Annotated in this window: 63 protein-coding genes, 3 tRNA genes and 1 riboswitch (1 of these 67 cut by a window edge); of the genes, 39 read left to right on the forward strand and 27 right to left on the reverse strand. The window is 35.7% G+C overall.

The window, feature by feature from the left end; translation table 11 throughout:
* From dnaA to O6P34_RS00030, 6 genes are all read left to right on the forward strand, one after another.
* Entirely contained in the window at window positions 1-1,428 is a 1,428-nt protein-coding gene (gene dnaA, locus O6P34_RS00005) for a chromosomal replication initiator protein DnaA (protein ID WP_269685317.1), read from the forward strand.
* A gap of 7 nt (window positions 1,429-1,435) precedes the next feature.
* Window positions 1,436-1,903 (forward strand): low molecular weight protein-tyrosine-phosphatase, encoded by a 468-nt coding sequence (locus tag O6P34_RS00010; RefSeq protein WP_269685318.1) that lies wholly within the window; start codon window positions 1,436-1,438, stop codon window positions 1,901-1,903.
* Window positions 1,904-1,974: 71 nt separating this feature from the next.
* Window positions 1,975-2,697: an SAM-dependent methyltransferase gene (locus O6P34_RS00015; RefSeq protein ID WP_269685319.1), complete on the forward strand. Its 723-nt coding sequence runs from the start codon at window positions 1,975-1,977 to the stop codon at window positions 2,695-2,697.
* Between the two features lie 391 nt (window positions 2,698-3,088).
* The gene (locus tag O6P34_RS00020) at window positions 3,089-3,622 is read left to right on the forward strand and encodes a hypothetical protein (protein ID WP_269685320.1); all 534 of its coding nucleotides are present in this window, start codon (window positions 3,089-3,091) and stop codon (window positions 3,620-3,622) included.
* 147 nt (window positions 3,623-3,769) lie between these two features.
* Complete coding sequence (locus tag O6P34_RS00025) at window positions 3,770-4,897, forward strand: methionine aminotransferase (RefSeq protein WP_269685321.1); 1,128 nt, start codon at window positions 3,770-3,772, stop codon at window positions 4,895-4,897.
* Between the two features lie 81 nt (window positions 4,898-4,978).
* A complete protein-coding gene (locus tag O6P34_RS00030; RefSeq protein WP_269685322.1) occupies window positions 4,979-5,860 on the forward strand; it encodes an SDR family oxidoreductase in 882 nt (293 codons plus the stop codon).
* A gap of 46 nt (window positions 5,861-5,906) precedes the next feature.
* Here the strand turns inward: O6P34_RS00030 and O6P34_RS00035 are convergent, their stop codons facing one another.
* From O6P34_RS00035 to O6P34_RS00050, 4 genes are all read right to left on the reverse strand, one after another.
* Window positions 5,907-6,215 (reverse strand): hypothetical protein, encoded by a 309-nt coding sequence (locus O6P34_RS00035; protein ID WP_269685323.1) that lies wholly within the window; start codon window positions 6,213-6,215, stop codon window positions 5,907-5,909.
* Window positions 6,216-6,289: 74 nt separating this feature from the next.
* Window positions 6,290-6,820 (reverse strand): YceI family protein, encoded by a 531-nt coding sequence (locus O6P34_RS00040; RefSeq protein WP_269685324.1) that lies wholly within the window; start codon window positions 6,818-6,820, stop codon window positions 6,290-6,292.
* Between the two features lie 46 nt (window positions 6,821-6,866).
* Window positions 6,867-7,619 (reverse strand): pirin family protein, encoded by a 753-nt coding sequence (locus O6P34_RS00045; RefSeq protein WP_269685325.1) that lies wholly within the window; start codon window positions 7,617-7,619, stop codon window positions 6,867-6,869.
* A gap of 92 nt (window positions 7,620-7,711) precedes the next feature.
* Window positions 7,712-8,368: a Crp/Fnr family transcriptional regulator gene (locus O6P34_RS00050; protein ID WP_269685326.1), complete on the reverse strand. Its 657-nt coding sequence runs from the start codon at window positions 8,366-8,368 to the stop codon at window positions 7,712-7,714.
* 71 nt (window positions 8,369-8,439) lie between these two features.
* Between O6P34_RS00050 and udk the strand changes: the two genes are divergently transcribed.
* From udk to O6P34_RS00075, 5 genes are all read left to right on the forward strand, one after another.
* Window positions 8,440-9,048 (forward strand): uridine kinase, encoded by a 609-nt coding sequence (gene udk / locus O6P34_RS00055; protein ID WP_269685327.1) that lies wholly within the window; start codon window positions 8,440-8,442, stop codon window positions 9,046-9,048.
* Window positions 9,049-9,106: 58 nt separating this feature from the next.
* Window positions 9,107-9,433 carry an FtsB family cell division protein gene (locus tag O6P34_RS00060; protein ID WP_269685328.1) on the forward strand — a complete coding sequence of 109 codons (327 nt, stop codon included), beginning with the start codon at window positions 9,107-9,109 and terminating at the stop codon, window positions 9,431-9,433.
* Window positions 9,434-9,469: 36 nt separating this feature from the next.
* The gene (locus O6P34_RS00065) at window positions 9,470-10,831 is read left to right on the forward strand and encodes a methylmalonyl-CoA mutase subunit beta (protein ID WP_269685329.1); all 1,362 of its coding nucleotides are present in this window, start codon (window positions 9,470-9,472) and stop codon (window positions 10,829-10,831) included.
* Window positions 10,832-10,889: 58 nt separating this feature from the next.
* Window positions 10,890-13,016, forward strand: coding sequence for a methylmalonyl-CoA mutase (gene scpA / locus O6P34_RS00070; protein WP_269685330.1), 2,127 nt, complete (start codon window positions 10,890-10,892; stop codon window positions 13,014-13,016).
* Between the two features lie 388 nt (window positions 13,017-13,404).
* Window positions 13,405-13,929, forward strand: coding sequence for a hypothetical protein (locus O6P34_RS00075; RefSeq protein WP_269685331.1), 525 nt, complete (start codon window positions 13,405-13,407; stop codon window positions 13,927-13,929).
* Window positions 13,930-14,002: 73 nt separating this feature from the next.
* Here the strand turns inward: O6P34_RS00075 and O6P34_RS00080 are convergent, their stop codons facing one another.
* The 5 genes from O6P34_RS00080 to dapF form a co-directional block, all read right to left on the reverse strand.
* Window positions 14,003-14,644, reverse strand: a complete 642-nt coding sequence (locus tag O6P34_RS00080; protein ID WP_269685332.1) for a peptidoglycan-binding protein LysM — start codon at window positions 14,642-14,644, stop codon at window positions 14,003-14,005.
* Window positions 14,645-14,741: 97 nt separating this feature from the next.
* The gene (locus O6P34_RS00085) at window positions 14,742-15,659 is read right to left on the reverse strand and encodes a DUF2279 domain-containing protein (RefSeq protein ID WP_269685333.1); all 918 of its coding nucleotides are present in this window, start codon (window positions 15,657-15,659) and stop codon (window positions 14,742-14,744) included.
* 2 nt (window positions 15,660-15,661) lie between these two features.
* A complete protein-coding gene (gene mltG, locus O6P34_RS00090; protein ID WP_269685334.1) occupies window positions 15,662-16,702 on the reverse strand; it encodes an endolytic transglycosylase MltG in 1,041 nt (346 codons plus the stop codon).
* Between the two features lie 11 nt (window positions 16,703-16,713).
* Window positions 16,714-17,247, reverse strand: coding sequence for a GNAT family N-acetyltransferase (locus tag O6P34_RS00095; protein ID WP_269685335.1), 534 nt, complete (start codon window positions 17,245-17,247; stop codon window positions 16,714-16,716).
* Between the two features lie 10 nt (window positions 17,248-17,257).
* Entirely contained in the window at window positions 17,258-18,040 is a 783-nt protein-coding gene (dapF, locus tag O6P34_RS00100) for a diaminopimelate epimerase (RefSeq protein ID WP_269686765.1), read from the reverse strand.
* 137 nt (window positions 18,041-18,177) lie between these two features.
* On the opposite strand from dapF, the gene O6P34_RS00105 reads away from it, so the two are divergent.
* The gene (locus O6P34_RS00105; protein WP_269685336.1) at window positions 18,178-19,578 is read left to right on the forward strand and encodes a S1C family serine protease; all 1,401 of its coding nucleotides are present in this window, start codon (window positions 18,178-18,180) and stop codon (window positions 19,576-19,578) included.
* A gap of 157 nt (window positions 19,579-19,735) precedes the next feature.
* Complete coding sequence (locus tag O6P34_RS00110) at window positions 19,736-21,184, forward strand: glyceraldehyde-3-phosphate dehydrogenase (RefSeq protein WP_269685337.1); 1,449 nt, start codon at window positions 19,736-19,738, stop codon at window positions 21,182-21,184.
* Between the two features lie 176 nt (window positions 21,185-21,360).
* Here the strand turns inward: O6P34_RS00110 and O6P34_RS00115 are convergent, their stop codons facing one another.
* Window positions 21,361-21,819, reverse strand: a complete 459-nt coding sequence (locus tag O6P34_RS00115; RefSeq protein WP_269685338.1) for an Lrp/AsnC family transcriptional regulator — start codon at window positions 21,817-21,819, stop codon at window positions 21,361-21,363.
* A 198-nt stretch (window positions 21,820-22,017) separates the two neighbouring features.
* Here O6P34_RS00115 and ald point away from each other — a divergent pair, with 198 nt between their 5' ends.
* Window positions 22,018-23,151, forward strand: coding sequence for an alanine dehydrogenase (gene ald, locus O6P34_RS00120; RefSeq protein WP_269685339.1), 1,134 nt, complete (start codon window positions 22,018-22,020; stop codon window positions 23,149-23,151).
* Between the two features lie 123 nt (window positions 23,152-23,274).
* On the opposite strand, the gene O6P34_RS00125 is transcribed toward ald, so the two are convergent.
* The 6 genes from O6P34_RS00125 to O6P34_RS00150 form a co-directional block, all read right to left on the reverse strand.
* Entirely contained in the window at window positions 23,275-24,684 is a 1,410-nt protein-coding gene (locus O6P34_RS00125; RefSeq protein WP_269685340.1) for an APC family permease, read from the reverse strand.
* Between the two features lie 317 nt (window positions 24,685-25,001).
* Window positions 25,002-25,208 (reverse strand): hypothetical protein, encoded by a 207-nt coding sequence (locus tag O6P34_RS00130; protein ID WP_269685341.1) that lies wholly within the window; start codon window positions 25,206-25,208, stop codon window positions 25,002-25,004.
* A 3-nt stretch (window positions 25,209-25,211) separates the two neighbouring features.
* Window positions 25,212-27,047, reverse strand: coding sequence for a T9SS type A sorting domain-containing protein (locus O6P34_RS00135; protein WP_269685342.1), 1,836 nt, complete (start codon window positions 27,045-27,047; stop codon window positions 25,212-25,214).
* Between the two features lie 12 nt (window positions 27,048-27,059).
* A complete protein-coding gene (locus O6P34_RS00140; RefSeq protein WP_269685343.1) occupies window positions 27,060-27,719 on the reverse strand; it encodes a phage tail-like protein in 660 nt (219 codons plus the stop codon).
* 40 nt (window positions 27,720-27,759) lie between these two features.
* A complete protein-coding gene (locus O6P34_RS00145; protein WP_269685344.1) occupies window positions 27,760-28,605 on the reverse strand; it encodes a phage tail-like protein in 846 nt (281 codons plus the stop codon).
* Window positions 28,606-28,896: 291 nt separating this feature from the next.
* Window positions 28,897-29,166 carry a hypothetical protein gene (locus O6P34_RS00150; RefSeq protein WP_269685345.1) on the reverse strand — a complete coding sequence of 90 codons (270 nt, stop codon included), beginning with the start codon at window positions 29,164-29,166 and terminating at the stop codon, window positions 28,897-28,899.
* Window positions 29,167-29,435: 269 nt separating this feature from the next.
* Here O6P34_RS00150 and O6P34_RS00155 point away from each other — a divergent pair, with 269 nt between their 5' ends.
* The 10 genes from O6P34_RS00155 (at window position 29,436) to O6P34_RS00200 (ending at window position 38,087) form a co-directional block, all read left to right on the forward strand.
* Window positions 29,436-30,182 carry an outer membrane lipoprotein-sorting protein gene (locus tag O6P34_RS00155; protein WP_269685346.1) on the forward strand — a complete coding sequence of 249 codons (747 nt, stop codon included), beginning with the start codon at window positions 29,436-29,438 and terminating at the stop codon, window positions 30,180-30,182.
* On the forward strand, window positions 30,179-31,393 hold the full coding sequence (locus O6P34_RS00160; RefSeq protein WP_269685347.1) for an ABC transporter permease: 1,215 nt from the start codon (window positions 30,179-30,181) through the stop codon (window positions 31,391-31,393). The genes O6P34_RS00155 and O6P34_RS00160 overlap by 4 nt, the downstream gene beginning before the upstream one ends.
* 38 nt (window positions 31,394-31,431) lie before the next feature.
* Window positions 31,432-32,643, forward strand: a complete 1,212-nt coding sequence (locus O6P34_RS00165) for an ABC transporter permease (protein ID WP_269685348.1) — start codon at window positions 31,432-31,434, stop codon at window positions 32,641-32,643.
* A gap of 5 nt (window positions 32,644-32,648) precedes the next feature.
* Window positions 32,649-33,380 (forward strand): ABC transporter ATP-binding protein, encoded by a 732-nt coding sequence (locus O6P34_RS00170; RefSeq protein WP_269685349.1) that lies wholly within the window; start codon window positions 32,649-32,651, stop codon window positions 33,378-33,380.
* Between the two features lie 83 nt (window positions 33,381-33,463).
* Window positions 33,464-34,546 (forward strand): hypothetical protein, encoded by a 1,083-nt coding sequence (locus tag O6P34_RS00175; protein ID WP_269685350.1) that lies wholly within the window; start codon window positions 33,464-33,466, stop codon window positions 34,544-34,546.
* A gap of 99 nt (window positions 34,547-34,645) precedes the next feature.
* Window positions 34,646-34,924 carry a rhodanese-like domain-containing protein gene (locus O6P34_RS00180; protein WP_269685351.1) on the forward strand — a complete coding sequence of 93 codons (279 nt, stop codon included), beginning with the start codon at window positions 34,646-34,648 and terminating at the stop codon, window positions 34,922-34,924.
* Between the two features lie 13 nt (window positions 34,925-34,937).
* Window positions 34,938-35,255, forward strand: coding sequence for a rhodanese-like domain-containing protein (locus O6P34_RS00185; RefSeq protein ID WP_269685352.1), 318 nt, complete (start codon window positions 34,938-34,940; stop codon window positions 35,253-35,255).
* A gap of 213 nt (window positions 35,256-35,468) precedes the next feature.
* Entirely contained in the window at window positions 35,469-36,032 is a 564-nt protein-coding gene (locus tag O6P34_RS00190; protein WP_269685353.1) for a YciE/YciF ferroxidase family protein, read from the forward strand.
* A gap of 191 nt (window positions 36,033-36,223) precedes the next feature.
* Window positions 36,224-37,078, forward strand: coding sequence for a transketolase (locus O6P34_RS00195; protein ID WP_269685354.1), 855 nt, complete (start codon window positions 36,224-36,226; stop codon window positions 37,076-37,078).
* Between the two features lie 55 nt (window positions 37,079-37,133).
* Window positions 37,134-38,087, forward strand: a complete 954-nt coding sequence (locus O6P34_RS00200; protein WP_269685355.1) for a transketolase family protein — start codon at window positions 37,134-37,136, stop codon at window positions 38,085-38,087.
* A gap of 113 nt (window positions 38,088-38,200) precedes the next feature.
* Here O6P34_RS00200 and bamM read toward each other — a convergent pair whose 3' ends face one another.
* Window positions 38,201-39,172 carry a BamM family beta-barrel-assembly machinery protein gene (gene bamM / locus O6P34_RS00205; RefSeq protein WP_269685356.1) on the reverse strand — a complete coding sequence of 324 codons (972 nt, stop codon included), beginning with the start codon at window positions 39,170-39,172 and terminating at the stop codon, window positions 38,201-38,203.
* Window positions 39,173-39,250: 78 nt separating this feature from the next.
* On the opposite strand from bamM, the gene O6P34_RS00210 reads away from it, so the two are divergent.
* Window positions 39,251-39,643, forward strand: coding sequence for an RNA-binding S4 domain-containing protein (locus tag O6P34_RS00210; protein WP_269685357.1), 393 nt, complete (start codon window positions 39,251-39,253; stop codon window positions 39,641-39,643).
* Window positions 39,644-39,699: 56 nt separating this feature from the next.
* A complete protein-coding gene (locus tag O6P34_RS00215; protein ID WP_269685358.1) occupies window positions 39,700-40,200 on the forward strand; it encodes a phosphoribosyltransferase family protein in 501 nt (166 codons plus the stop codon).
* Here the strand turns inward: O6P34_RS00215 and O6P34_RS00220 are convergent.
* Window positions 40,192-40,710 (reverse strand): shikimate kinase, encoded by a 519-nt coding sequence (locus O6P34_RS00220; protein ID WP_269685359.1) that lies wholly within the window; start codon window positions 40,708-40,710, stop codon window positions 40,192-40,194. The genes O6P34_RS00215 and O6P34_RS00220 overlap by 9 nt on opposite strands.
* A gap of 127 nt (window positions 40,711-40,837) precedes the next feature.
* On the opposite strand from O6P34_RS00220, the gene O6P34_RS00225 reads away from it, so the two are divergent.
* From O6P34_RS00225 to O6P34_RS00240, 4 genes are all read left to right on the forward strand, one after another.
* Window positions 40,838-40,910: transfer RNA gene (locus O6P34_RS00225), tRNA-Lys, on the forward strand.
* 39 nt (window positions 40,911-40,949) lie between these two features.
* Window positions 40,950-41,022 (forward strand) — tRNA-Lys (locus tag O6P34_RS00230).
* A gap of 42 nt (window positions 41,023-41,064) precedes the next feature.
* A tRNA-Leu gene (locus tag O6P34_RS00235) sits at window positions 41,065-41,147 on the forward strand.
* Window positions 41,148-41,283: 136 nt separating this feature from the next.
* The gene (locus O6P34_RS00240; protein WP_269685360.1) at window positions 41,284-41,790 is read left to right on the forward strand and encodes a tetratricopeptide repeat protein; all 507 of its coding nucleotides are present in this window, start codon (window positions 41,284-41,286) and stop codon (window positions 41,788-41,790) included.
* Between the two features lie 78 nt (window positions 41,791-41,868).
* On the opposite strand, the gene O6P34_RS00245 is transcribed toward O6P34_RS00240, so the two are convergent.
* Genes O6P34_RS00245 through O6P34_RS00260 form a run of 4 tightly spaced genes read right to left on the reverse strand, consistent with a single transcriptional unit; the run spans window position 41,869 to window position 43,903 of the window.
* A complete protein-coding gene (locus O6P34_RS00245) occupies window positions 41,869-42,399 on the reverse strand; it encodes a GFO_1091 family lipoprotein (RefSeq protein WP_269685361.1) in 531 nt (176 codons plus the stop codon).
* A gap of 1 nt (window position 42,400) precedes the next feature.
* Complete coding sequence (locus O6P34_RS00250; protein ID WP_269685362.1) at window positions 42,401-42,928, reverse strand: DUF4252 domain-containing protein; 528 nt, start codon at window positions 42,926-42,928, stop codon at window positions 42,401-42,403.
* Between the two features lie 17 nt (window positions 42,929-42,945).
* Window positions 42,946-43,407 carry a PG0215 family putative anti-sigma factor gene (locus O6P34_RS00255; RefSeq protein WP_269685363.1) on the reverse strand — a complete coding sequence of 154 codons (462 nt, stop codon included), beginning with the start codon at window positions 43,405-43,407 and terminating at the stop codon, window positions 42,946-42,948.
* Complete coding sequence (locus O6P34_RS00260) at window positions 43,394-43,903, reverse strand: RNA polymerase sigma factor (RefSeq protein WP_269685364.1); 510 nt, start codon at window positions 43,901-43,903, stop codon at window positions 43,394-43,396. Before O6P34_RS00260 ends, O6P34_RS00255 begins: the two co-directional genes overlap by 14 nt.
* Window positions 43,904-44,027: 124 nt before the next feature.
* Between O6P34_RS00260 and O6P34_RS00265 the strand changes: the two genes are divergently transcribed.
* Window positions 44,028-45,479: a GFO_1087 family putative carboxy terminal peptidase gene (locus O6P34_RS00265; protein WP_269685365.1), complete on the forward strand. Its 1,452-nt coding sequence runs from the start codon at window positions 44,028-44,030 to the stop codon at window positions 45,477-45,479.
* Window positions 45,480-45,546: 67 nt separating this feature from the next.
* Here the strand turns inward: O6P34_RS00265 and O6P34_RS00270 are convergent, their stop codons facing one another.
* Both O6P34_RS00270 and O6P34_RS00275 read right to left on the reverse strand, forming a co-directional pair.
* The gene (locus tag O6P34_RS00270; protein WP_269685366.1) at window positions 45,547-47,490 is read right to left on the reverse strand and encodes a TonB-dependent receptor plug domain-containing protein; all 1,944 of its coding nucleotides are present in this window, start codon (window positions 47,488-47,490) and stop codon (window positions 45,547-45,549) included.
* A gap of 102 nt (window positions 47,491-47,592) precedes the next feature.
* A riboswitch (cobalamin riboswitch) is annotated at window positions 47,593-47,789 on the reverse strand.
* 112 nt (window positions 47,790-47,901) lie between these two features.
* The gene (locus O6P34_RS00275; protein ID WP_269685367.1) at window positions 47,902-48,024 is read right to left on the reverse strand and encodes a hypothetical protein; all 123 of its coding nucleotides are present in this window, start codon (window positions 48,022-48,024) and stop codon (window positions 47,902-47,904) included.
* Window positions 48,025-48,135: 111 nt separating this feature from the next.
* Here O6P34_RS00275 and O6P34_RS00280 point away from each other — a divergent pair, with 111 nt between their 5' ends.
* The 3 genes from O6P34_RS00280 to O6P34_RS00290 are packed head-to-tail and all read left to right on the forward strand — an operon-like array spanning window position 48,136 to window position 51,090.
* Window positions 48,136-49,275, forward strand: a complete 1,140-nt coding sequence (locus tag O6P34_RS00280; RefSeq protein ID WP_269685368.1) for an ABC transporter substrate-binding protein — start codon at window positions 48,136-48,138, stop codon at window positions 49,273-49,275.
* A gap of 1 nt (window position 49,276) precedes the next feature.
* Entirely contained in the window at window positions 49,277-50,308 is a 1,032-nt protein-coding gene (locus O6P34_RS00285) for an iron chelate uptake ABC transporter family permease subunit (RefSeq protein ID WP_432419579.1), read from the forward strand.
* The gene (locus O6P34_RS00290; RefSeq protein WP_269685369.1) at window positions 50,308-51,090 is read left to right on the forward strand and encodes an ABC transporter ATP-binding protein; all 783 of its coding nucleotides are present in this window, start codon (window positions 50,308-50,310) and stop codon (window positions 51,088-51,090) included. The genes O6P34_RS00285 and O6P34_RS00290 overlap by 1 nt, the downstream gene beginning before the upstream one ends.
* Before the next feature lie 31 nt (window positions 51,091-51,121).
* Here O6P34_RS00290 and O6P34_RS00295 read toward each other — a convergent pair whose 3' ends face one another.
* Both O6P34_RS00295 and O6P34_RS00300 read right to left on the reverse strand, forming a co-directional pair.
* Entirely contained in the window at window positions 51,122-51,592 is a 471-nt protein-coding gene (locus O6P34_RS00295; protein ID WP_269685370.1) for a tRNA (cytidine(34)-2'-O)-methyltransferase, read from the reverse strand.
* Window positions 51,593-51,657: 65 nt separating this feature from the next.
* On the reverse strand, window positions 51,658-52,224 hold the full coding sequence (locus tag O6P34_RS00300; protein ID WP_269685371.1) for a pseudouridine synthase: 567 nt from the start codon (window positions 52,222-52,224) through the stop codon (window positions 51,658-51,660).
* Between the two features lie 167 nt (window positions 52,225-52,391).
* Between O6P34_RS00300 and O6P34_RS00305 the strand changes: the two genes are divergently transcribed.
* The 5 genes from O6P34_RS00305 (at window position 52,392) to O6P34_RS00325 (ending at window position 56,032) form a co-directional block, all read left to right on the forward strand.
* The gene (locus O6P34_RS00305; protein WP_269685372.1) at window positions 52,392-52,757 is read left to right on the forward strand and encodes a hypothetical protein; all 366 of its coding nucleotides are present in this window, start codon (window positions 52,392-52,394) and stop codon (window positions 52,755-52,757) included.
* A 291-nt stretch (window positions 52,758-53,048) separates the two neighbouring features.
* Complete coding sequence (locus tag O6P34_RS00310) at window positions 53,049-54,419, forward strand: DNA recombination protein RmuC (protein ID WP_269685373.1); 1,371 nt, start codon at window positions 53,049-53,051, stop codon at window positions 54,417-54,419.
* 6 nt (window positions 54,420-54,425) lie between these two features.
* On the forward strand, window positions 54,426-54,791 hold the full coding sequence (locus tag O6P34_RS00315) for a 6-phosphogluconate dehydrogenase (RefSeq protein ID WP_269685374.1): 366 nt from the start codon (window positions 54,426-54,428) through the stop codon (window positions 54,789-54,791).
* A 2-nt stretch (window positions 54,792-54,793) separates the two neighbouring features.
* The gene (locus O6P34_RS00320; RefSeq protein ID WP_269685375.1) at window positions 54,794-55,342 is read left to right on the forward strand and encodes an acyl-CoA thioesterase; all 549 of its coding nucleotides are present in this window, start codon (window positions 54,794-54,796) and stop codon (window positions 55,340-55,342) included.
* Between the two features lie 150 nt (window positions 55,343-55,492).
* Window positions 55,493-56,032, forward strand: a complete 540-nt coding sequence (locus tag O6P34_RS00325) for a YceI family protein (RefSeq protein WP_269685376.1) — start codon at window positions 55,493-55,495, stop codon at window positions 56,030-56,032.
* Here O6P34_RS00325 and O6P34_RS00330 read toward each other — a convergent pair.
* On the reverse strand, window positions 56,013-56,779 hold the 3' portion of the coding sequence (locus tag O6P34_RS00330) for a TIGR01777 family oxidoreductase (protein WP_269685377.1). It continues 166 nt past the right edge of the window; 767 of the gene's 933 nt are visible here — the last part of the coding sequence; its start codon lies off the right edge, out of view; the stop codon is at window positions 56,013-56,015. The two genes, O6P34_RS00325 and O6P34_RS00330, sit on opposite strands and share 20 nt — an antisense overlap.

A 56,779-nucleotide genomic window follows, 5' to 3' on the forward strand; every position in this document is an offset into this window, starting at 1 on the left:
ATGAACAAAACTGCTCAATCAGTATGGGAAAACTGCCTGTCTTTTATAAAAGACAACATTCAAGATCAAGCTTACAAAACTTGGTTTGAACCAATCAAATCAGTTGAACTTACCGATAATGCATTATATATTCAAGTGCCAAGTAAATTTTTCTACGAATGGTTGGAAGAGCACTATGTAAAATTATTAAAAGTGGCATTAACTAAAGAACTTGGTAAAAACGCAAAGTTACTCTATAAAATCAAAATGGAAAACACTTATGGCAATAAACAACCGTTTACGGAACAATTGCCAAGTGCCAACAGAGTTCCAATGAAACCGCAAGATGTTGATGCACCATTTAAAAACCTAAACCCTGAATTAAAAAATCCTTTTGTAATTCCTGGTATTCGAAATTTAAAAATCGAATCTCAGTTGAATGCCAATTACAGTTTTGATAATTTCTTGGAAGGAGATTCTAATAGATTGGCGCGCTCTGCAGGTATGGCTGTTGCCAATAAACCTGGAGGAACTTCGTTTAATCCTTTACTTATTTTTGGTGGTGTAGGACTTGGAAAAACCCACTTAGCACATGCTATCGGTGTTGAAATAAAAGATAAATATCCTGAAAAAACAGTTTTATATATTTCCGCTGAAATTTTCACCCAACAATATATTGACTCGGTTAAGAAAAATAACAGAAACGACTTTATTCATTTTTATCAATTAATTGATGTTTTGATTATTGATGATGTTCAGTTCCTTTCTGGTAAATCTGGAACTCAAGATGTATTTTTCCATATATTTAATTACTTACATCAAAACGGAAAACAGGTGATTTTGACTTCGGACAAAGCTCCTGTTGACATGCAAGATATTGAGCAACGCTTACTTTCCCGTTTCAAATGGGGATTGTCTGCTGAATTGCACCAACCGGATTATGAAACCAGAATTTCTATCCTGAAAAACATTCTATACCGAGATGGTGTTGAAATTCCGGACGAAATAATAGAATATGTTGCCCGCAATATAAAATCGAATGTCCGGGAACTTGAAGGTGCCATTATATCTTTGATCGCACAATCTTCATTCAATAAAAAAGAAGTTACTATAGAACTTGCGAAAAGTGTCGTTGAAAAATTTGTAAAAAATGTAAAACGAGAAATTTCTATAGATTATATTCAAAAAATAGTTTCGGATTATTTTCAATTGGATTTAGAAACCCTTCAATCCAAAACTAGAAAAAGACATGTTGTTCAAGCCAGACAATTGGCCATGTTTTTTGCTAAGAAATTCACAAAAGCATCCTTAGCTAATATTGGTTCACAAATTGGTGATCGCGATCATGCAACTGTATTGCATGCTTGTAAAACAGTAGATAATTTAGTGGCTACTGATAAACAGTTCAAAAAATTTGTGGAGGATATCAATAAGAAACTAACGCTGTAAACGCATCATGCCAGTACAAATTTTAATGGTTTGCTTAGGAAATATTTGCCGATCTCCATTAGCCGAAGGAATTTTAGCATCAAAATTACCCAAAGATAAATTCAGAGTAGATTCTGCCGGAACCGGATCTTGGCATATTGGCCATACGCCGGATGAGCGTTCTATTGCTACTGCAAAAAAGAATGGTTTAGACATTTCAAATCAACGCGGAAGACAATTCAGTTCTTCTGATTTCGATACTTTTGATTATATTTTTGTGATGGACAGTTCCAATTACGAAACAGTTATTTCACTTGCCAAAAGCCAGGAGCATAAGGATAAAGTACGAATGATTTTGGATGAATTGTTTCCTAATGAAAATGTAGATGTACCGGATCCGTACTTCGGATTACCGAATGGATTCAATATGGTGTACCAAATGCTGAATGAAGTTTGTGATGTTATTTCAGAAAAACTGATTGCAAAACACCAATAAACTATTTTACTTTTAATTTAAAGTAAATTCAGTCTCACCGTCAATGCCCGTTTAAATTTTAAATTAAATCCATGAAATCAACCCCACTTTTAGGAAAACTTTATTTAATCCCTACAACAATGGGTGATTGCGACCCTATGGATGTATTGCCGCAAACGATAAAAAGAAGCATCGATTTTATTGATTATTATATTGTAGAGAACGAAAAAACGGCGCGAAAGTCTATTAAAGAAGTTAGTCCTGAAAAAAAACAATCGGAACTTATTCTTTTTACTTTAAACAAACATACTGAAACCAAAGAACATCTGGACTTTATAAAACCTTTATTAGAAGGAAAAAACGTGGGATTAATGAGTGAAGCCGGCTGTCCTGGTGTAGCAGATCCCGGTGCTGTAATTGTAAAATTAGCACATGAAAAAGGAATTCAGGTTATCCCGCTTGTTGGTCCTTCTTCTATATTATTAGCGATGATGGCTTCGGGAATGAATGGTCAAAGTTTTACATTTCATGGCTATTTGCCTATTGAAAAAGACGAAAAAAAAGCAAGTTTCAAAAGCTTAGAAAGAATATCTTTCGAGAAAAATCAATCTCAAATTTTCATCGAAACTCCATATCGCAATAATAAATTACTGGAAGATTTATTACAAACTTTACATCCAGAAACCCATTTATGTGTAGCTACGGATATCACTTTACCAACAGAATACATCAAAACTAAGAAAATTGCGGCATGGAAAAAAGAGACTATCGATTTACATAAACGCCCCACTATTTTTATCATACACAAAATGTAATCCTGACAAATTATTTTTCAATTAATAAGAAAAATCCTTTTCGGATTTTGACTTAAACCTTTGAAAATCCTTATTCATATAGAAGAACAGCGACTAATTCGCTGTTTTTTTTTTGATTAAAATCACTTAAGTTTTCCTGCCAAAAGCACCTCTGAAAGCACCTCTAAATTAACAGTCTTTATAGAGACCATTAACCCATCTGCTTGCAAAATATAATTAATTTTACTAATGTCAAACACTTAATTCATTTTAATATTTTCAACTAAATTATTGATAAATAATGATTTAAATAAATAAAAACGATAAGGAAAAAGAAAAGAACAAAAAACCTTATATTCTTATTGAATCATTAAAATGACCTGATTTAATTATAATTTAAAATTTAGAAACTATGAAATCTATAATAATTGCATTGTTATTTTTAAGTTTGACTACAGCGGCTTTTCCTCAAGATAAAGAAACTAATTTAGAAGAAAAAGCAATTAAAATGGAAGATTTACCTGCTGTTGTCATTAAAAGTGTAGGAAAAGATTTTTCTGTGTATTTACCGGATAAAAACCCTGACAGAAATGTTAGAGCGCTAGAAGAAAAATTCATTTCTTACGATTTAGGGAAAGATTATGAAGGATACGAATCCTATTTGGTAATTATGGAAACTAAGAATGGTACTTTATCGGCAACTTACAATGAAAACGGTAAATTAACCCATGTCGTTGAAAACTATCAAAATGTAAAACTTCCCAGTAGCGTGATTTTCTCGATTTATAAAACATTTCCCGGATGGCAAATTGTAAATGATAAATTTCTTTACACCCAAAAAGAAGGAGATGTCCTTAAGAAAGAGTACAACATCAAAATTAAAAAAGACAAGGAAGTCCGCAGATTAGTTGTGAATCCAAATGGATATATTGTAAAAGGAAAATAAATAAAAATTAAATTTAAAAGAAAAAGCTATCGAGAGGTAGCTTTTTTATTGTGTTCTTTAGTGCGACACGTATTTCAATTGTATAAAAAGAATAAAATTAATATAAAAACAAGTACTTTTATAATTACAATTTTAGGTTTTTATACTATGAATAAACTTCCGCATATTGGCACGAGTATCTTTACGGTGATGTCAAAATTGGCAACTGAGCACAATGCTATCAATCTTTCGCAGGGCTTTCCTGATTTTGAAGTTGATGAACGATTAATTGATATAATTTCCAATCGTGCCAAAGATAATGTTCACCAATATTTACCCATGTCAGGTTATCCGCCACTTTTATCAAAAATAGCGAAACTAGTCAAGAAATCATATGAAAGAACTCTTCAGCCTGAAACAGAAATTCTTATAACAGCTGGTGCCACTCAAGGAATTTTCACAACTATACTCGCTTTGGCCGAAATAGATGATGAAATTCTGATACTAGATCCAAGTTATGATTCCTATGAAGCTCCGGTATTATTATGTCACGCACATCCTGTCCGAGTAGCATTAAATGATGATTATACACCAAATTGGGAGCGAATTGAAAAAGCCTGTTCTTCCAAAACTAAAATGATTATCATCAATAATCCACATAATCCGACCGGGAAAATTTTAACCGCGTCCGATTTTGAAATACTCGAATCCCTATTGCAAAAATTCCCGGAAATCATTGTACTTTCAGATGAAGTGTATGAATACATCACTTTTGAACAAAAACACATATCAGCTCATACTAGGGAAAAACTCCTAAATCGCTGTGTAATGGTTTCCTCTTTTGGAAAATCGTTTCATGTTACCGGTTGGAAAGTTGGGTATCTTGTAGCTCCTGAACATTTGATTTCAGCAATCAAAAAAGTACACCAATTTTTAGTTTTTAGCGTCACCAGTATTTGTCAAGTGGCGATAAGCGATTATTTAGACTTCGTTTCTGTTGAAGAAATAGGGCCTTTTTATCAGGAAAAACGAGATTACTTTCGAAGTTTACTCCAAGAAAGTCGCTTCCAATTAATGCCTTGTGAAGGAACTTATTTTCAAGTCGTTTCGTATGCTTCGATTTCCGATGAAAATGATGTTGACTTCTGTAAACGTTTAATTACCGAATATGGAGTTGCAGCAATCCCAATTTCAACTTTTTATGCCAATAAAAAAGACTTAAAACTCATTCGTTTTTGCTTTGCTAAAAATAATGCCACGCTTGAAGCTGCAGCTAAACGATTGTGTAATATTTAATACATTCGCTTTATATTTTTTTATTATGCATGCATACAATTAATTTTTTGCTACATTTACAATCCAAAAAAACAAAATACTATGAGTTATACAGATAAAATGTTGCGTGACGATGCCTTAAAAGGCAAAGTAATTGTGGTAACCGGAGGCGGAAGTGGCTTAGGAAAAGCAATGACAAAATATTTCTTGGAATTAGGTGCTCAAGTAGCCATCACATCAAGAGATTTAGAAAAACTAAAAAGCACAGCAACTGAACTGGAAACAGAAACTGGAGGAACTTGTTTACCACTACAGTGCGATGTGCGCCATTATGAACAAGTCGAGAATATGATGCAAGAAGTTCTTAAAGCATTCGGAAAAGTAGATGTGTTATTGAATAATGCGGCAGGGAATTTCATTTCACCAACCGAAAGATTATCCGCAAATGCCTTTGATACTGTCATTGATATTGTTCTGAAAGGTTCTAAAAACTGTACACTCGCTTTTGGAAAACATTGGATTGACACCAAACAAAAATCAGCTACAATCTTAAATATAGTAACTACTTATGCCTGGACTGGTTCTGCTTATGTGGTGCCAAGTGCCACTGCAAAAGCTGGAGTTCTTGCCATGACCCGAAGTTTAGCTGTAGAATGGGCCAAATACGGAATTCGTTCTAATGCTATTGCTCCTGGACCTTTCCCTACCAAAGGCGCTTGGGACCGATTGTTACCAGGCGATTTAGCCGAAAAATTTGATATGTCAAAAAAAGTACCGCTAAAACGCGTAGGAGATCATCAGGAATTAGCCAACTTAGCGGCATATTTGGTATCCGATTTCTCAGCTTATGTAAACGGTGAAGTGATTGTTATTGATGGTGGAGAATGGCTGAAAGGTGCTGGACAATTTAATATTCTGGAAGCTATTCCGGAAGAACTTTGGGATCAATTAGAAATGATGATCAAAGCCAAGAAGAATAAATAAACGATATAATATCCTAAAAAAAGAGAGTTTAAAATGACTCTCTTTTTTATTTTATATCTTCCAAGGCAAGTAGTATTTCACTTTTCAGTAAACCGCTTCCTCCGCCATAATGCTGAACAATTATGCAGTTCGGATTTTGTTTTTTGAAAAAAGAACACAAATTGGTTTCGCTTTCATACTGAATCCCCGAACCCAATAATACAATTGAAAACTCTTTTTTACAAAAAATTGCTTTAGCTTCCTCATCATTTACAGTTCCGATTCCAACCCAATTTTCATTGGTATTCAAAAGCCTGACAACTGTTTCCGTGATTTCAGGATGTCTTCCTATGTAAAGAATAGCGATGGTTTTCATGATTGGTTTTTATAAAATAAAACCTCAAAGCTATTTATTTCTTTGAGGCTAATCATTCTATTTTTAAATATAAATTATAGTTTTACAAATTGCAATTCGATATTCAATCGAACTTCTTCACCAACTAAAACCCCACCAGTTTCAAGAGCTGAATTCCAATTTAATCCCCAATCTTTTCTGTTAATTTTACCTTCTAATGAAAAAGCTAATTTTGTATTTCCCCATGGATCTTTCATCAATCCACTGAATTCTGCTGGCAGTTTTACTGATTTAGTAACTCCATGCATCGTTAAATCACCAACTAATTCATATTCTCCTTCATTAATTTTGGTAAATGAAGCCGCCTTGAATTGGATTTCAGGAAACTGTGATGCATCAAAAAAATCAGGACTCAATAAATGCGCATCTCTATCTGTATTTCCGGTGCTTATCGAATCAATTGCTCCTGTAAATTCAATTTTTGCATTTTCAAAACTATCATTTTCAGATTCAATTGAAGCTTCAAATTTTAAAAATTTTCCTGAAATAGTTGTAAACATCATGTGTTTAACTTTAAAACCAATTTCTGAATGCGTTGGGTCTATAGCCCATTTTGTTGTTGACATAATCTTATTTTTTAGTATATATTGTTAAATTGTTTTTATTTTAAAATTACAATGCCATTGGTACTTCCATCAAAAGTATTTCGGCATCAGGAGTATTTGCAGTAATTGAAATTGTATTCGTATCCCAAATTCCCAATCCGTCCCGTTCGTTCAAGGAAATGTTGCTTATAGTGAAGTCCCCTTTCAAAACAAAAGCATAAATCCCATTACCCGCTTTTTTTAATGGATAGGAAGTAGAAAAACCGTTATCAAATTTTCCAAGATGAAACCACGCATCCTGATGAATCCAAACGCCTTCATCTTCTGGATTTGGAGATAAGATTTGTTGTAATTTGTTATGGCGATCGTTTAGGTCTAACGTAATTTGGTCGTAACGAGGCGTTACATTTTTTTTATTTGGATATACCCAAATCTGTAAAAACTTAACTTCCTGATCTTTGTTTTTATTGTATTCGCTATGAAAAATTCCAGTACCGGCACTCATTACCTGAATATCTCCTTTTTTGATCACCGTTACATTTCCCATACTGTCCTGATGTTCTAAATCCCCTTCAAGCGGAATAGAAATAATCTCCATATTATCATGCGGATGTTTCCCAAAACCCATACCCTGATTGACTCTATCATCATTCAAAACACGTAAAACACCAAAATTCATACGTTCCGGATTGTGGTAATTGGCAAAACTAAACGTGTGATAGGATTCTAACCAACCGTGATTGGCATGCCCACGAGTGTTTGCTTTGTGCAAAACATAATTAGTAAGTGCTTCTTCTTTTAAAATAGTTGTAGTGTCCATTGTCATGTTCTTTAATTATTATGATACAAAGTTGCGTCAAAAAAAAAGCTTATGCATTGAACTAGGACAAGAAATGAAAAATTAAGATAAAATTAGTGTTTGGCTATCTTGGTTCTGATTTTACTTAAAAACTCAGCCGAAATTCCCAAATAAGAAGCTATATAATGCTGGGCGACCCTTTGTGAAAGCGTAGGATAATGTTCCAGAAATTCAAGATATTTCTCTGTAGCCGTTTTCGAAATGGTATTAAACAACCGATTTTGAGTTACCGCCAAATTGCGTTGCATAAGTATTCTAAAAGCTCTTTCAAACTTTGGCGCTTTAGCAAATAAGGCTTCTTTAGTTTCCGGGCTGAACATAAAAAATTCGCAATCTTCCACTGTTTCAATACACACACGACTAGGATTATCTTCATAAATACTGAAAGAAATGTCGCTTATCCAAGCATTCTCAATGGCAAATTGAAGAATTACTTCAAAACCATTGGCATCAATATAATATTTCCTGACACAACCTTTAATCACAAATGCTTCAAAATTGCACATTTCCCCCTCCTGAAGCAGGATTGTTTTCTTGGGAACTTTTTTATATTCTAATAGTGAATTAAAAATTTCCAATTCTTCCAAGTCAAAAGTGACATACCGACTGATATTTTGATTGATTTGCGAATACACGATTTCCGTTTTAGATTCTAAAGATAAAAAATGAGAATCAATAACACTAAATAAGTATATTAAATTAGCAAACATTTTGCGAAAAACAAAATTCACTCCCAATTAAATTCCTACTTTTGTTTCCATAAATAGATAATACATATTTTATGCTCATTATAGGAATTGCAGGTGGAACAGGAAGTGGAAAAACAACCGTAGTTCATCAGATTATGAATGAATTACCAGAAACTGAAGTAGGGATTATTTCACAGGACTCCTACTACAAAGTAAATCACGGCCTTTCATTTGACGAAAGGGCTTTGATAAATTTTGACCATCCCAGAGCAATTGATTTTGAATTATTGGTTGCGCATTTAAAGGAATTAAAAGAAGGAAATAATATTAATCAGCCTGTATATTCGTTTGTAACCCATAACAGAACAGATGACACCATTTTTACACATCCAAGAAAGGTAATGATTGTAGAAGGGATTTTAATTTTGGCAAATCCTGAATTAAGAGCACTTTTTGATGTAAAAATATACGTTCATGCAGATTCAGATGAGCGGTTAATTCGTCGTCTAAAAAGAGACATTGCTGAACGTGGAAGAGATATGGAAGAGGTTTTAAATCGGTATCAAAATACTTTGAAACCTATGCATCAGGAATTTATAGAACCTACAAAAGCCTTTGCCGATATCATCATACCAAATGACAAATACAATACAGTGGCCATAGACGTGGTTCGTGCAGTTATTAATCAAAAAATTCTATAATTACGTACCAAAGTTGGTAAATAATAAAGTAAGTAATTGGGACTAAAAAATATTTTGAATGACAAATCCATATAAAGATAAACGCTGGTTTAAATTTTTAAGTAACAAGTATATTTGGGTCTTATTGTTTTTTTCGACTTGGATGATTTTCCTTGATAATTATTCCTATTTCGACCATCGTTTTCTTGACAAACAAATTAATGAACTGGAAGACAACAAAATATACTACCAAGAAGAAATAAAAAAAGACCAACAAAATATCAAGCAGTTAAAAAACGCGGAACAAATTGAGAAATATGCGCGCGAAAAATACTATATGAAAAAAGACAGTGAAGATATTTACATCATAGAATTTGAAGGAGACAGCACCAATATTGACCAATAAAAAATAGAAATCCGGCGACCGAAAATAACAAACCAAATGAAAAAACTTTTCAACGATTTCAATCCAATTTCTACCAAACAATGGAAACAAAAAATCCAGTTTGAGCTCAACGGAGCGGATTATAATGAAACATTAGTCTGGAATTCTCCCGAGGACATTAAGGTGAAGCCTTTCTATGACGCATCCGATTTGCCTAAATATTTTCCTTTGGCCACAAAAGCATCAGAGTTTAAAATTTGCCAAAATATTTTTGTTTTTGATATCGAAAAATCAATTGAAAGAGCATTAGACACACTAAATCGTGGTGCCGAAAGTCTTCGTTTTACAATAGAAAATGAAGCTGTAGCTATTGATACGCTTTTAGAAAAACTACCTTTAGAAAAAATAACGGTTTACTTTCATTTGCGTTTTATTTCAATCGATTTCGTTAAAAAAATTGATGCAATTGCTAAACAACGAAATGCAACCATTTTTTGCAATCTTGATCCAATTGGACAATTAGCTAAAGATGGAAATTGGTTTTCAACATCAGAAAAAAACAACTTCGAAACCCTTTCTATACTCTCAAAAGAAACCTCAAATGTTTCCTTAATAAGCATCGACGGTTCATTATACCAAAATGCCGGTGCCAATATGGTACAACAAATAGCTTACACTTTGGCGCATGCCAATGAATATTTCAATAGAATTGAATTGATTAATAAACCAATCGTTTTTGAAATTTCGGTAGGAACCAATTACTTTTTTGAAATTGCAAAACTTCGTGCTCTGCGATTACTTTTTAATCTGATTGCAAAAGAATACAACCATAATTTAGATTGCCATCTTTTGGTTTCCCCAACAAAAAGAAACAAAACACTTTACGATTATAACGTAAATATGTTGCGAACCACGACGGAATGCATGAGTGCAATTCTTGGAGGAGCGAATGCAATTGCCAATTTACCTTATGATGCTTTGTACCATAAAGACAATGAATTTGGCGATAGAATTGCCAGAAATCAACTGTTGATTCTCAAAAATGAAAGTTATTTTGACAAAGTCAATAATCCGGCTGATGGCAGTTATTACATCGAAAATCTTACTCATCAATTAGCCGAAAAAGGACTATTGTTATTTAAAGATATCGAAGCAAATGGTGGTTTTCTAAAACAACTCAACGACGGAATCATCAAAAGAAAAATTCAAGAAAGTGCCGATACTGCACAAAATTTATTCGATTCCGGAAAAGAAATTCTTCTTGGAACCAATAAACACACGAACAAGGAAGACAAAATGAAAAATGATTTGGAGCTGTTTCCTTTTATAAAAGTAAAACCGCGAAAGACTTTAATTACTCCAATTATCGAAAGACGACTTTCCGAAAAACTGGAACAAGAACGACTTTTAAAAGAGTAAAAAGCGTGCTCCAAAACGAAAATAAAAATACAAATTTCTGTAATTCCTGGCTTTAGAAATGATACGAAAAAATCTCCAACACATACAATTAAACTGTACTTCCGAAATAGAAAACCGTGATTCTTCATCGGACACTTTCCTGACTGCCGAAGGGATTGAATTGCAAAAAACGTATACTGCACCAGACATCGAGAACTTAGAACATCTTGAATTTGGTGCTGGCTTTGCGCCAAATTTACGCGGGCCTTATGCCACAATGTATGTTCGCCGCCCTTGGACAGTGCGCCAATATGCCGGATTTTCTACTGCCGAGGAAAGCAACGCTTTTTATAGAAGAAATCTTGCTGCCGGACAAAAAGGACTTTCCATAGCTTTTGATTTGCCTACTCATCGCGGATACGATTCGGATCACGAGCGTGTTGTTGGCGATGTAGGGAAAGCAGGAGTCGCCATCGATTCTGTAGAAGATATGAAAGTATTGTTCGACCAAATTCCGCTTGACGAAATGTCCGTTTCTATGACCATGAACGGAGCCGTTTTACCGATTATGGCTTTTTATATTGTCGCTGCCGAAGAACAAGGTGTGAAACCGGAATTACTTTCAGGAACGATACAAAATGATATTTTGAAGGAGTTTATGGTGCGTAACACTTACATCTATCCGCCTGCTCCTTCGATGAAAATTATTGCCGATATTTTTGAATATACGAGCAAAAAAATGCCGAAATTCAACTCTATTTCTATATCCGGTTATCATATGCAGGAAGCGGGAGCTACGGCAGATATTGAGCTGGCTTACACCCTTGCCGATGGATTAGAATATATTAGAACCGGGCTGGCCACAGGCATGAAAATTGATGATTTCGCTCCGCGCCTTTCTTTCTTTTGGGCGATTGGTATGAATCATTTTATGGAAATTGCCAAGATGCGTGCCGGAAGAATGATTTGGGCAAAATTAGTCAAACAATTCAATCCCAAAGACGATAAATCTCTTGCTTTACGGACCCATTGCCAAACTTCGGGCTGGAGTTTAACAGAACAGGATCCGTTTAACAATGTGGCCCGAACATGTATTGAAGCAGCTGCAGCCGCTTTTGGAGGAACACAATCATTACATACAAATGCGCTGGATGAAGCCATAGCATTACCTACTGATTTTTCAGCGAGAATTGCCAGAAACACGCAAATTTATCTTCAGGAAGAAACTAAAATAACCAAAACTGTTGATCCATGGGCAGGAAGCTATTATGTGGAAAGTCTAACGCATCAAATTGCCGAAAATGCCTGGAAACTCATTGAAGAAGTAGAAGAATTGGGTGGCATGACCAAAGCTATTGAATCGGGAATTCCTAAACTTCGTATTGAAGAAGCCGCTGCCAGAAAACAAGCCCGAATAGACAGCAGCCAAGATATTATTGTAGGAGTTAACAAATATCGTTTAGAGAAAGAAGATCCGTTACAAATTCTGGATGTCGACAACCAAATGGTTCGCAAACAACAATTAGAACAATTAGACCGAATAAAAGCAACGCGAGATACTGAAAAAGTAAAAAAATCACTAGAAAAACTAATCCTTTGTGCTCAAACCGGAGAAGGAAATTTACTGGAAATAGCTGTGGAAGCAGCAAGAAACAGAACCACTTTAGGCGAAATCAGCGATGCACTTGAAACTGTTTTTGGCAGATATAAAGCACAAATTAAATCCTTTAGCGGCGTGTATAGTAAAGAAATAAAAGACGACAAAAGCTTTGAAAAAGCAAAACAACTGGCCGATCTTTTTGCCAAACAAGAAGGCAGAAGACCTAGAATTATGATTGCCAAAATGGGACAGGACGGACACGATCGGGGGGCAAAAGTAGTAGCTACAGGTTATGCCGATGTAGGTTTCGATGTAGATATTGGCCCACTTTTTCAAACACCAGCCGAAGCTGCCAAACAAGCCATAGAAAATGACGTACATGTTTTAGGCGTTTCTTCACTTGCAGCAGGTCATAAAACACTCGTTCCACAAGTAATCGAAGAACTCAAAAAATACGGTCGTGAAGATATTATGGTCGTTGTAGGAGGAGTAATTCCTGCGCAAGACTATCAATTTTTATTCGATGCCGGTGCAGTTGCCGTTTTTGGACCCGGTACAAAAATTAGTGAGGCCGCCATTAAAATACTAGAAATCTTAATCGGATAAAAATAAAAAGAACTTTCAATTTCTTACCAAATAATACAAATAACCACAAAACACCATGCGTAAGTCTGGTGTTTTTTTATTTACACATAAACCATTACATATCAATAAAATAACTCAATTATCTTATTAAAATAAAACCTGTAAAATCCATTTTTGTTAACATAAATTGCAAAATAATTAACGGTTATAGAGTATTAAATGTATTAATTTTACAAGAGTTATTTTTATTAAAATAAATTAACACCGCCTCAAAAAAATCATAATTTTTCACTTACCATATTGATGTATAATGAATTGAAATAACAAAAAAGGGGAAGAAAACTGCAAACCTTAGAATCTTTGTTTATTAAATTTAGAAACACTCAATATTAATTTAAAACTGAATATTATGAAATCATTTATTATTATTTTGCTATTTTTAGGACTTACGTCATCATCCTATTCTCAAGACGAAACTGAAAAAGGAAAAATGAAAATCGAGGAATTACCGGGTGTCGTTATCAAAAGAATTGGCTCCGATTTTTCCATTTATATTCCCGATAATAATCCAGACCAAAGTGTAAAAGCAGTAGAAGAAAAATTCATTGCATATGACCTTGGTAAAGAAAATGAAGGGTATGAAGAATATCTTTTAATCATGGAGGTAAAAAATGGCTCTTTGGCGGCAACTTATGATGAAAAAGGAAAATTAACCCGTGTGGTTGAAGATTTTAGAAATGTAAAACTACCCAGTCAGGTAATTTTCTCTGTTTACAGAACGTATCCGCAATGGTCTATTGTAAACGACAGATTCCTTTATACCCAAGAAGAAGGAGATGTTATTAAAAAACAATACAATCTTAAGATAAAAAAAGGGAAAGAAACCCGAAAATTAGTTGTTCGTCCAAACGGAGAGATTTTAAAAATAAAGTAATATTTCGAAATAAAACTTAAAGAGGCTGCTAGAAATACATCTAACAGCCTCTTTTTTTTTATATCTAAAAAATCTAAATGTTTTTTACCGTTGCATTACTATCTGCGACAATAAACGAGGTGTCATATCCTCCAAACGCTTTCATGTACGTACGTAGTGACGTTCCGTAAGCATCTCTAAAAAAACGTTTTCCGTTGTTTTTGAAATACTTTTTTACTGATCCGGCACCACCAAGATGAGCAGCAGCCAAAATTCCGGATTCCGTTACGCGAATACCATTTAAAATAGTTCCTTCATATTTTTCAATCTCATCTCTTAGCTCCCATTTATTTTTAGCTAAAAGAGCAATAAATGCTTTTTCCTGCAATTCAGGACTGTTCAAAAACTTAGAACTATTGTGAACACCAACTGTTTTTAATGTTTCAGTTCCAAATTGGTATTTTCCTAAATACCCTAGTGAATTAATTTTTTTGTATTTGCCTTGAGATTCTTTGAAGGCGATTGCTTCTTTGAAACCAATAAAGAAATTTCCAGTAAAAGGGATGTTCAAATTGGTGTAATCATTCTGTTCTTGCGATGGATATAAGTAGTGTGTTCCATCTGAATCGTCAATTAGAAACCAGTGGTCGGTGTCTAAAGTAAAAGGTTTAAAACCTGAGCTTAAAAAAGCAATAATAAGAGCCAAACTTGTATAAAAATACCATTTCTTTATCATAAATTGTTTTTCTTCAAAACGCTGTCCCGTTAAGAAATTTCTACGCGCAAAGATACAATAAATTTCATAAAGCTGAAAATCAACCCGTTAAACTTTTCTAAAAATACAACCAGTATCCCTTAAGTCCCTCGTTAGCCGAGTATTCAATCGTTGGAGCCGGAATTTTAATTGTATTAAAAACAGAAAAAATCGTCTTCAAAAAGTGTGATTTAGTTTCAATTTTTGTCAAATCAACGTCAAAACTCAGGTAAAACTGTCTAAATCTTTCTACTTTTTGAGTGCTGTTTTGAGGGTTATTTTCTGTATTTCCGAAGACCATTCCATTGGCTCCATAGCCAATTGCCAAATTCAACCATTTAGGTATTTTTGAACCTTTAGAAAAAGAATATAAATTAGTCGAAAGCCAATACGTTTGTCCGTTATAATCTTTCAAAATTTGTTCGGATAATGAACGTCCTAAAACATCAGGTCTGTAGGCTGCAAATTGAGTCGTGTGAAAAGAAAATTTGGGTGTAATTCGTTGTTCTTTCCAAAGAAGTTCTTGTGAAATATACAATGCGGTTCCGGAAGCATTCGCAATTACATCTCCGGTTGAAGCGCCCCACTCTGAAGAATAGCCGTCTAAAACTTCAACAGCTGTCAGAAATGCAAATCCTAAACCTGCGCCGTAAATTAATTGATTTTTTTTGCTGGTACCACTCCAATGCAACATTTTGGCTCCAAATTGCCCCAAATGATAGGATGAAAAAGAATGTCCCAATTTATCCATTTGAAGCCATTCTGAATTATCATTGATAAAATGAAAATTAGATTGGGGGTAATCTGCGTACCAAAGCTGATTTAAACCAACTAACGCACCTGCCGCCAATACACTTTCAGCAATGACAACTGAATTTTGTCTTTTATTATCTAATGAATCTGATGGTTTCAAAAAACTACCCACAGCATTTTGAGCTGATACAAAATGAAATCCTATGAGAAATACTAAAAAGAAGAAGCTTTTTTGATGTTTCAAAACTATCTTTTTACCCCTTGACTGTTAATCCAGTTGTAATATTTTTTGGCATTTTGCTCGTGTTCAGCCTGTGTTGTGGCAAATTCGTGATACCCAAAACGCTCTACACTGGCACAAAAATAAATGTAATTGTGTTTTTCTGGATTCAAAACAGCCTCTAGCGCCGTAATATCTGGCATTGCAATTGGCCCCGGAGGAAGTCCTGCTGTATAATAAGTATTATAAGGAGAAGCGATTCTCAAATCTTTATTCAAAACTCTTTTAATCACCTGTGTAAAATCATTAGTACTCTTTTTTACAGCATAAATTACGGTTGGATCTGCCTGTAAAAGCATTCCTTTATTTAAACGATTCAAATAAACTCCGGCAATTCTTGGTCTTTCGTCTTTTTTAACGGATTCTTTATGAACAATTGAGGCTAATATTGTCGCTTCAATTGGAGTTAATCCTTGCTTTTTGGCTTTTTCTACCCGTTCTTCATTCCAAAAATTGCGATATTCCTTAATCATTTTATCACGAAATTTAATCGCTGATGTATTCCAATAAATTTCATAAGTATTCGGAATAAACATTGTCAGCACATTTTCTTCGTTGAAACCATTCTCTTTCAAAAAAGTGGTATCTTTAAATGCAGTCAATAAAGACAAACTATCCGCTTCGATTTGAGAACCAATTCGACCGGAAAAATCCTCTAATCGTTCCTGATTGTTGAATGCTAAATTTACAGCAAGATTCAATCGCAAAGCGTTAATCAGTTCGTTACTGTTCATTCCTTTTTTGAATAAAAAACGACCTGATTTTACATTTGCAGGATAACTTTTTTTGTTGGCGACCACATCAAATCGGTTCATATCTTCAACATAAGGAGCCACTATTTTTTGTACTTGTTCATAATTAGCATCCGTTGGAACAAAAACATAGACTTCGCTTTCTTCAAATTTGGTGTTATCGGCAAAGATTTGTCGTATCAAAATAAATCCGTAGATCATTAATACTGATATTAATACAACAGCTGCAATGGTTATGATTTTTTTTATATTCAAAACTAAAAATTTTAAAATGAGTGATTAAATAATTGAAAAACAGCTTCGTCCTTATACTTGTTATTGACAAAAGTCCAGTCTTTTTTGACTCCTATTTTTTCAAATCCAAATTTAGTAAAAAGAGCAATACTAGCTTCATTTTCGGTGCTAATATTTGCATACAATTGATGTAAGTTGAGATTGTAAAAAGCATATTGAATTAACAAGTCTAAGGCTTCAGAACCAATTTTCTGATTTCTGTTTGTTGCCGACTGAATAACGATACCCACACCTGCTCTATTATTTTTTGGATCAAAATCAAATAAATCAATTAATCCTACCGCCGGAAAATCCTCGTCTTGACAAATCGCCAATCGCAATTGTTTCGCTTCATAAATATCCTGATGCGCATTCTCTAAATATTGTTTCACCAAAAACCTGCTGTAAGGAGTATGAGTGTTGCTTACTTCCCAAATACTTTGGTCATTTTCTATGGCATAAACAAATTCTAAATCATTGGGTTCTAATGCGCGGAGATAAATATTTTCGCCTTTTAAAGTTATCATTTGTGAAGAATTAAATTTCAATCGTGCCTTTAAATACAAATTCTGCCGGACCTATTAGGAAAATATTGGTATAGTGTCCATCATTTTTGTCGAAAGAAACAGCTAATTTTCCGCCTTCCACATTTAAATGTATCGATGTCGCATTTGTTTTTCCTGTCGCATTCATCGCAATGGCAACAGCCGTTACACCCGTTCCACAAGCTAAAGTTTCGTCTTCTACTCCTCGTTCATAAGTACGAACTGAAAAAGTAGTATCGTCAATCTTTTTCACAAAATTGATATTACTGCCTTGCTTTCCATACAATTCACTGTATCGAATGGCAGCTCCGTTTTCTTTCACATTATACTGTTCTAAATCCTCAACCAATTGTACATGATGTGGAGAACCAGTATTCAAAAAAGAGAATTCAGGAGTCGTTTGTATAGCATCAACATCAATCATTTGTAAAGAAACTAATCCATCGGCGCTAATGGTGGCGTGATGCAAACCATCGGTTGCGATAAATGTAGTATTGTTTTCGATAACATTCAGCTTTTTGGCGAAAGCCACCAAACAGCGTCCACCGTTACCGCACATGGAACTTTGATTCCCATCGGAATTGTAATACACCATTCTGAAATCCGTTTCAGTGTCATTTTCTAATAAAATAAGACCGTCTGCACCAATTCCAAAACGTCGATCGCATAAATGTTCTATCAACTGTGTATTGTTTTTAGGAAAAGTTGCTAATCGATTATCAATCATGACAAAATCATTTCCGGTGCCTTGGTATTTATAAAAATCTATTTGCATTTTTTTTGAATTGAATTCCACAAAAGTACGAACTATTAATGAAATGTTAATCATTGTTAAAGAGCGTTAAACCGTATTGCCAGAAAAAAATATCGCATAATTTTGTAACTAAATCACTAATAAAAGCAAATCGTATTATGAAAAAATTTTCAACCTTATTTTTGGTATCCCTACTAAGCGGAGCCACAACATTAGGCGCTTACAAACTGTTGTTTGATGGCAATGGTTATTTTTCTAATTCTAAAAATAGTCTTGTAACCGTTGCGCCTGAATCTTACGGAAAAAATGTAGGTTTAGCCGCTGAAACCGTTGATTTTACTGAAGCTGCCGACAAAACCATTCACACAGTTGTCCATGTAAAAAACGTTTCCCGAAAAACAATTTCAAACCCAATGCTGGAGTATTTCTACGGGTACGGCGGGCAGCAACAACAAGAACAAGTAGGTACAGGTTCTGGTGTAATCATCTCCGAAGACGGTTATATTGTAACCAATAATCACGTGGTAAAAGACGCTTCTCAGATTGAAATTACACTGAATAATAAAAAATCATACACTGCAAAACTCATTGGAACTGATTCTAAAATGGACATTGCATTATTAAAAATAAACGCCGATGAAAAATTACCCTATACTGTTTTTGCCAATTCTGATTCGGTAAAAGTGGGTGAATGGGTGCTGGCTGTCGGAAATCCTTACAACTTGACATCGACTGTTACTGCTGGAATTGTTTCGGCAAAAGCCAGAAATCTGGACACCAGCGGCATTCAATCTTTCATTCAAACAGATGCTGCGGTAAATCCGGGAAATAGCGGGGGCGCATTGGTCAATACAAGAGGCGAATTAATTGGAATCAACACCATGATTTCATCAATGACGGGTTCGTATGTTGGGTATTCTTTTGCGGTTCCATCAAACAATGCCCGAAAAATCATTGAAGATTTAATGGAATTTGGAAATGTGCAAAGAGGAATTCTGGGTGTTGAAGGTGGCGAATTAAACGCAATCGCTTCGAAAGAATTAGGCGTATCGCAAACGCAAGGATTCTACATTAATAAAGTGACTAGAAATTCGGGTGCTGAAAAAGCAGGTTTGCAAAAAGGCGATATTATTGTTCAATTAGACACTCAAAATGTAGCTACTTTTGCTGATCTTTCCGGTTATATCAACACCAAAAGACCAAACGATAAAGTACAAGTCACCTACATTCGTGATGGAAAAAATAAAACAGTTCCAGTTATTTTGAGCAAAAATGAATTTTTCAGTACTGAATTTAAAGGAATTGAATTAGAAAACATTGATGCTTCCGACAAAAAGAAATTCAAAATTGATTCTGGTGTAAAAATAAAATCGATTACCAATGAAAACCTGTTGCAATACAGCGAAGAACTTAAAGGAAATATCATTTTGAGTATTGACAATGTGAAAGCTACTAATGTGGAAACCATCTCTAAAATTTTCAAAAATAAAGATGAGAAACAAAGTATGCGAATTGAGATGATTAACAAAAACGGAGAAATTTTCAGAATCATCATTTAGTTTTTAAAACTATAAAATGCACAAAGCCATCTTGTAAAATCAAGATGGCTTTTTTATTTGAAAAAAAAATCACAAAAGAGTCTACGAAATCGATTGAAATAAGGTACTTTTGCGCAAAATTAAAAAAACAATTCCTTTTTTTTCCTAATTTTTCAACATGAAAACCACACTTAAATACGAAAAAGAGATTTCGTTTCAAGCCGACAGAAGACGTGCAGGAGTAGAATTAATCAAAGTAATCAGCGATTTATGGTATGATAAATCAATAGAAATGGTTTTATTCCGGAATCAGTTAATCGACAAAAACGTGAGTGAAATTATCAACTTACATGATTATGCAGGAGAATTTGTAGGCAAACCTATTTCTGTTTTTGATTCTGTTGAAATAGCTAAAGTCATTTTATCTTTAGACTTACCGCCTTCCAAATTAGATATTGGAAAACTGACTTACGAATACCGTTTAGACGATGAAAAATATCCTGACGAACGTTATTTTGTTTTGGACAAATTAAAAAATGCTAAAAACTCGGAGGAAATCCAACCCAAAGATGTTGTTTTATATGGTTTTGGAAGAATCGGGCGCTTACTGGCTCGTGAACTGTTATCTAAAACCGGAAAAGGAAACCAATTGCGATTGCGAGCCATTGTAACACGCGACAAAAATGATGCGATTTCTCTTGAAAAAAGAGCGTCATTACTGCGTTACGATTCCATTCACGGTGATTTTCAAGGTTCTGTAGTTGCAGACAGCAAGAATAGTGCACTGATTATCAATGGAACAACAGTACATATGATTTCTGCTAATGCACCAGAAGAAATTGATTACACCCGTTACGGAATAAAAAATGCTCTTGTTATTGATAACACAGGAGCTTTTACCACTCAAGAAGCTTTAAGTCGTCATTTAACCGCTAAAGGAACCGAAAAAGTGCTGCTTACCGCTCCCGGAAAAGGGGTGCCAAACATTGTTCACGGGGTAAATCATAACGAATACAACCCGGATGAAAACACCATTTTTTCGGCTGCTTCTTGCACCACAAATGCAATTACACCAATTCTAAAAGCTATTGAAGATACGTTGGGCGTTGTAAAAGGACATCTGGAAACCATTCACGCCTATACAAATGACCAAAATCTGGTCGATAATATGCATAAAAAATACCGTCGCGGAAGAGCTGCGGCATTAAACATGGTCATTACCGAAACCGGTGCGGGTACTGCTGTTGCAAAAGCGATACCGTCATTGCAGGGTAAATTAACGTCTAATGCTATTCGAGTGCCGGTGCCTAATGGTTCTTTGGTGGTACTCAACCTTGAAGTAAGCCGAGAAACTTCGATTGCAGAAATTAATTCCATCATGAAAAAATATGCTTTGGAAGGCGAATTGGTAGAACAAATCAAATATTCCTTGAATAATGAATTGGTTTCATCGGATATTATTGGGACTTCGGCGCCTTCTATTTACGACAGTAATGCAACGATTGTGTCTAATGACGGTAAAAATATTGTGCTTTACATTTGGTACGACAACGAATTTGGATACAGTCATCAAGTCATTCGATTGGCAAAATATATTGCTAAAGTAAGACGTTTTACGTATTACTAGCCTCTCTATTACAGGTTGTAAGTTGCTGTTTTTTGTTTTAGTTTTTTTAGATTTTTTTAGATTTTTTTAGATAAAGCAACCCAACCTGAATTATTAGAAAATCCGTTTCATTCTTGAAGCGGGTTTTTTATTTTCCGGATGCCTCATGTTATACCAGCGATACACACAAACCATTTTTAAATGGGTAAAACAGTCGTACTCTTTACTTCCGAAATAATAAAAAAACTGTTAATCAGTGAGACCTCCGGCAAAACCGATAATTTTTTTTGGTGAAAATGATGGTAACTTTCCATATCAGGCAAAATGATTTTGAGCATATAATCAAAACTTCCGGAGACAAAATTGCATTCTACCACTTCTGGCAAATTCAATATCGCCTGATTAAATGCTTCCGATATATCATAGGTTTGTTTGACGAGTGTCACTTGACAATATACGGTCAAATTCTTTCCCAGTTTCTTTTTATTCAAAATAGAAACATACTTCTCAATAATGCCTTCTTTCTCTAAACGTTTCACGCGATCATGAACTGGAGTGAGCGAAAGATTGATTTGATTGGCAATATCTTTCAAGGTCAAATGTGCATCTTCCTGCAAAAGACGCAAGATTTTTTTATCGGTTTCGTCCAGAATCATAAATTGTCATTTAGGTTATACGGTAATCAGTAGTTTTTTTTTCTTTTTAGAAGTATAAAAAACGATATATCAGAAATATTTAATGCTAAAATACTAAATAAAATGAATATTTTCTTAATTAATCCCCATATAACAAGAATATTTTCTTTTGCATTATTTTTGTAATGCAATTATTCTCAACCCCTTAAACAAACTACTATGATAATCGGAATCCCAAAAGAAATCAAAAACAACGAAAACCGTGTTGCCCTAACTCCAGCAGGTGTTGCTGAATTCAAAAAACACGGACATGAAGTTTACGTACAAGCAACAGCAGGAGAAAACAGCGGTTTCAGCGATAAAGCGTATGCCGAAGCCGGAGCAAAACTATTGCCAACTATTGAAGATGTGTACAGCATCGCCGAAATGATTATCAAAGTAAAAGAGCCTATCGCTTCTGAATATCCGTTGATTAAAAAAGACCAATTACTGTTTACCTATTTTCACTTTGCTTCTTCTGAACCATTAACACACGCTATGATTGAGCGTGGCGCAGTATGTTTAGCTTACGAAACAGTCGAAAAAATAGATCGCAGTTTACCTTTATTAGTACCAATGTCTGAAGTTGCCGGTAGAATGTCTATTCAGGAAGGTGCTAAATATTTAGAAAAACCAATGCAAGGAAAAGGAATCCTTTTAGGCGGAGTTCCAGGAGTTCCTCCTGCAAAAGTAGTCGTGTTAGGTGGTGGAATTGTAGGAACTCAAGCAGCAAAAATGGCTGCTGGATTTGGTGCCAAGGTAACAATTATGGATGTCAGTTTAGCGCGTTTGCGTTACTTGTCTGATATTATGCCAGCGAATGTAACAACAGTAATGTCTAATCATTACAACATCAAAGAAGCTATCGCCGAAGCTGATTTAGTAATTGGAGCTGTTTTAATTCCAGGTGCCAAAGCGCCTCATTTAATCACCCGTGACATGTTGAAATTAATGAGTCCGGGAACTGTAGTTGTTGACGTAGCCGTAGATCAAGGCGGTTGTATCGAAACCTGTACACCAACAACTCACGAAAACCCAACCTTTGTTATTGATGATATTGTTCATTACTGTGTAGCAAATATGCCCGGCGCTGTACCATATACTTCTACTTTGGCCTTGACCAATGCTACTTTACCATATGCCCTGCAATTAGCAGATAAAGGATGGAAAAAAGCCTGTCAAGATAACGAAGAATTGAAAAAAGGACTAAACGTAGCCGATGGTAAAATTGTTTACAGAGGTGTGGCCGAAGCTTGGGGATTGCCCCTTAATGAAGTTGAATCGGTATTGCACGAAACATTAGCAACTGTCTAATAATACCAAACCATAAACAAGCAAGAACCTCAACTTGCCCGTTATAAACAAAAAATCCGTCGCGTTAAACACGACGGATTTTTTTATTTAAACCTTAAATTCGAAACACTTAAATCTGAATCCTTACTCTTTAGGTTTAGTCAAATAATACACCGGAATACCCGTCAGCATAATCAACACTCCCCAACCGCAAGTAGAAAATTTGGTAAACAACAACGAAATACATACTGCCGAAGCAATAATTATATATAAAAACGGAAGGAAAGGATATCCAAACGCTTTATAAGGACGTTCCACATCCGGCATTTTCTTGCGCAGAATAAAAATTCCATAAATAGTCAAAATGTAAAAAATCAAAACAATAATGATTACAAAATCCAATAAATCGCCATATTTTCCTGTCAAACACAAAGCCGAAGCCCAAACACATTGTACCCAAAGCGCCCAAGCCGGAACACTCGCATCATTCAAATTAGCTGCTTTTTTCAAGAACAACCCATCTTTAGCCATCGTATAATAGACTCTCGCACCCGCCATAATCAATCCGTTGTTACAGGCAAAAGTCGAAATCATAATCATCACCGCAATAATAATCGTTCCCATATCGCCAAAAGTATATTGCGAAGCCACCACAGCAACCCGATCTGATTTTGCCGTAGCAATTTCGTCAAGCGGAATCACAGCGAGATACATCAAATTCGTCAACACATAAATAATAGTAACAATAAACGTCCCCAAGAATAAACTCAAGCCCACGTTACGCTTTGGATTCTTGATTTCACCCGCTATAAAAGTCACGCCTACCCAAGCATCACTCGAAAACAAAGAACCCACCATCGCTGCTGAAATTCCCGTAATCAAAGCCGTTCCGCCTATCGGCATCCACGAACCAGTGTTGGTATCAAACGAGCGCGTACTCCAGGCATCAGCCCAGTTTGCATTCCAAACTTCCGCTTTGGCAGCCAATAGAAAGCCAAAAACAATTAAGCCAAACAAAGACAAAATCTTAATCACAGTCAAAACTGTTTGCAAAATTTTACTGTTTTTCACCCCGCGACTGTTCACATACGTCAGCAAAACAATCGTGATAATCGAAACAATTTGAGCCGCATTGAGTTTAAAAGCTCCCAATTCATACAAAATATTCTCATCGCTCAAAGGCGGATATAAATACGCCGCAAATTTAGAAAACCCCACGCCTACCGCAGCAATCGTCCCGGTCTGAATCACCGCAAAGAAACTCCAACCGTACAAAAACGCAATCAGTTTATTATAAGCCTCTTTCAAATACACGTATTGCCCGCCCGCTTTGGGAAACATCGCGCTCAATTCCCCGTAACTTACCGCCGCAATCATCGTAATTAATCCCGAGATAAGCCAAATCAAAGTCAGCCATCCCGCCGACCCCACTTGTCGGGCAATATCTGCACTTACAATAAATATTCCCGAGCCTATCATCGACCCCACCACAAGCATGGTTCCATCGAGTAATCCCAATTCTCTCTTAAAATCTTCTGGTTTGTTATCTTGCATAATTCTTGGTTTTGGTTTTTGGTTGGCTAAAGATATACTTTTTTAGGAAATTTCAGAAATCGATAAAAAAACATATAGCATTTGGGCGTGACCCTCCGTAAAAACTCTGGGTCGGGCTGTACGCTGTATCTTTTTCGTCAGAACCTACCGTAGAATACCAGCACCAATCCAATAGACGAAAAAGGATGCCGCTCCCATCCCTCACGCAAACCCGTAATAACATGGGATGGTTATATATCAAAACTACCTTTTACCACCCATAAAAAAACCTCCTCAATTTCTTGAGAAGGTTTTCATTAGTATTGGTATTTGAAAAATTAATTTTTTACTACTTTTTTAGTTTTATAAAAACCATAAACAGAAGCTAAAACTAATGCTCCGGCAATATAATCATCTATTGGAGCTGGTGGAACATCCTCAACATCATCTCCAAAAGCTGGTCCGTCTTGAGCAAAACTTATATTTATAAAAAATAAAAATAACAAAGTGTATAATAATTTCTGAGTGGTATTATGTATTTTCATAACTTATTTTATTATTAATTTGTCACTGGTTGTTTTTCCTCCGTCAGTTATTTTTACAATATAAGTGCCGGGAGCAAGAGACTTGTTCGGGTTGATTTGATTTGAGGTATCCGATTTTAAAGCAGTCGTATACACTTGTTGCCCAATTATGTTGTAGATGCTTAATTTGGCATTGTTTGAGACATTAGGCATCAAAACATTAAAACGACCTCCTTTTGATGGATTAGGATATAGGGCAAAGTCCGCTTTTACAATATTCCCGGTTCCCAAACCTTTACTCGTAAATGTTACACTAAAACGATCTGAAGCAGAAGTTGCCGCATCACCTGCATCTATAGTGTAAGCATAATTCACAGTCCCCGAAGGAGGAATTGGAGTATAAATATCTAAATGTTTGTCATACAAATAAGCTGTAGCACCATCTAAATTCGTTCCTTTAGCAACAATCGTATAATTCGTTCCTCTGTATTGAGCAATTTTTAACGGAATAATATCGGTATCCACTGCCGTAGTTCTACTCTCAACACTCAATGATTTTCCATCGTTGGTTGTCGAAAACGTTTCATCCAGATTGGTAAACTTACCAGCATCACTACCATCAACAGCATTAGTATAATTCGCTCCAAAAAACACCAATAATCCATCCAATGCAGCTTCATTAGCACGAAGCGCATTACTGTCATACAATGTCAAACGAATGTTTGAAGGATTGGAAGTTGCGATACGAAACACACCTTCATTAGTAGTAGTTGTATATTTGTGACTTTCCTCAAAAGTCAATGAAGCTGTTCCTGCCGAACTGGTTTTAACAAAACAAGCTTGTCCAGGTTGCAAATAATTATTGACCAAAGAACCAGAAATAGTGTTGGTACCATTTGCCAAAATACCGGTAACATAAGCGCCACGAGTACTCATTTTTGGATCCCAAACATAATAAAAATTAGTATTTAGGTTCACTGCACTTGCTAATACCGCTTCCATATCTACAGGAGCTTGGTATGGATTCCCTATAAAATTATAGGCATCGGCAGCCTCATTCAATCCATCTACCAATTTTGAACCTGTAAACAAAGTTCCAATAGAGCGAAGCGTTGTAGTAGTAGGTGTTGGCGTATTCGTTGCCATAGAAATAGTTCGGTCACCACGCACCATCAATCGGTAAGGAACTCCCGCACTAAGCGTGTTTAAATTAGTATTCGTTACGGCATTCCAGCTAGAAGCAGTATTATCAAAAGTAAACAACGATGGACTATTACTCACCGTTACATCAAAACCACCAATTGCACCAGTAGCACCAGTAATATGTGTTCCAAGTCCCGCTGTAGTTCCTCCGTTTTCTTGCCAGTTCGCATAAATAGACGTTGTAGTCGTCACCGGTGATGACACAAAACGATACGCTCTTTTTGCAGGAATATAACGTTCAGCTGTTACATTACCCGACACTGTTGCAGCAATACCTACTGGAGCTACAACAGCTGTTTTAGCAGCCGTACTTTTTAGTGTCAAATTACCATTGGCATTAAGTGTTCCTGCAGTTGCAGTCAACTTTCCTGTTATATCAATTGGACTATTTAGCACACTAGTCGCCGCATTATGATTAACAACCAAGCTATTCAAAGTCATTGTCCCTGAACCGGCATAAGTCACCCCTCCAACAAAAGCAACACTTCCTTCTGTATCGGTATAAGTAGTGTTATTAGTCAATGTTCCAGCGCCAAAAACCAAGTTCACTCCTCCCGAAGGAACCAAATTTGTTCCCGATGAAATGGTATAGGTATTCTGTGCTCTAGCAATAAGGCCAAGCATCAAGAATAAAAATAAGATATATGTTTTTTTCATAATTGTATTTTTTTAATGAATTACTGTTGCCTTAAAAGTAAAACTTTCTCCAAAAAAACCACCTGCATCATATAAATACAGGGTTACGGTATCGTCTGCCGTTACCGCAGCAGAAAAAATTGGAGGATAAGACCCTAAAGGAACTTCAGTTCCTAAATTAATAATTACTGCATCACCCACTAAAGCTCCTACAACAGTGATATTATACTGAGGACTAGTATAAGTAGTAGGAAGCGTAAAAGTACCTGAACCAGTCAAGATACTAACACCACCTCCTCCAGCAGGAGCAGACCAAGTACCATCTCCTCTTAAATAGGTAGTACCATCTGCAGTTCCTGAACCCAATCGGGCAGTTGGAACCGTTCCTGTAGTTAATTTTGAAGCATCAAGAGTAGAGCCTCCGTTTAATAATGCAATCCAACCGGTACCATTGTAGGTATAAAATCCAGTAGAACCATCCGTTTGGTAAATAGTTAATCCCGTTGCAGGACTAGCAATAAGGGCTTTTTGAGCAGCAGTCATTCTAGGCGCTAACAATCCTTTTGACGTACTTTGTACATCCAGTATTGCAGAAGCATCCGCAGCAACTCCTGTTCCGTTAACCGCTAATGACTGCGCATTTGATATATACGTGCAAAAAATAAATACACAAGAGAGTAATAGTTTTTTCATGATTATTTTAATATGTTTTTTTTATTATATCTTAATTAAATTATGCTCCTGGTACTTCATACCAATTTACACCATCCGATATGTATTCTGAAGTTAATAATGCTCCTATATAAACATCATTTCCACTTCCTGTACTACCAAATAATACCCCTGAAACTGTTTTTGCAGTAATAGTATAATTACTAGTCCCACCACCATAATTGTAATAACCAAGTTTAATTCTCGCTCCATTACCTACGATTGTTGGATCAGGCAAATTTAACTGAACAAATATGTTACCGCCGCTAACAGTACTTTGAAGATTAAAAAGAAAATAACCACCCATGTAAGAACTAAGAATTTCTATATCTTGTGTTCCAGGTGTTGTTCTAACATCTACTGTATTTATAGTATAAACTATTTGAGAAGGAGCTCCCCATGATAAATTAGAGCCATCGGTTGTTAAAAACTTACCTGTGTTTCCTGTTTGCGTAGGTAAAGTAGTACCACCTCCAGCAGGAGCAGACCAAGTACCATCGCCTCTTAAATAGGTAGTACCATCAGCAGTTCCTGAACCCAATCGAGCAGTTGGAACCGTTCCCGTAGTTAATTTTGAAGCATCCAAATCAGAGCTACCATTTAATAATGCAATCCAACCAGAACCATTGTAGGTATAAAACCCAGCGGAACCATCCGTTTGGTAAATCGTCAATCCCGTTGCAGGACTAGCAATAAGGCCTTTTTGTGTAGCAGTCATTCTAGGGACTAACAATCCTTTTGACGTACTTTGTACATCCAATATTGCAGAAGCAGCAGCAGCAGCTCCTGTTCCGTTAACCGCTAATGATTGCGCGTTTGTCAAATAAGTGCAAAAAATAAATGCACAAGAGAGTAATAGTTTTTTCATAGGTCAAATTTAATTTAGGGTGATAAAATGAGTGTGTGTGTTTTTGGGGTTTGTGATTTTTATTAAACTTTATTTGATTAATATAAATTTAATAAAAGTTTTATTTTTGTGCAAATATAAGTACGCAAACACTCATACTATTTTAACTTATTCATACTTATTTTTAAGCAATAAATCTTTTTTTTTTACTATTTTACATTCCCTAAACAACAGATAAAAAGTAAACTTTTTTACTTTTTTTTAAAAATCTGCGAATAGCTATAAAATTAATCATTACCCCTTATTTAGAGATTATACAATTTTCTGAACACTCCCGTTTCTTGAGGCTACAGTTCCAATTCTCCGATATACATTCCCGATTCTCCTATGCACATTCACGATACTCACATGCGCATTTAGGATATTGCCATGCACATTCACGATTCTCCTATGCACATTTAGGATATTGCCATACACATTCACGATTCTCCTATGCGCATTTAGGATATTGCCATGCACATTCACGATTCTCCTATGCACATTTAAGATATTGCCATGCACATTCACGATACTCCTATGCATTTTTAGAATTTCCCTCTTTTAAAACATCACAATAAAGAGAACCAATTTTGTTTATTCCCAAATAAAAAAGCAATACTCGTTATCAAAACAAAACATAAACAACTGAAAATTAACTAACAAACCCAAAATTACAATCTCTTTACACCTCCTTCAAAAAGATATTTTACTACCTTTGAATGAGCAATCCCCATGCTTCTTGTTACCTGTTTACACAACCTGCCTGTTTTCAAAAAGTAGATACAATACGTCCTTTTGTAAAATATAATGGTATGAAAAAAAAGATATTCATAGTATTTTTCCAAATTGCAATGCTCTCTTTTGCTTTTAGCCAAGAGGCCAAAGACATTGTCAAAAAAGCAGACGAAAAAGCCAAAGGAAAAACCTCCATCGCCGCTATCACCATTCAAACCATTCGCCCCGGATGGACACGCGAAATGAGTGTAAAAGGATGGACAAAAGGCAATGATTTGACCTTGATTTTGGTTTTGGCTCCAGCCAAAGAAAAAGGCGTCGTCTACCTGAAACGCAAAAAAGAAGTCTGGAACTGGATTCCGGCTATTGAACGCAACATCAAAATGCCCCCTTCCATGATGAGTCAAAGCTGGATGGGAACTGATTTTACCAATGATGATCTGGTCAAAGAAGCCTCCATTCTCGAAGATTACAACCATTCCTTTCTGGAAGATGTCACCATCGACGGAAGAAACTGTTACAAAATCCAGTTGCTGCCCAAACCAAAATCGGCAGTAGTATGGGGCAAAGTCATTATGGCAATAGATAAAAAAGAATTCATGATGCTCCATGTCGAATATTTCGATGAAGACGGCGCTCTCATCAATACCATGCATTGCTCGGATATCAAACTCTTGGGCGACCGCCTCCTTCCCGCCCGAATGGAAATGATTCCTGCAAACAAAAAAGGGAACAAAACCGTATTAATCTACAGCTCTCTGGTTTTTGATACCCCGCTGAACGATTCCTTTTTTAGTACCCAAAACATAACCAAAGTAAAATGATACTCAAATTAATTTGGAGAAACCTTTGGCGCAATAGCCGACGAACGCTAATCACAATGGCTTCAATAGCATTTGCCGTTTTGTTCGCCGTTTTAATGCAGTCCTTACAGAACGGTGTTTTCAATAATCTGATAAAAAATGTGGTGGGTTATTATTCCGGATATGTCCAAATTCACCAAAACGGCTATTGGGACGAGCAAGTATTAGATAACAGCTTTGAACTAAAAAAAACATTAACCAACCAACTGCAACGCAATCCCCACATCAATGAAATAGTTCCCCGACTGGAAACTTTTGTTTTAATTTCTAAAGAAAACACTTCCAAGGGTTGCATACTCGTAGGAACCGATGTCATAAAAGAAGACAAACTGACCCAACTAAAAAACAAATTAATAAAAGGAAGCTATTTTAAAAACGATGAAGAAGCCGTGCTCCTTTCCGAAGGCTTGGCGAAACGGCTCAACGTAACCGTCAACGATACTATTGTGCTTTTTGGGCAGGGTTTTCATGGCGTTATGGCTGCCGGAAAATACAACATAAAAGGAATTATTCATTTGGCGTCCCCAGCTATGAATGATGCATTTGTATACTTGCCATTGGCTGCGACCCAATATTTTTTGAGTGCCGAAAACAGACTCACCTCAGTCTCTTTAGGAATCGACACTCCCGAAAACACAAATACCATTGTGCAAAATCTAAAGCAAAACATCGGGACAAAATATGAAATCATGCCCTGGCAGGAAATGATACCCGATGTTGCCAATCACATCAAAGCCGATGGATTCTCGTTTTATATCTTTTCAGGAATATTGTATCTCATCATTGGATTTGGACTTTTCGGAACGATTCTGATGATGACCGCTGAACGCAAATATGAATTCGGAATGCTCATCGCCATCGGTATGAAAAAATCAAAACTGGAATTGATTTTATTGGGAGAAACAATCCTTATCACTTTGTTTGGAATACTTCTGGGTATTTTGTTCAGTTTACCATTAGTCATTTATCTGAATAAAAATCCAATCCGTTTTGGCGGAGAAATAGCTAAAGCATACGAGCAATTTGGCTTTGAAGCCCTCTTCCCTGCCGATGTCGACCCGAATATTTTTATCAACCAATCACTAATAGTTTTAGCAATGGCTGTAGTTATTGGCTTATACCCTATTTGGCATGTGAACGGTTTAGATCCCGTAAAAGCAATGAAAAAGTAATGTAATATCTGTTATTCTAAACACTAAATAAAACAAAAATGCTAGTAAAAATCGCCAGCAGAAACATTTGGAGAAGCAGGAAACGAAGTCTCATCATTATCACCGCGGTAAGCATTGGTTTATGGGCGGGAATTTTTATGATGGCCTTTTATAACGGAATGATTGAACAGCGCATCAGTTCCGCAATCGCAGACGAACTCTCCCACATTCAGCTGCACCACCCTGAATTCCGAAAAGAATATGAAATAAAATACCTTTTGCCGCAAGGCAAAAAAACACTCAAAACCATTGCCAAAGACAGCCAAATAAAAGCGGCCACAGGTCGCATTATTATAAAAGGAATGATTGCCTCCGCCTCCGGAAGCAGCGGAATAACAATAAATGGAGTGATGCCAAAAGAGGAACAAGCACTAACAAATCTCAATGAAAAAATCATCAAAGGAAACTATTTTGACCCCAAGAAAACAAACCAAATAATCCTGAGTGAAAAGCTCCGCAAAAAACTAAAACTCAACCTCAACAAGAAAACCATTCTGATGTTTCAGGATAAACAAGGCAATCTGGCATCGGGAGCGTTTCGGATTACCGCCATTTATAAAACCATAAACGGGCCTTATGATGACAGTAATGTTTTTGTAAAAATCACCGATATTGATTCGCTCGCCGGGATTCCAAATGAGCTCAATGAAATTGCCGTTCTCCTACAATCCAATCAATTATTGGATGAAGTTCAAAGCAAACTGAACCAAAAATTCCCCAAAACAGAAATAAAAAACTGGATGGAAATTTCACCCGAACTGGGATTAACAATTTCCGTAGGCGACCAAATGGTCTATATTTTTATGGGAATTATTCTGCTGGCTTTGGCTTTTGGAATTATCAATACCATGATGATGGCCGTATTAGAAAGAACTCGGGAAATAGGCATGTTGCTGGCTTTGGGCATGAATAAATTCAAAATATTCATGATGATTGTACTCGAAACTCTTTTTTTGATACTAGTTGGATGCCCATTGGGAATACTGCTGGCCCTTGCCACAATTGCCATCACGCAACAAACCGGAATCGACTTTAGTCAATTTTCCGAAGCCTATTCCAGTTTTGGGTATAGTTCCATTATTTACCCCAGTCTGACGGCAAGACAATTTGGGATTATCATGTTGCTGGTTTTTAGTACCGCACTATTCTCGGCTTTATTCCCAGCCCGAAAAGCGTTGCAATTAAATCCCGCCGAATCTTTAAAAAAATAAATGCCATGAAAGAAACAGTAATAGACGCCCATAATTTATCGAAAATATACGATGAGAAAACCATTCCGGTCTATGCGTTAAATAAAGTACATCTTCATATTTTGCGTGGTGAATTTACAGCTATCAAAGGTCCGTCGGGTTCGGGAAAAACCACTTTGCTGAACATGATTGGCGGTTTAGACATTCCTTCCGAAGGTTTTGTCGAAATCAACGGAACCAATATCACGGAACTTAAAGACAACAAACTGATTGATTTTCGGTTGAACAATATTGGTTTTGTGTTTCAATCCTATAATTTGATTCCGGTGCTTACCGCCAAAGAAAATATAGAATTCATTATGCTGTTGCAAAAGCGCCCCAAACAAGAAACTGACCAACGGGTTTTAGAATTACTGAAACAAATAGGTTTAGAAGACAAAACCAACAAACGCCCAAAGGAATTATCTGGTGGACAACAACAGCGCGTGGCCGTGGCGAGAGCATTGGCACCAAAACCACAATTCATTTTGGCCGACGAACCTACGGCAAACCTCGATTCAGTTTCAGCAGAAAATTTATTGGACATGATGCTCAAACTCAATCAGGAAGAAAACATGACTTTTGTTTTTTCGACACATGATCAAAGAGTCATCAATCGTGCCCGCCGCGTCATCACGCTCGAAGACGGAAAAATTGTTTCCGATACTGCTCCAACCACCGTCGTTCATAAACAAACCGAAAAAAATAAGTTATTGTGAAACTTTACAGCTTCATATTGACCTCAATTCTGTGCTTCATTTGCACCACAATTTTCGCGCAAACCGATAGTACAAAAACACCTTTGATAACGCTCAACGGCTATATCAAAGACTTGCAAAGCACTTATTTTATCCAGAAAATTGATTCTAATGCATCGATGAATCTCATTCACAATCGGTTGAATTTTAAGTTTATTATTTCACCCAAAATAAGCGGAAGACTCGAAATAAGGAATCGTATTTTTTATGGCGAACAACTGAAAATGATTCCTGATTTTGGCAAAACCATCAATCAATACAACGGTATATTCAATCTCTCCTATTTGTGGATAAACGAAAAATCTTTCGTGGCACATTCCGTTATTGACCGTATGCTACTGCAATATTCAGATGAAAAATGGGATATTAAAATAGGACGACAACGTATCAATTGGGGCATAAATAACATTTGGAATCCCAATGATATTTTTAATGCCTACAACTTTTTGGACTTTGATTATGAAGAACGTCCGGGTAATGATGCGGTTCGGATTCAGCATAATTTCAAGAGCAATTCGGTTTTAGAATTCGCCTTTAAACCCGGAAAAAACAAGGACGAAAATACTGCCGCTTTTTTATATCAATTCAACCAATGGAAATATGATTTTCAGTTCCTTGGTGGAATCTGTCAGACGGACTATGTCGTTGGCGGAGGTTGGGCGGGAAACTTTAAGGAAGCCGGATTCAAAGGCGAAATGAGTTATTTTATTCCAAAGAAAAATACTTTGGGGACCTCCGCAGCATTCAATTTTTCTATCATGGCCGATCAAACTTTCAAGAACGATTGGTACATTTCGCTTGCCGGTTTGTACAACAGCAATCCTACGAATACTTTTACCGCCAACGGAAGTTTTTATAATCCGAATTTGTCAGCGAAAAATTTGTTTCCGTTCCGGTATAATTTTTATGCAACGCTGATGAAAACCATTTCTCCTATTGCTTCCTGCAATTTATCATTTATATATTCGCCCGAAAAAAACACATTGATTCTGGTTCCGACTTATGCTTGGAATGTAGCCACTAATTTTGATTTAGATTTTACGGCACAATCTTTTTTTGCAACACAAACCCATTCCTATAAAAACACACTCACCGAAATTTATATCCGGGGCCGATGGAGTTTTTAACCATTAACCAAACTGTTTTTCGTTGTGTAACAAATGTTACTGAAAAGCCTTTTATCTTGTATTACTTTTGTATCTGAATAATAAAAAAACACAACTAAAATGATAATCCAAAAACTAATCAAAGAAAATGCTTGCACCATAGTCGATGTGCGAACTCCTGATGAATTTATGGGCGGACACGTAGTAGGTTCGATTAATATTCCGTTGAACGAAATTCCACAAAGAATGGAAGAAATTCAAGCACTCAAAGCGCCTTTGGTACTCTGCTGTGCTTCCGGAAACCGTAGCGGACAAGCACAATACTTCCTCTCACAACACGGAATCGAATGCTATAACGGTGGCTCCTGGCTAGAAGTTAATTACCATAAATCCATCTAATACAAATACATACATGATTAATACCATCAAAAAATTATTCGGAATAGGATCGCAAGTAAATTATGCCGAATTAGTGCAACAAGGAGCCCTTATTCTGGATGTTCGCAGCAAAGGAGAATATGCAGGAGGACACATCAAAGGATCCATCAATATATCTGTAGACACCTTGAATAATAACTTGAATAAACTCAAAAATAAAGAGCAAACAATCATTACATGTTGTGCCTCCGGAATGCGTAGTGCTTCGGCCAAAAGCATTTTGAAATCACATGGGTATACTAAAGTTTATAATGGAGGTGGCTGGAGCAGTCTGCAAAATAAAATCAGCTAATCTAAAAGAGATTACCACTCTGATTTTCAATTCTAATAAAAAGTTAATTGTGTGTAATAACACAACTATTCTTATTTTCAAATAGTTAATTAACAACTACTTAAGTTTCATTTTGTTTAATTTTACTCTACTTAAAATGAAGTATAGTGCTTGACGAATGAATATCCTTATTGGGTATTTAAAGCAAAAAATTAATCATTAAATACACGTATTATGGAACCAAGAATGAAAAGTCAAGAAGAAGTAAAAGGCGCTGTAAAAGCAAAATCAAATGCTGCAAAAGGGCTGAGAGAATTGTTTGAAGTCGGACTGAAAGATATTTATTGGGCCGAAAAAGTATTGACAAAAACGTTACCAAAAATGGTAAAAAATGCTTCTTCGCCAGAATTGGTTAATGCCTTAAAAAATCATTTATCCGAAGCCGAAGAACATGTGAACCGTTTAGAAAAAGTGTTTGAAACCACCGGCATCAAAGCGGAAGCAAAAAAATGTGATGCGATGGAAGGACTGATAAGAGAAAGCGACGGCATAATGGAACAAACCCAAATGGGAAATGTTCGTGACGCAGGAATTATTGCCTCTGAACAAAAAGTAAAACATTATGAGATTGCAACATACGGCACCTTGCATGCTTTTGCTAAAACTTTGGGAGAAAATAAAGCCGCCGAATTATTAGCTATGACACTCAGTGAAGAGAAAAAAACTGACGCCGCTTTGACCGGAATTGCCGTATCAGCAATTAACAGCAAAGCCGCAGCTGCAAGTATCAGACATTAATATGGTTTGACACCACACAATTAATATAAATTAAACAATAAAGGCCTGTATCATGCAGGCCTTTTTTATGGTCTAAATTCATTTTAAGTAACAATTGAAGAACAACGAACAGCACATTAAAAATTCAAAAAACGTTTGCGGTAACCCTAAATAAAAATTACATTTGCAGCAGTTTAACTTTTACACACAAAATGAAGCCTAACACACAACAATTAAACGATTTAACTATCCAAGTCAGAAGAGATATTCTTCGCATGGTACACGCAGTCAATTCAGGTCACCCAGGTGGTTCCTTAGGTTGTACTGAATTTCTTGTAACCTTATACCAAAATATAATGGAACGCAAAGAAGGTTTTGATATGGACGGAATAGGAGAAGATCTTTTCTTCCTTTCAAACGGACATATTTCACCAGTATTCTACAGCGTTTTAGCGAGAAGCGGTTATTTTCCGGTATCGGAACTGGCTACTTTCCGTCTAATCAATTCAAGATTACAAGGTCACCCAACTACACATGATGGTTTACCTGGAATCAGAATGGCTTCCGGTTCACTTGGACAAGGATTATCTGTTGGAATTGGTGCTGCTCAGGCAAAAAAATTAAACGGTGACAACCACATTATTTACACACTTCACGGTGATGGTGAATTACAAGAAGGTCAAAACTGGGAAGCCATCATGTATGCTTCTGCTAAAAAAGTAGACAATCTTATTGCTACTATTGACCTTAACGGAAAACAAATTGACGGAACAACTGACGAAGTTTTATGTATGGGAAGTATCCGTGCAAAATTTGAAGCTTTTGATTGGGATGTTTTAGAAATTGAAAAAGGAAATGATATTGAAGCTATTATTGCCGGAATGAATGATGCTAAATCAAGAACAGGAAAAGGAAAACCAGTTTGTGTTTTATTGCATACTGAAATGGGTAATGGTGTAGATTATATGATGTACAGTCATGCTTGGCATGGTAAAGCACCAAATGATGCGCAACTTGAAAATGCTTTAGGACAAAATTATAATACTGGAGGTAATTCAGACTACTAGGAAGTATTCGATAATTAGTGTTCTGTTGAATACTGCCAAAAATCTAAATTAGAAAATGAAAAAATATACAAATACAGGAAGTAAAGATACTCGTTCGGGTTTTGGAGCGGGAATGACTGAATTAGGTCAAACCAATGAAAATGTTGTAGCACTTTGTGCGGATTTAATTGGTTCATTAAAATTTGATGATTTCAAGAAAAATCACCCGGAGCGTTTTTTCCAAATTGGTATTGCGGAAGCAAACATGATCGGAATCGCAGCAGGATTGACCATTGGTGGAAAAATTCCTTTCACAGGAACTTTCGCTAACTTTTCTACTGGAAGAGTTTATGATCAAATCCGTCAATCGGTTGCTTATTCAGAGAAAAATGTAAAAATCTGTGCTTCACACGCAGGATTAACTTTAGGAGAAGATGGAGCAACACACCAAATCCTTGAAGATATCGGATTAATGAAAATGTTACCTGGAATGACTGTAATCAATACATGTGATTACAACCAAACCAAAGCAGCGACATTAGCATTGGCAGATCATCATGGTCCTGCTTACTTGCGTTTTGGTCGTCCGGTTGTGCCTAACTTTATGCCTGCTGACGAGCCTTTCGTAATTGGAAAAGCAATTCTTTTAAACGAAGGTACCGATGTAACTATTGTTGCAACAGGACATTTAGTTTGGGAAGCGCTAATTGCTGCTGAAGCTTTGGAAGCAAAAGGAATTTCTGCCGAAGTAATCAACATTCATACTATCAAACCATTGGATGAAGAGGCAATTTTGAAATCATTGGCTAAAACTAAATGTATTGTTACTGCTGAAGAGCACAATATTCTTGGTGGTCTTGGCGAAAGCGTTTCAAGAGTATTAGCATTAAACAATCCTGCTCCACAAGAGTTTGTTGCAGTTAATGACAGCTTTGGAGAATCTGGAACACCGGAACAATTAATGGAAAAATACAAATTGAACAATCAAGCAATTGTTGAAGCTGTAGAAAAAGTAATTAAGAGAAAGTAATTTCTCTCTTCTAAATAAAAAAATCCCATTCATTAATTTGAATGGGATTTTTTGTTTTAAACCTTATCCTAAACAAGTTGTTTTATGTAAACTTATTTAAGGATGTTTATAATTTAAGGATGACAAGTTGCATCTAAATAATTTTTCTTCCCTGAAGTACAAGTGGGGATATCAGCAAACGGATAAGGCAATCCAGTTGCAGGGTTTTTAATTTCCAATTTTGTGGTATAATTATCCCCATCATCATCTACGTCAGCGAAGTCAGGAACATAATCTCCATCCGTATCATCAGGATTCGTAACACCTGATGCAAAATAACGAACATAACCGTCTCCGTCTTTATCTTCTAAATAAGATGGTATTCCATCTGCATCCTGATCCAATCGTTTAATTTCATATAATTTAAAACTAAATACTAACGGAGAATAAGAAGGTATAGAACCGCTTCCTGAAGAATAGTAACCCAATCCCGAAGGCAAAAACATAACTCCTGCTCCAAAATCATTATAGGTAATAGTACCATTTGGATTTGACTCATAAGTTCCGGTTTTAAACTCCGGAAACGTTTCGCTCCAGCCTGAAACCGTACCATATAGACTTAAAATAGACTGTGGGTATTTTACTTGTTCAAATTGAGTTGCTGTAAGTGTCGTCACATTATCCGCAGTAACCTGATTTAAATAATCCCCTTTATAAGATGCTAATACACCGTCAACATTGCATGGAGATTGTCCTGAACCTTCTCTTAATACTAAATAATATAATTTATATGTAATATCATGAAGCACTACTTCTTTCGACAAAAGTTTAGGAAACCCTGCATTGTCTTTATAAGACATAATAGACGGCTGATTACCTCCGGCAGGAATTTTTGTAAAAACAACATCCTGATCATCAGTTCCGCTAGGGTTATCTGTAACTGTTATATAATAGGTAGTCAAATACTGTTCAATATTAGCAATATCAGTGGCATATTGCACTGCATAATCCCTAATAGGCTCTACATCAGCAGTATCATTTTTAGAACATGAAAATAAAGAGATTGTTGCAACTAATAAAATAAAATAATACTTAAATTTGTTCATTATGGCTGATTTTTAAGTGCGCAAGATACAATATTGATTTATTTTTGTAAACTATTTAACTCCGATTTTAGAAAATTTATGCGAATAGATAAATATTTATGGTGTATGCGGTATTACAAAACCCGAAACATGGTTACTGAAGCTTGCAAAAAGAATCATGTTACTGTAAACGGTCAAGTTGCCAAACCTTCAAAGGAAGTTTTTCCTACCGATAAAATAACATTCCGAAAAGACCAAATTACCCAAATCATTACCGTTTTGGACATTCCGGATAATCGTGTGGGAGCTAAACTTGTTGATATCTATCGTCGCAACGATACGCCTGCCGAAGCCTATCAGCACTTAGAATTACTAAAATTATCGAAAGAACATTATCGAAAAACCGGAACAGGAAGGCCTACCAAAAAAGACCGAAGAGACATTGATGAATTCGGAAATGAAATTGTAGATGAAGAAGATACAGCGGAATAACAATTGAAAAACACTTTCTTTAATCTACTAAAAACGTCAAACTTTAAACAAAAAAAATGAGCAAAAATATCATCTTAACGAATCAGGAAATCGAGCACAAAATAAAAAGAATTGCGTATCAAATCTATGAAACTTTTGTAGATGAAGACGAAATTGTAATTGCAGGAATCGCGAACAACGGGTTTGTATTTGCCAAAAAAATCGCATCGTCACTCGAAACAATATCCTCTATAAAAATTTCATTGTGTGAAGTCAAAGTCAACAAACAAAATCCAGAGTTAGAAATCCATACTTCTTTGACCAAAGAACAATATGCCAACAAAGGAATTATCCTTGTAGATGACGTATTGAACTCTGGTACAACCTTAATTTATGCTGTGAGACATTTTCTAGACGTTCCCTTAAAAAAATTCAAAACTGCCGTATTAGTAGACCGCAATCACAAAAAATATCCCGTAAAAGCAGACTTCAAAGGAATCTCACTTTCTACCTCTTTATTAGAACATGTACAAGTAGTTTTTGACGAAAAAGGAAACAATTATGCTTATTTAAGCTAAAACAGCCACAATATCCGAAACGGTTTGATCGATAGTTTTATCATCTACCACTACTTTATACTGGGCATGATTGTAATAAAAACTTCTGTCAAAAAGATGCTTGGCAATGAACTCTTTCATTTCATCATCACTTTTATCAGCAATAAGAGGGCGCTTGCTTTTATTAGCCGTTAATCGGTTGAATAAAGTCTCAATTGATGCTTTCAGATAAATAGAGGTTATATTATCGCCTTTTAACAACTCATGATTATTGGCATAACATGGAGTTCCTCCTCCTAAACCTATAATCAGGTTATCCGGAGAATGCAATAATTCTATAAAAACTTCGCGTTCTAATGTTCTAAAATAAATTTCTCCATGCTTTTCAAAAATGTCATTTATGGATAAATTTACTTTCTCTTCAATCTTTTTGTCTAAATCCACAAAAGGGATTTCGATAACTTTTGACAGTTTATTAGCAATTGTGGACTTCCCACAACCCATATAACCCAATAATATAATTTTTCTCATTTGAATAAAACCTTACAAATTAAGGTGTTGAGTGATTTTGTTAAAAAAAGACAAATTTATAATAAAATTGCTTTGAAAACTCCAAAATAAGTTCTTATATTTGCACCCGCATTCAAGGAAAGAATATGACTCGATAGCTCAGTTGGTAGAGCACATCACTTTTAATGATGGGGTCCTGGGTTCGAGCCCCAGTCGGGTCACAATTTTAGTGATCAACACATAATTTCCTTGAAAGCATTGACTCGATAGCTCAGTTGGTAGAGCACATCACTTTTAATGATGGGGTCCTGGGTTCGAGCCCCAGTCGGGTCACAAAAGGTTGAGTAATTTATTACTTGACCTTTTCTTTTTTAAGGCCACGTGGAGAAACGGTAGACTTGCCAGCTTGAGGGGCTGGTGCTCGCAAGGGCGTGTGGGTTCAAATCCCACCGTGGTCACTTTAAAAATTTGAAGCCAATTCTATAACATCCGTTATTGAATTGGCTTTTTTGTTTCAATAAAACACATACTAAACTTCAAATAAAAGCGTTAAATAAAGCATTCTTAATAAGTAGCCCTTTTAAATCATCCCCCATGAGACAACTATTGCTTATCACTCTATTCATAACCACATCAAACCTCTGGAGTCAAAATCCCATTTCTTTTGAGTATTTTGACAAAGCGTTAAAAAAAGCCGAAGCCGGAAATACGAAAGGCGCCATTGCCGATTATACCAATGCCATTAAAAATGATCCATTATTTGGCGAAGCCTATTTAAACAGAGCTTTGCTAAAACAAAAAATAGGCGATGTAAAAGGTGCATTGGCCGATGTAAACATCACCATAAGTATAGAACCCCGAAGAAGCGATGCGTATACTACCAGGGCCGACATCAATTACAAGGCAAAGGAATACAAAAGCGCCATCGAGGATTGCAAGCAGGCTATACAATTGAACCCCAAAGATTATATTGCCTATAACATAAGAGGGCTGTCATACATTCATATTCAAGATAAAAAAAGTGCTTGTTCTGATTTTTCAAAAGCCATTCAGCTTGGTAGTCAAAGTGCTGTCAAAAACAAGAAAATGTTCTGTAAATAATGTCGTTTACTCCATCGAAAACATAAAAAAAGCGTCTCTACACTGCTGTCGAGACGCTTTTTTATAAATGAAAAATAATTATTTTATCAATTGTTGCAACGGTTTAAGCTGTTCCATATCGATATTAGATTGCTGCAATACACTTATTAGTGTCATAATATTGGTGGGATTCATATCCTTGCCCAACACTCGAACTACCGCAAAACCATTTTCTTTTTTATTGGCAAACAGCACAAATTCTTCAATATGATCGTCCGTACCTACAAAACTCACTGATGCTCCTTCTTTCCCGGAACCAAATTTCATTAGTTGTTGGTACTTTACATCTTTTAGAATCGAATTCACCTTGGCGCGTTCTATTTCGAACTTTGCCTTATTAGTGGCATCTAATTTGAAAGCCAGAATATTCATTTTATCAAACGATTTTAGAGCTTCGCTCTGCTCCATCGATAATTTTGCTTTATCTAAATTTAAAATCGACGAAGAAACGTCTAAGGCAATAAAGTCCTTGTTTTCGGTATTGTCTACAAAATATTTCTGCAAAGTAGGTTCTGAATTGCAACTGACCGCCAATAAGCAAAGCAGCACAATACTGTAAATAGCTTTCATGTTACTTTTTACCTTTTGTTGCTTTCTTCAAATCATCTCCACCCGGAAATCTCATTTTATCGGTAAGAACGGAGATTTCATTCAAATCAAAATTACCGGTCAAAGACATCAAAACGGTATCTTCATTTTTGGCGCCTTCAATAAACATCAATAATTCTCGGATTTGTGTGTCTTTGGCTCCAGATTTTACCATAATTTTTATGGTTCTTCCGTTTTCATTGACACGCATCAATTCTTCTAATGCTGCTGTCTTGATGTATTTTTCGGCAGCCACTTTCATTTCTCCTTCTACTCGGGTACTTTTGGTGGTAAATACTTTTAAATTATCTAATTTTTTGATCAAGCTTAAGTATTGTTGAGTTTCTTTGTCAGAAGCATCCACTTTTACTTTACTCATTAATTCAAACATTTTTTTATTGACTACTATTGAAGTCACATCGTCTTGTCCGTCGAATTTATCGAAGGCAGATTGTGCAAAAAATGGACTTGAAACTAAAATTAGTACTGCTGTTAAGATTAACTTTTTCATTTTATTTGTTTTTTGATTTATTGATTAAAAATTTTTTCTTTTGAATTATCGTATTCTTGAATAAGCTGCACACTTTCTATGCCTGTGTTTACATGGCCTGACAACAAGGCTAATGCTTTTTGGGTTTCCCTGAAAGCAATTTGAGGATCATCATAAGTCCCCAATTTTTGATTTTCATTAACCAAATCATTGTTGGTGTAAACATACATTCCTATTCCGAGCAAAACAACTACAGAAGCAGCTACAGAAAACCATGCCAAAGCACTTTTTTTGACCCGGCTTTTCGGGAATTGTGGTATTTCCTGCGTATTCTTTTGTTCTTTTGCTAAAGAGAAATAACCAAATAATGGTTTGTATTGTTCCAAATGCTGCGCAACATCGGATGAGGAAAAGTAATTCGTCAACTCCTTTTCTTCGGCTATACTGGTTTCTCCCTGAAAGTATTTTTCTACTAGTATTTCTATTTTATTGTATGCCATAATTATGTGTTTTTGTCATGCGTTCCCGTATCGTTTTCCTTGCTCTGGAAAGTGCCACGCGAATGGCAGTTTCATTCATTTCTAATACTTTCGCAATTTCTTCAAATTCATAGTGTTCAACATCTCGCATCTGAATAATTAACCGTTGTTGCTCGGGCAGTTGATTGATTATTTTTTCGACCCAATCTAAACTGTCCTTGTCCTCCACTTTTTGTTGCAAACTTGGAGCACCGTCTGTAAAGTTCGAATGTGCGATAGACATATTGCCGGCTCTTTTAGATTTTAACTGATCCAAGCAATAGTTCTTGGTTATAGTCATTGCAAATGCTTCGACACTCCCATATCCGTTTAAACGTTCATTTTTATTCCATAATTTAACCCAAACTTCCTGAGTTGCATCTTCTGCTTCTTCTGTGCTTATGAGCAATCGCTTAGCCAAACGAAAAACTTTGTCTCGAAAAGGAGTGATCAAAAGCACAAACTCATTTTGGTTCATAAATGGTTTTAATAAATCGGTTATACAGTCAAGACGAATCACAATTATTTTTGTTACAAAAAACAAGAAATAAAAAACTAAAGTTAGTATTTTTACGTTTATTAGTGATATCGAAACCCTAAACATGAAAAAAACATTCCAATTTACGCTTTTATTACTTGTAGTGGCTTTTACTTTTCAAGCCTGCCAAGACAATGATGATACCGTAACTCCAGCCCCAGTAAACTTAGAAGTTCAAGATTTTATTTGGAAAGGACTCAACCAATATTATTTATGGCAAGGAGATGTTGCTAACTTATCAGACGATCGTTTTGCCAGCCAAACCGAATTGAATACTTTTTTAACAGGATATCCGGTTCCTGAAAATTTATTTGACGCCTTAAGAGTCAATTCGACTATTGACCGATTCAGCTGGATTGTCGATGATTATTTAGTTTTGGAACAAGCGCTTGGCGGAATTTCAAAAAACGATGGTGTTGATTTTGGTTTAAGCTATAAACCCAACAGCTCTACTGAAATATTTGCGTATGTACGTTATATTTTACCTAATTCTGATGCTTCCACTAAGGAAATTAAACGCGGTGATATTTTCACAGGCGTTAATGGAACGCAACTTACCATTAGCAATTATCAAAGTTTACTTTCTTTAGAAAATTACACTGTAAATTTAGCAACCTACAACGGAACTACTTTTGTTTCAAACGGAAAATCAGTAGCTTTAACTAAAACGGTTTTGGCTGAAAATCCAATTTATATTAACAAAGTAATCGAATCCGGTTCTCATAAAATTGGCTATTTAATGTATAATGGATTTTATGCCGCTTATGACAGCCAGTTAAATGATGCTTTTGGTTCTTTAAAAGCACAAGGAATTACAGACTTAGTTTTAGACTTGCGTTACAATAGTGGCGGTTCTGTCCTTACTGCAACTCGATTGGCCAGTATGATAACGGGGCAATTTACAGGAGAAGTATTTGCGAAGCAACAATGGAATGCTAAAATCAATGCTTATTTTGAATCCGAAAGTCCAGAATCTCTAAAAAATAAATTCACAGATAACATCGATAATGTAGCCATCAACAGTTTAAAACTAAACACCGTTTACATCCTGACTACCGCAAGTACCGCATCGGCAAGTGAACTCGTAATTAACGGATTGGCGCCGCACATCAACGTGGTACAAATTGGCGATTTGACTACTGGTAAAAATGTAGGTTCCGTTACTTTGTATGATTCACCAACTTTCAGTTCCGAAAATAGAAACCCAGATCACCGTTATGCCATGCAACCTATTGTGTTAAAAATTGTCAACTCTGTTGGTTTTGGCGATTATTACAACGGACTAACTCCTGATTTTTTACAAAAGGAAACTATCAGTACTTTTGGAATTCTTGGAGACACATCGGAACCATTATTAAGTACCGCAATTGCAAAAATTACAGGAACCGGAAAAATGATTCAACAAACTCCCGGTAAACAATTTGACTTTTTCAAAGATGCAAAATCTTTGAAAGGAATTCAAAACCAAATGTATATTGAAGAAGCGCCTGAAGGTCTTTTGAAAGCATTAAAATAAAAACTACACCCAAAACAAAAGAGGCTTTCATCACTGAAAGCCTCTTTTTTTATGCACTGTTTTTTAGTTACAAATTGATATTCAATCCCAATTTGAAATTTCTTCCTCTAGTACTATATCCAACAGATTCAACAAATTCTTCATTAAAAATATTGCTGACTAACGCAAATACGTTCAGTCTGTTTTTGATTAATTCATATTTCGCCGTTGCATTAACCAACTGATACGAATCTAATGAAGAAACTACCGGCGGATAGCCCATAAAACCATCTCTTTTGTCTAAATACTGATAATTTATCCCAAGATAAGCGCGTTTATTAATTTGGTAATCCACATTTGCATTCACTTTATGTTTCGGGTTGTATAAGTTCGCTTTGGCATCCGGAAAAGTATTATTTACTGCTTTTTCTTCCACCTGAGTAAAAGTATAATTTGCATTTACACTTAATTTATCGCTCAGCGTATATATTATTGTTGTTTCAACACCTTTGGCATTGTATTTCCCCAAAGCATTAAAATAAGAAGACTCATAAGTTACAGGATTCGAAAAATATTCTATCGCTGTATCTTCTTCTCGGTAAAAAGCTACCGCATTGATATTCAATTTATTTTTCAATACTTTAATTTCGAAGCCCGATTCAATAGTTGAATTTTTTTCTGCTTTCAATGCTAAATTACCGGAATACACATCATACAACTGATACAAACTCGGCGCAATATAAGCGGTGCTGTAAGACGCCAATAATTTTAACGGCAGTTCCTGAAAACTATACGACGGATTTACATTATACACCAGGTGATTCCCGTAATTGCTATGAATATTAAGACGCGTTCCAGCATTTACATTCAGACCAAAATCAGAATTATAAACCACATTTACGTAAGGATCCACCGTATTCATTTTGGCGACAGCGTTACTAATTCCGCCATACAAAGACTCTGAATTCGCATCATAAAACTGAAATTGTCCTCCAGTAACCAGAAATAATTTTGTAGAAAAATTGTATCGGTTATACACATCAACATTTGTATTTCTTGCTTTGTATTTTGTCAAACTTCCATAATTAAAATAATCTTTTTCAATTAAGGAACCCGAAGCTTCTACTACTAATTCTCCTTGGTTGTATGTATAATTAGAGTTCACTCCCGCTCTATATTGATTGGTCAAACCATAATTCTCCAGATTATCAGCACTCGCACCTGAATCAAAATCACTGTTCAAACGGTCAAAACTTACAAAACCACGCACTTTTAGTTTGTCATTTACTTTATATCCTAATTGAACCAAAGAGTTGACTCTCGAGAAACGATCTGCTTCAAAAACAGAAGATTGAGGTGCTACTGCTTCAGAAATTCCAGTCGTTTCGGTACTATTTAAAGAGGCATAATAATCAAATTTTTTCAAACGACCATTAACCGCAAATCCTTGATTATAATCCTGCGGTAGATAATTCGTTTTATCGGCTGTAGTTTGCGTCCCCATGCTCATGTAAGCAGTTCCGGCAACAGCCTTATTCGCCGTTTTTTTCAACGTGATATTTATTATTCCTGCGGCAGCTCCAGAACCATATAAAGTACTCGCAGCGCCTTTCATCACTTCAATACTTTCTACTTGCTCTACAGGAATCAGACGTAAATCATAATCCATATTAATTCCTGAAGCGTCAGACATTGGGATTCCATTAATCATAATCAGCGTTTGACGGTTGCGTCCTCCACGAATATAATACCCTAAATTCTTGCCGGCACTTCCTTGATTTCCATTAATTTCAAGCCCAACAACGGTACTCAAAATTGTGGCAATGTTTTGTCCGGATTTCTTTTTTAAATCTTCGGCCGTGATTTTAGTTATCACTTTTCCTGATTTTTCTTTTGCCAAAGCAAATTTAGAATCTGAGATTACGACTTCATCCAATTCATTTCTGGAAGCAATAGAATCTTTTTGTTGTGCAAAGGCACACGAGGTCACTAGTACGCATAACGCACTAATACGAACGATTTTGTTGTTCATTTTAATAAACATTTAGTAACAGTTTTATTTTACTGCTACATGACTAAAAATGGGGAGAAAAGCATAGAATTACCCATACCCAAACCTTTTTTCCCGAAAGTTTGATACTCGATGTAATAGGCAGGTCTCCTGGCTTGCGTCTTGTTGTTTACCTTCTCATTCGCCGGGCGAACAATGGTTTTGTAGAAACAACAAGCTTGGTAGCTCACAGTTGCGGGTACAGCTCAGGTTTTAAACCTGATTCCCTTTTAATGCTATTTTGAAAAATCAAAAAAGCAACCTCAATACGGGTGCAAATATAACAGAATTGAAAGTGTATTATAGAAATATCCCGTAAAAAAAATTAAAAACAAAACAGAAAACACCACTTAACGACAGCAAAACAATGACAATCAGAAAAATACAAATTGGTTATTTTTTAGTTCCATCCTTCTTTTTAGAAAGTTTAAACAGCAACCAAACAAAACCAACTAAAAAATGCAATACAATAATTCCGGCAACAACATATAAAAACGTATTTGAATGGTCTCTCATGAGTTCTTTTTACTGTAAAAATAAGTTCTTTTATTGCTGCTGAATGTATCAAATGTTACACAAGTTTAATTTTATAAAAACAAAACGATACTTTTGTAAAAAAATCCACCCATGAAATTCGTGCAAAATACAACACTCCTTTTTCTAGTTTTTTTTCTTTTTATCCAATGCAAAAAAGAGTCACAACAAGAAGCTGAAATTCAATCTCCCGCTAACGAAATTCACTATGCCAAAGGCTTAGAAATCTACAAACACAATGGCTTTACAATTGTAAAAATAACAAGTCCGTGGCCCAATGCAAAAGAACAGTTTACCTATATTTTACAAGAAAAAAACGGAATAATTCCAGACAGTTTAAAGCAGTTTACGGCCATTTCGGTTCCGATAAAATCTATTGTAGTAACTTCAACCACACACATTCCGGCATTAGAATTATTGGGAGTTGAAAACACCTTAGTTGGTTTCCCAAATACCGATTATATTTCTTCTGTAAAAACCCGAAAATTAATTGCTACCGGAAAAGTTAGAGAAGTAGGCACTAACGAAACGTTAAACACCGAAGTTTTAATTGATATGAATCCCGATGTGATTGTTAGTTTTGGTTTAAACAATAGCAATCCTACCTTAGACAATCTGAAAAAAAGTGGTTTAAAAGTAATGCTCAACGGTGATTGGACCGAACAATCTCCTCTTGGCAAAGCAGAATGGATTAAATTTTTTGGCGCTCTTTACGGATTAGATTCCAAAGCAAATACTCTTTTTTCAGAAATTGAAAAAGAATACAAAAATACTTTGGCTTTAGCCCAAAAAGCAACAAGAAAACCTACCGTTTTAAGTGGTGCTATGTTCCAGGAACAATGGTACGTTCCGCAAGGCGAAAGCTGGGCTTCCTTATTCCTGAAAGATGCACAAGCGAATTATCTATGGGCTGACAGCAAAGGAACGGGCAGTTTATCGTTGCCATTTGAAACGATTTTAGAAAAAGCACAAGAGGCAGAATATTGGATTTCGCCGGGTGATTTTTCTTCTCTTCAACAAATGAGTGAAAGCAATCCGCATTACAAACAGTTTGCAGCATTCCAAAATAAAAAAGTATATTCGTACGCTATAAACAAAGGCGCAAAAGGTGGAATTGTTTATTTTGAATGGTCTCCCACCCGCCCCGACTGGGTCTTAAAAGATTTAATCAAAATTTTTCATCCTGAGTTGTTGCCCGATCACAAACTTTTTTTCTTTCAGAAATTAGAATAAATTGACAAATACCAGCCGAAATACAATCCTTTTTACATTCCTGACCATCGGAATGGTTGCACTGTTTCTAATCAACATCAGTTTAGGTTCGGTTTCTATTCCTGTAAAAGAAGTTTTCAATAGCTTGACAGGCGGTGTTTCAAGTAGAGAAACTTGGGAATACATTATCATCAATTATCGGTTACCCAAAGCTATTGCTGCTATTCTTACAGGCATGGGATTATCTATCAGCGGATTGTTAATGCAAACTTTATTCCGAAATCCGTTGGCCGGACCTTATGTTCTTGGACTGAGTTCCGGAGCCAGTTTAGGCGTTGCTATGGTCATTTTAGGCTCGGCTTTTTTGCCTGTTTTTTTATCGACTTTTCTATTGTCATCCTACGGGATTGTAATAGCCTCCAGTTTAGGGAGTTTTTTAGTTTTATTAGCTGTTTTAGTCGTATCGCAACAGTTACGTGACACCATGGCAATTTTGATAGTTGGGTTAATGTTTGGGAGCTTAACCAGCGCTATTGTGGGAACTTTAACGTATTTCAGCACAGCAGAACAATTACAAAAATTCACCTTTTGGTCTATGGGAAATTTAGGCAACTTATCGTGGACTTCCATTTCTATTTTGTCAATTTCTGTCAGTATTGGTTTGTTGTTAAGTTTGTTTAGTATCAAACCTTTAAACGCTTTACTTTTAGGGGAAAACTATGCTAAAAGTTTAGGATTGAATTATAACAAAGCGCGTTTAATCATTATTTTCGCCACCAGTATTTTGGCAGGAAGTATTACTGCTTTTGCTGGTCCGATAGCGTTTGTGGGATTAGCGGTACCGCACATCGCCAAGTTGGTTTTTCAAACGAGTAATCATACTGTTTTATTTTGGAGCACCTTGCTTTTTGGGGCTAGTATCATGCTTATTTGCGACAGCATTTCACAACTTCCGGGAAGTGATATTACCTTGCCCATTAATGCCGTAACTTCTATATTTGGAGCACCAATTGTGATTTGGCTGTTAATCAGAAAACGTAAAATGATCGGATAATGGAAAATAAAATCATCTTACAGGCATCCCAAATCAGTATTGGCTATTCTTATAAAAAAGAAAAAACGGTTGTTGCTTCCTGCATCGATTTAACTTTAGAAAAAGGGAAACTCATTGCTTTAATCGGTGCAAACGGAATTGGAAAATCTACTCTTTTAAAAACAATAACCGGCATTCAAAAACCGCTGTCAGGAACGGTGTCTCTCAACGAAAAAAACATTCATGAATTGGATTCTTTGAGTTTAGCACAAAATTTAAGCCTTGTTTTAACCGAAAAATTACCACCCAGTAATCTAACTGTTTTTGAACTTATTGCTTTGGGAAGACAACCCTACACGAATTGGATTGGAAAATTAACGGAGCATGATATCGCCAAAGTTGATGAAGCTATGGAGCTGACACAAATTAGTCATTTGGCCACCAAAAAGCATTATGAAATCAGTGATGGCCAATTGCAAAAAGTATTAGTTGCAAGAGCTTTGGCACAAGACACACCTTTAATTATTTTGGATGAACCAACCACTCATCTCGATTTACTACATAAGGTAGCGCTTTTTAAATTGCTAAAAAAACTCACGCAGGAAACTGAAAAATGTATTCTGTTTTCTACACATGACATTGATATGGCCATTCAATTGAGTGACGAGATAATCATTATGACTCCGGAAACTGTGGTTCAAGACCAACCTTGTAATTTGATTATGAAAGGAAGTTTCAACACCTTATTCAAAGATGAACATATTATTTTTGATGCCGAAAAAGGAAAATTTGTGATAACTTAATACGAAAACACAGAGTTTAAAAATTAAATACTTATTTCGCAACATTAGAAACTGCTATCTGCCTTTTTGCTTCACCAACAACAAATGCAACCGAATTAGCGATATTAAAACTTCGAATTAATGGTGACATCGGAATTGTCAATTGATTTTTTTGATCAAATAATGCCAAAAATTCACCACTCAACCCTTTACTTTCTTTTCCAAAAACCAACCAATCACCGTCTTTAAAATCATTTTGTAAATACGATTTTTCGGCATGGGAACTCATCAGAAAGACTCTTGATTGATCTGGAATTTGAGTCATCCATTCTGCTACATTTTGGTATTCTGTCACATCAAGATGCACCCAATAATCCAGCCCGGAACGTTTTAGATTTTTATCATTGATAACAAATCCAAAAGGGTGAATTAAATGCAAACGGCTTTCGGTGCCTACGCACAAACGACCAATATTTCCGGTATTATTTGGTATTTCAGGCTCTACTAAAACAATGTTTAACATAGTTTATTTGTTTATTCGGTTATTCGTTTAATTGGAAAACAGAAACGAAAAAAATTCATAACTCATCATTCAAAATTCATAACTTCTTTCACTTCTCCAGCTTGTAAATCCTCGAGTTGCACATTCCCTATTCGGACACGAACCAATCTTAAGGTAGGAAAACCAACTGCCGCAGTCATTTTTCGCACTTGGCGAAACTTACCTTCATTGACCGTAATCGAAGCCCAGGAAGTAGGTCCGTGACGCTCATCCCGTATTTTTTTTCCTCTGGCTCCAAAAGCAGGAATTTCAAGAATCAATTTTGCTTTGCAGGGTTTAGTGGTATATTTAGTTCCATTAAACCCTATTTCAACTCCTTTTTGAAGTTCATCAATCGCTTCTTGAGTAATAATTCCGTCTACTTGCACATAGTATTCTTTCTCTACTTTTTTACTTCTGATGATTTCGCTCCTCATTCCATCGGTAGTCAGAAATAAAAGCCCTTCTGAATCTTCATCTAATCGACCTATTGCCATAGTTCCGGCAGGAAAATCATGTAATTCACCCAAAAGCTTCTTTTTTCGTTTGAGTTCATAGATAAATTGGCTCAAATAGCCGTACGGTTTGTGTAGTATAAAATGACGGTGCTCCATTCAAGCTATTTTTTTTAGAAGACAAAGATAGTTTTGTTTTGGCACTATAAAAATAAGGTTGCCATACATTTAACCACAAACCAAACGCTATGTTAAATGATTGAATTACTGGATATAAAAGCTGTATCATTATAGTAATTATAAAACTAATATTAAAATACAACCATATGGAGAATACAAATTTAGGTTCAAAAATGTCTAATAACAAACAAAATCCCGATGTAGAACCCGTAGGTGCAAACAACATTCCAGAGACACTAAAACTGAACAGCGAAGTAGAAATTGACGCTAACGGAAACGAAACAATTGTACAAAGAGCCCGAAATATTGCTGGCACAATTCCAACTATTCCGCAACCGACGGACAAAATACAACAAGAAAAAGAAGGTTTAAATCGGGGTGTTTTAACCGATAAAGACACTCAAAAAACAATCGAAAATAAAGATCATAATTCCGACATTATTCCGAATCGCTATCCGAATTCACATCCTGACAATAAGGAGAACAGAGGAAATATGACATTGGATGAATAGGATTTTGACTCCTTTAGAAAAAAAAACTGTCTTTTGGCAGTGTTTTTTTTTGTTAACGCTCGCGATTTATTTATCAAAAGTCGGAACCTTTTTTCTTAAAATGATTAAAAAGGTACTTTAATTCGAAATATAATATGATTTTTCGACATATTTCATAACCTATTTAAGCTTAATACAATAAGGCTATATGCTGATGATGTAAATTTTTAGTCCTGCTTCGGCGGGACTTTTTTTATCTTAAAAATTGATATTATTCCTTACTTTTACTTTTTTGAAAAAAACTATTCTTTTATGTCAGCTATACTTCCGTTTTTATTCGTTTTTATTATCGCACTCGCCATTGGTATTTTCATTGGAAAACTCATTTTTTCGGCTCGTTTTCAATCTGAAAAAATTAGTCTGGAAGAAAAACTGATTGCTTCCAATTCGCAATTCGATCAATTGAAAGAACAATTAACCCGTGAAAAAATAGCTTTCGAAAAACAATTGGAAACCATAAATTCAGAAAAAGAAAGCATTCGTAATGAAAAAGACAGTCTCGCCATTCAGCTTTCGAAAAAAGAAGTTGATTTTGATAATCTTTGGGAACGCAACAAAGAACAAAAGGACGAAGTAGAAAAATTACAAGAAAAATTTACCAAAGAATTCGAAAATCTGGCGAACAAAATATTAGACGAAAAGTCTACTAAATTTACCGAGCAGAACAAAGAGAATATGAAAAATATCTTGACGCCTTTGCAAGATAAAATTCAGTTATTCGAAAAGAAAGTCGAAGACACCCACAAAGAAAGTATTGATTATCATGCTGCTTTACGACAACAAATTCTGGGTTTACGCGAAATGAATATTCAAATGAGCAAAGAAACCATCAACCTGACCAAGGCACTGAAAGGCGACAGCAAAATGCAAGGAAACTGGGGAGAATTGGTTTTGGAACGGGTTTTAGAAAAGTCCGGTTTAGAAAAAGGACGGGAATATGAAGTCCAACAAAGTCATGTTGCCGAAAACGGAAATCGTGTTTTTCCTGATGTAGTGATCAATCTTCCTGACGGAAAAAAGATGGTAGTCGATTCAAAAGTTTCATTGACAGCTTATGAAAAATACATTAATGAAGAGGATGACATTTTAAAAGTGGGGTATTTAAAAGAGCATGTAAATTCTATTAAACGCCATGTAGAACAACTGGGAGATAAAAATTATCAGGATTTATATCAAATTGAAAGCCCGGATTTTGTCCTGCTTTTTATTCCGATTGAACCCGCTTTTGCAATCGCGCTCAATGAAGATACCGCTTTATACAACAAAGCTTTTGAGAAAAACATTGTGATTGTAACGCCATCGACATTATTAGCCACATTGCGAACTATTGACAGCATGTGGGCGAATCAAAAACAACAGGAAAACGCTTTTGAAATTGCGCGACAAGCTGGTGCTTTGTATGATAAATTTGAAGGTTTTGTGGCTGATTTAATCCGAATTGGAAAGAAAATAGACGAAAGTAAAACGGAATACAGCGGCGCCATGAACAAACTGGTAGAAGGAAAAGGCAATTTGATTACAAGTGTCGAAAAATTGAAAAAAATGGGAGCCAAAGCTAAAAAAGCACTTCCGGAAAACATACTAAACAGAGCTGAAAAGGGCGATAACCAACTTTTAAATTAATCAACAATGAAACGGATTTTAGGAATTATTGCAGGAATCATCGCATTGGGACTCGTTAGTTATTTTGCCTTTATTTATTATGTTCCTTACAGCGAAGGGATTCGTTCCGGTGAATTAATCAAGCTGAGTCATAAAGGAATAGCCCTGAAAACTTGGGAAGGCGAATTGAGCCAAGGAATTTCGGGTGCGCAGATTTTCAGTTTTTCGGTTTTAGACAGTGATGCAAAAGTAATTGAGGACCTGAAAGGATTGCAAGGTCGTTATGTAAAACTAACTTATGTAGAGCGTTACAAAACGTTTTCCTGGTGGGGAGAAACCCGCTATTTCATCACTTCCGTACATCCGGAAACATCACCATTTAAAATACAATAAATATGAATACGGGTTTTAAAACTGTCGCTTCTTCTCATATTACGATTTCAGAATTAATGTTGCCTTCGCATACTAATTTCAGCGGAAAAATTCATGGTGGCTATATTTTATCTCTATTGGATCAAATTGCCTTTGCCTGTGCCTCTAAATTCTCCGGGAATTATTGCGTAACGGCTTCTGTTGACACGGTCAATTTTTTGAAACCTATTGAAGTTGGCGAATTGGTAACTATGAAAGCGAGTGTGAATTATGTGGGCAAAAGTTCCATGATTATTGGTATTCGTGTCGAAGCGGAAAATATTCAAACGGGAGCGATTAAACATTGTAACTCCTCCTATTTTACAATGGTTGCCAAAGATAATGATGGAAAAAGTGTTTCTGTACCGGGATTAATTATCTCGAATCTTGCCGAAGTTCGACGGTTTAGCAATTGCATCAAGCATATCGCTTTAAAAAAAGAACGAGAATTACACGAAGAAGAATTCAACCACAGCTCTTCGGAAACCTTGGCAAGCTTTAGTAAATACAATGTTAAATTAGAGTTGAAATAGATACAATCACTTTTCGATTCAAAAGAAATGCTTCAATCTTCCAAAAACCTATTGGGATTGAAGCCTTTTTTATTAAAACTTTAGGACCATTCTCTCTTTTTGATATCAATAAAATTGCGTAACTTTAAGTAATTTAATTCATATTCCGCTATGAAAAAAATTACGCTACTACTCCTTCTATTTGTATCTGTTACAAATCTGGCTCAAGAACGATTGATAACTACTGCAGGAATCATCAATTTTGAAGCTTCTATACCTTTTTTTGAAGAGGTAAAAGCGACAAATGATAAGACTATTTGCATCCTTGAACTAAAATCCAGCAAGTTGACTTGTGTCGCAATAATCAAGAACTTCAATTTCAAAAGAGCCTTAATGCAGACTCATTTTAATGAAAATTATTTAGAAAGTCACCAATATCCAAAAGCTGTTTTTAAAGGAAAAATAGAAAAATTTGATTTAAGAAATATCGATTCGGAGGCGAAAGATTATACCATCAAAGGCAAACTGGAAATTCATGGCGTAACAAAATTTATAGTGGTCGGAGCCAAAATCAAAAAAGCAGGAGAAGGAATAGAATTGATTTCAGAATTCGATTTGAATACGGATGATTTTAAAATTGAAATCCCTTTTATAGTTCGAAGCAAAATATCCAAAACAGTCAACACCCAAATTATTTGTGTTTTACAATAAATTTAGTTAAACAATCTTTAAGTGCAAGTTGTAAACTTTTATATTTGAACTCAAAGCCTGTTTTTTCAATTTTATCAGACGAAACCCTTAAACCGGTGAGTACAATTATGGCCATTTCTCCCATTACAATTTTTAGTACAAAAGCAGGAACATTAGGCAACCAAATGGAATACCCCAGTACTCGCGCTAACGTTCGTGAAAAAACAGCATTGGTTGTTCCGTCATTGATTGCGGCATTATAAGGCCCCTGCATTTTAGGATTTGAAATCGCTTGCAGATAAATCGAACACAGATCATGAATGTGAATCCACGGCATGAATTGTTCACCGGAACCCAAAGCTGAGCCCAATCTGAGCTTAAAAATTGGAAGCAATTTTTTCAAGAAACCATCATTTTTTCCCAACACTAAACCTGTTCTAATTTGAACAGTTCGTATGCCTAATTCCGTTATAGCTCGTGTGGCTAATTCCCATTTTTGACAGGTAACACCCAGAAAATCATTAGCTGCAGGTGTATTCTCAGCACAAATTTGTTTACCATTCAGCGCTCCATAAATACCAATTCCTGAAGCCGAAACAAAAGCTTCCACTTTCTTGTCATGTTTTTTCAAAACCGAAGCAATCAGCTGAATGGATTGTTCTCTACTCGCAATTATTTCCGCTTTTCGCTCGTCTGTCCATTTTTTATCTGCTATATTTTCTCCGGCCAGATGTATAATGTAATCCGCATTGAGTACTGCTGCTTCTT

The organism is Flavobacterium lacustre, from assembly GCF_027474525.2.
GTDB classification, from domain to species: domain Bacteria; phylum Bacteroidota; class Bacteroidia; order Flavobacteriales; family Flavobacteriaceae; genus Flavobacterium; species Flavobacterium lacustre.

Bases quoted from the DNA above. Each gene is read 5' to 3' on its own strand.
- O6P34_RS00145 (WP_269685344.1), bottom strand. From the start codon at position 28,605: ATGAAAAAACTATTACTCTCTTGTGCATTTATTTTTTGCACTTATTTG.
- O6P34_RS00030 (WP_269685322.1), top strand. From the start codon at position 4,979: ATGAGTTATACAGATAAAATGTTGCGTGACGATGCCTTAAAAGGCAAA.
- O6P34_RS00170 (WP_269685349.1), top strand. From the start codon at position 32,649: ATGAAAGAAACAGTAATAGACGCCCATAATTTATCGAAAATATACGAT.
- O6P34_RS00280 (WP_269685368.1), top strand. From the start codon at position 48,136: ATGAAATTCGTGCAAAATACAACACTCCTTTTTCTAGTTTTTTTTCTT.
- scpA (WP_269685330.1), top strand. From the start codon at position 10,890: ATGATACGAAAAAATCTCCAACACATACAATTAAACTGTACTTCCGAA.
- O6P34_RS00245 (WP_269685361.1), bottom strand. From the start codon at position 42,399: ATGAAAGCTATTTACAGTATTGTGCTGCTTTGCTTATTGGCGGTCAGT.
- O6P34_RS00010 (WP_269685318.1), top strand. From the start codon at position 1,436: ATGCCAGTACAAATTTTAATGGTTTGCTTAGGAAATATTTGCCGATCT.
- ald (WP_269685339.1), top strand. From the start codon at position 22,018: ATGATAATCGGAATCCCAAAAGAAATCAAAAACAACGAAAACCGTGTT.
- O6P34_RS00255 (WP_269685363.1), bottom strand. From the start codon at position 43,407: ATGGCATACAATAAAATAGAAATACTAGTAGAAAAATACTTTCAGGGA.
- O6P34_RS00105 (WP_269685336.1), top strand. From the start codon at position 18,178: ATGAAAAAATTTTCAACCTTATTTTTGGTATCCCTACTAAGCGGAGCC.
- O6P34_RS00300 (WP_269685371.1), bottom strand. From the start codon at position 52,224: ATGGAGCACCGTCATTTTATACTACACAAACCGTACGGCTATTTGAGC.
- O6P34_RS00185 (WP_269685352.1), top strand. From the start codon at position 34,938: ATGATTAATACCATCAAAAAATTATTCGGAATAGGATCGCAAGTAAAT.
- O6P34_RS00040 (WP_269685324.1), bottom strand. From the start codon at position 6,820: ATGTCAACAACAAAATGGGCTATAGACCCAACGCATTCAGAAATTGGT.
- O6P34_RS00050 (WP_269685326.1), bottom strand. From the start codon at position 8,368: ATGTTTGCTAATTTAATATACTTATTTAGTGTTATTGATTCTCATTTT.
- O6P34_RS00150 (WP_269685345.1), bottom strand. From the start codon at position 29,166: ATGCATAGGAGTATCGTGAATGTGCATGGCAATATCTTAAATGTGCAT.
- O6P34_RS00045 (WP_269685325.1), bottom strand. From the start codon at position 7,619: ATGGACACTACAACTATTTTAAAAGAAGAAGCACTTACTAATTATGTT.
- O6P34_RS00275 (WP_269685367.1), bottom strand. From the start codon at position 48,024: ATGAGAGACCATTCAAATACGTTTTTATATGTTGTTGCCGGAATTATT.
- O6P34_RS00160 (WP_269685347.1), top strand. From the start codon at position 30,179: ATGATACTCAAATTAATTTGGAGAAACCTTTGGCGCAATAGCCGACGA.
- O6P34_RS00325 (WP_269685376.1), top strand. From the start codon at position 55,493: ATGAAAAAAATTACGCTACTACTCCTTCTATTTGTATCTGTTACAAAT.
- O6P34_RS00035 (WP_269685323.1), bottom strand. From the start codon at position 6,215: ATGAAAACCATCGCTATTCTTTACATAGGAAGACATCCTGAAATCACG.
- O6P34_RS00270 (WP_269685366.1), bottom strand. From the start codon at position 47,490: ATGAACAACAAAATCGTTCGTATTAGTGCGTTATGCGTACTAGTGACC.
- O6P34_RS00080 (WP_269685332.1), bottom strand. From the start codon at position 14,644: ATGATAAAGAAATGGTATTTTTATACAAGTTTGGCTCTTATTATTGCT.
- O6P34_RS00210 (WP_269685357.1), top strand. From the start codon at position 39,251: ATGCGAATAGATAAATATTTATGGTGTATGCGGTATTACAAAACCCGA.
- O6P34_RS00180 (WP_269685351.1), top strand. From the start codon at position 34,646: ATGATAATCCAAAAACTAATCAAAGAAAATGCTTGCACCATAGTCGAT.
- O6P34_RS00320 (WP_269685375.1), top strand. From the start codon at position 54,794: ATGAATACGGGTTTTAAAACTGTCGCTTCTTCTCATATTACGATTTCA.
- dnaA (WP_269685317.1), top strand. From the start codon at position 1: ATGAACAAAACTGCTCAATCAGTATGGGAAAACTGCCTGTCTTTTATA.
- O6P34_RS00220 (WP_269685359.1), bottom strand. From the start codon at position 40,710: ATGAGAAAAATTATATTATTGGGTTATATGGGTTGTGGGAAGTCCACA.
- O6P34_RS00135 (WP_269685342.1), bottom strand. From the start codon at position 27,047: ATGAAAAAAACATATATCTTATTTTTATTCTTGATGCTTGGCCTTATT.
- O6P34_RS00155 (WP_269685346.1), top strand. From the start codon at position 29,436: ATGAAAAAAAAGATATTCATAGTATTTTTCCAAATTGCAATGCTCTCT.
- O6P34_RS00125 (WP_269685340.1), bottom strand. From the start codon at position 24,684: ATGCAAGATAACAAACCAGAAGATTTTAAGAGAGAATTGGGATTACTC.
- O6P34_RS00190 (WP_269685353.1), top strand. From the start codon at position 35,469: ATGGAACCAAGAATGAAAAGTCAAGAAGAAGTAAAAGGCGCTGTAAAA.
- O6P34_RS00260 (WP_269685364.1), bottom strand. From the start codon at position 43,903: ATGAACCAAAATGAGTTTGTGCTTTTGATCACTCCTTTTCGAGACAAA.
- O6P34_RS00315 (WP_269685374.1), top strand. From the start codon at position 54,426: ATGAAACGGATTTTAGGAATTATTGCAGGAATCATCGCATTGGGACTC.
- O6P34_RS00140 (WP_269685343.1), bottom strand. From the start codon at position 27,719: ATGAAAAAACTATTACTCTCTTGTGTATTTATTTTTTGCACGTATATA.
- O6P34_RS00310 (WP_269685373.1), top strand. From the start codon at position 53,049: ATGTCAGCTATACTTCCGTTTTTATTCGTTTTTATTATCGCACTCGCC.
- O6P34_RS00200 (WP_269685355.1), top strand. From the start codon at position 37,134: ATGAAAAAATATACAAATACAGGAAGTAAAGATACTCGTTCGGGTTTT.
- O6P34_RS00130 (WP_269685341.1), bottom strand. From the start codon at position 25,208: ATGAAAATACATAATACCACTCAGAAATTATTATACACTTTGTTATTT.
- O6P34_RS00265 (WP_269685365.1), top strand. From the start codon at position 44,028: ATGAAAAAAACATTCCAATTTACGCTTTTATTACTTGTAGTGGCTTTT.
- O6P34_RS00295 (WP_269685370.1), bottom strand. From the start codon at position 51,592: ATGTTAAACATTGTTTTAGTAGAGCCTGAAATACCAAATAATACCGGA.
- O6P34_RS00075 (WP_269685331.1), top strand. From the start codon at position 13,405: ATGAAATCATTTATTATTATTTTGCTATTTTTAGGACTTACGTCATCA.
- dapF (WP_269686765.1), bottom strand. From the start codon at position 18,040: ATGCAAATAGATTTTTATAAATACCAAGGCACCGGAAATGATTTTGTC.
- O6P34_RS00020 (WP_269685320.1), top strand. From the start codon at position 3,089: ATGAAATCTATAATAATTGCATTGTTATTTTTAAGTTTGACTACAGCG.
- O6P34_RS00195 (WP_269685354.1), top strand. From the start codon at position 36,224: ATGAAGCCTAACACACAACAATTAAACGATTTAACTATCCAAGTCAGA.
- O6P34_RS00095 (WP_269685335.1), bottom strand. From the start codon at position 17,247: ATGATAACTTTAAAAGGCGAAAATATTTATCTCCGCGCATTAGAACCC.
- O6P34_RS00015 (WP_269685319.1), top strand. From the start codon at position 1,975: ATGAAATCAACCCCACTTTTAGGAAAACTTTATTTAATCCCTACAACA.
- udk (WP_269685327.1), top strand. From the start codon at position 8,440: ATGCTCATTATAGGAATTGCAGGTGGAACAGGAAGTGGAAAAACAACC.
- bamM (WP_269685356.1), bottom strand. From the start codon at position 39,172: ATGAACAAATTTAAGTATTATTTTATTTTATTAGTTGCAACAATCTCT.
- O6P34_RS00240 (WP_269685360.1), top strand. From the start codon at position 41,284: ATGAGACAACTATTGCTTATCACTCTATTCATAACCACATCAAACCTC.
- O6P34_RS00250 (WP_269685362.1), bottom strand. From the start codon at position 42,928: ATGAAAAAGTTAATCTTAACAGCAGTACTAATTTTAGTTTCAAGTCCA.
- O6P34_RS00060 (WP_269685328.1), top strand. From the start codon at position 9,107: ATGACAAATCCATATAAAGATAAACGCTGGTTTAAATTTTTAAGTAAC.
- O6P34_RS00025 (WP_269685321.1), top strand. From the start codon at position 3,770: ATGAATAAACTTCCGCATATTGGCACGAGTATCTTTACGGTGATGTCA.
- O6P34_RS00290 (WP_269685369.1), top strand. From the start codon at position 50,308: ATGGAAAATAAAATCATCTTACAGGCATCCCAAATCAGTATTGGCTAT.
- O6P34_RS00110 (WP_269685337.1), top strand. From the start codon at position 19,736: ATGAAAACCACACTTAAATACGAAAAAGAGATTTCGTTTCAAGCCGAC.
- O6P34_RS00215 (WP_269685358.1), top strand. From the start codon at position 39,700: ATGAGCAAAAATATCATCTTAACGAATCAGGAAATCGAGCACAAAATA.
- O6P34_RS00165 (WP_269685348.1), top strand. From the start codon at position 31,432: ATGCTAGTAAAAATCGCCAGCAGAAACATTTGGAGAAGCAGGAAACGA.
- O6P34_RS00305 (WP_269685372.1), top strand. From the start codon at position 52,392: ATGGAGAATACAAATTTAGGTTCAAAAATGTCTAATAACAAACAAAAT.
- O6P34_RS00065 (WP_269685329.1), top strand. From the start codon at position 9,470: ATGAAAAAACTTTTCAACGATTTCAATCCAATTTCTACCAAACAATGG.
- O6P34_RS00115 (WP_269685338.1), bottom strand. From the start codon at position 21,819: ATGATTCTGGACGAAACCGATAAAAAAATCTTGCGTCTTTTGCAGGAA.